Annotated in this window: 54 protein-coding genes (1 of these 54 running past the window's edge); 20 read left to right on the forward strand and 34 right to left on the reverse strand. The window is 63.3% G+C overall.

The genetic code is table 11. The annotated features are described in order from the left end of the window. Positions 1 to 196 precede the first annotated feature (196 nt). Together FGL95_RS31305 and FGL95_RS31310 are read right to left on the reverse strand one after the other, a co-directional pair. On the reverse strand, positions 197 to 961 hold the full coding sequence (locus tag FGL95_RS31305) for a hypothetical protein (protein WP_169594795.1): 765 nt from the start codon (positions 959 to 961) through the stop codon (positions 197 to 199). Between the two features lie 40 nt (positions 962 to 1001). Then, a complete protein-coding gene (locus FGL95_RS31310) occupies positions 1002 to 1619 on the reverse strand; it encodes a hypothetical protein (protein ID WP_169594797.1) in 618 nt (205 codons plus the stop codon). Positions 1620 to 1888: 269 nt separating this feature from the next. Between FGL95_RS31310 and FGL95_RS31315 the strand changes: the two genes are divergently transcribed. Next, positions 1889 to 2485, forward strand: a complete 597-nt coding sequence (locus FGL95_RS31315; protein ID WP_169594799.1) for a recombinase family protein — start codon at positions 1889 to 1891, stop codon at positions 2483 to 2485. 77 nt (positions 2486 to 2562) lie between these two features. Continuing rightward, positions 2563 to 3123 carry a hypothetical protein gene (locus FGL95_RS31320; protein ID WP_169594801.1) on the forward strand — a complete coding sequence of 187 codons (561 nt, stop codon included), beginning with the start codon at positions 2563 to 2565 and terminating at the stop codon, positions 3121 to 3123. 161 nt (positions 3124 to 3284) lie between these two features. Here FGL95_RS31320 and FGL95_RS31325 read toward each other — a convergent pair whose 3' ends face one another. After that, positions 3285 to 3527 carry a hypothetical protein gene (locus FGL95_RS31325; protein WP_169594803.1) on the reverse strand — a complete coding sequence of 81 codons (243 nt, stop codon included), beginning with the start codon at positions 3525 to 3527 and terminating at the stop codon, positions 3285 to 3287. After that, positions 3528 to 3788: a hypothetical protein gene (locus FGL95_RS31330; RefSeq protein ID WP_169594804.1), complete on the reverse strand. Its 261-nt coding sequence runs from the start codon at positions 3786 to 3788 to the stop codon at positions 3528 to 3530. It lies immediately after the preceding gene. Positions 3789 to 4082: 294 nt separating this feature from the next. Here FGL95_RS31330 and FGL95_RS31335 point away from each other — a divergent pair, with 294 nt between their 5' ends. Together FGL95_RS31335 and FGL95_RS31340 are read left to right on the forward strand one after the other, a co-directional pair. Further along, entirely contained in the window at positions 4083 to 4538 is a 456-nt protein-coding gene (locus FGL95_RS31335) for a hypothetical protein (protein ID WP_169594806.1), read from the forward strand. Positions 4539 to 4546: 8 nt separating this feature from the next. Beyond that, a complete protein-coding gene (locus FGL95_RS31340; RefSeq protein WP_169594808.1) occupies positions 4547 to 5374 on the forward strand; it encodes a hypothetical protein in 828 nt (275 codons plus the stop codon). 246 nt (positions 5375 to 5620) lie between these two features. Here FGL95_RS31340 and FGL95_RS31345 read toward each other — a convergent pair whose 3' ends face one another. Further along, the gene (locus FGL95_RS31345) at positions 5621 to 6868 is read right to left on the reverse strand and encodes a PucR family transcriptional regulator (protein WP_169594810.1); all 1248 of its coding nucleotides are present in this window, start codon (positions 6866 to 6868) and stop codon (positions 5621 to 5623) included. A 127-nt stretch (positions 6869 to 6995) separates the two neighbouring features. Here FGL95_RS31345 and FGL95_RS31350 point away from each other — a divergent pair, with 127 nt between their 5' ends. After that, complete coding sequence (locus tag FGL95_RS31350) at positions 6996 to 8711, forward strand: GMC oxidoreductase (RefSeq protein ID WP_420838105.1); 1716 nt, start codon at positions 6996 to 6998, stop codon at positions 8709 to 8711. A gap of 59 nt (positions 8712 to 8770) precedes the next feature. Here the strand turns inward: FGL95_RS31350 and FGL95_RS31355 are convergent, their stop codons facing one another. Then, positions 8771 to 9964 (reverse strand): serine hydrolase domain-containing protein, encoded by a 1194-nt coding sequence (locus tag FGL95_RS31355; RefSeq protein ID WP_169594814.1) that lies wholly within the window; start codon positions 9962 to 9964, stop codon positions 8771 to 8773. A gap of 226 nt (positions 9965 to 10190) precedes the next feature. Between FGL95_RS31355 and FGL95_RS31360 the strand changes: the two genes are divergently transcribed. Beyond that, complete coding sequence (locus FGL95_RS31360; protein WP_169594816.1) at positions 10191 to 11654, forward strand: WS/DGAT/MGAT family O-acyltransferase; 1464 nt, start codon at positions 10191 to 10193, stop codon at positions 11652 to 11654. A gap of 189 nt (positions 11655 to 11843) precedes the next feature. Here FGL95_RS31360 and FGL95_RS31365 read toward each other — a convergent pair whose 3' ends face one another. The 6 genes from FGL95_RS31365 to FGL95_RS31390 form a co-directional block, all read right to left on the reverse strand. Further along, on the reverse strand, positions 11844 to 13391 hold the full coding sequence (locus FGL95_RS31365) for an alpha/beta hydrolase (protein ID WP_169594818.1): 1548 nt from the start codon (positions 13389 to 13391) through the stop codon (positions 11844 to 11846). Between the two features lie 15 nt (positions 13392 to 13406). Next, entirely contained in the window at positions 13407 to 14921 is a 1515-nt protein-coding gene (locus FGL95_RS31370) for a serine hydrolase domain-containing protein (RefSeq protein WP_169594820.1), read from the reverse strand. Beyond that, complete coding sequence (locus FGL95_RS31375) at positions 14918 to 16444, reverse strand: alpha/beta fold hydrolase (RefSeq protein WP_169594821.1); 1527 nt, start codon at positions 16442 to 16444, stop codon at positions 14918 to 14920. Before FGL95_RS31375 ends, FGL95_RS31370 begins: the two co-directional genes overlap by 4 nt. 146 nt (positions 16445 to 16590) lie before the next feature. Next, the gene (locus tag FGL95_RS31380; RefSeq protein ID WP_169594823.1) at positions 16591 to 16986 is read right to left on the reverse strand and encodes a RidA family protein; all 396 of its coding nucleotides are present in this window, start codon (positions 16984 to 16986) and stop codon (positions 16591 to 16593) included. Beyond that, complete coding sequence (locus tag FGL95_RS31385) at positions 16983 to 17534, reverse strand: DUF1697 domain-containing protein (RefSeq protein ID WP_169594825.1); 552 nt, start codon at positions 17532 to 17534, stop codon at positions 16983 to 16985. Before FGL95_RS31385 ends, FGL95_RS31380 begins: the two co-directional genes overlap by 4 nt. A 74-nt stretch (positions 17535 to 17608) precedes the next feature. Further along, complete coding sequence (locus tag FGL95_RS31390; protein ID WP_169594827.1) at positions 17609 to 18151, reverse strand: Dps family protein; 543 nt, start codon at positions 18149 to 18151, stop codon at positions 17609 to 17611. Positions 18152 to 18222: 71 nt separating this feature from the next. Here FGL95_RS31390 and FGL95_RS31395 point away from each other — a divergent pair, with 71 nt between their 5' ends. The 3 genes from FGL95_RS31395 to FGL95_RS31405 all read left to right on the forward strand — a co-directional run bounded on the left by FGL95_RS31395 (position 18223) and on the right by FGL95_RS31405 (position 20894). After that, positions 18223 to 18657 carry an SRPBCC family protein gene (locus FGL95_RS31395; RefSeq protein ID WP_169594829.1) on the forward strand — a complete coding sequence of 145 codons (435 nt, stop codon included), beginning with the start codon at positions 18223 to 18225 and terminating at the stop codon, positions 18655 to 18657. Between the two features lie 26 nt (positions 18658 to 18683). Continuing rightward, positions 18684 to 20489: a glutaminase A gene (gene glsA, locus FGL95_RS31400; RefSeq protein ID WP_169594831.1), complete on the forward strand. Its 1806-nt coding sequence runs from the start codon at positions 18684 to 18686 to the stop codon at positions 20487 to 20489. A 90-nt stretch (positions 20490 to 20579) separates the two neighbouring features. After that, positions 20580 to 20894 (forward strand): DUF4333 domain-containing protein, encoded by a 315-nt coding sequence (locus FGL95_RS31405; RefSeq protein ID WP_169594833.1) that lies wholly within the window; start codon positions 20580 to 20582, stop codon positions 20892 to 20894. Positions 20895 to 20962: 68 nt separating this feature from the next. Here the strand turns inward: FGL95_RS31405 and FGL95_RS31410 are convergent, their stop codons facing one another. Next, positions 20963 to 21703, reverse strand: a complete 741-nt coding sequence (locus FGL95_RS31410; RefSeq protein ID WP_169594836.1) for a glycoside hydrolase family 25 protein — start codon at positions 21701 to 21703, stop codon at positions 20963 to 20965. A 178-nt stretch (positions 21704 to 21881) separates the two neighbouring features. Here FGL95_RS31410 and FGL95_RS31415 point away from each other — a divergent pair, with 178 nt between their 5' ends. Both FGL95_RS31415 and FGL95_RS31420 read left to right on the forward strand, forming a co-directional pair. After that, positions 21882 to 22757 (forward strand): SDR family oxidoreductase, encoded by an 876-nt coding sequence (locus tag FGL95_RS31415; protein WP_169594838.1) that lies wholly within the window; start codon positions 21882 to 21884, stop codon positions 22755 to 22757. 323 nt (positions 22758 to 23080) lie between these two features. Next, positions 23081 to 25393 (forward strand): putative bifunctional diguanylate cyclase/phosphodiesterase, encoded by a 2313-nt coding sequence (locus FGL95_RS31420; protein ID WP_169594840.1) that lies wholly within the window; start codon positions 23081 to 23083, stop codon positions 25391 to 25393. 63 nt (positions 25394 to 25456) lie between these two features. Here FGL95_RS31420 and FGL95_RS31425 read toward each other — a convergent pair whose 3' ends face one another. The 12 genes from FGL95_RS31425 to FGL95_RS31480 all read right to left on the reverse strand — a co-directional run bounded on the left by FGL95_RS31425 (position 25457) and on the right by FGL95_RS31480 (position 39774). Then, positions 25457 to 25900, reverse strand: coding sequence for a DoxX family protein (locus FGL95_RS31425; RefSeq protein ID WP_169594842.1), 444 nt, complete (start codon positions 25898 to 25900; stop codon positions 25457 to 25459). Positions 25901 to 25970: 70 nt separating this feature from the next. Then, entirely contained in the window at positions 25971 to 26888 is a 918-nt protein-coding gene (locus tag FGL95_RS31430; protein WP_169594844.1) for an alpha/beta hydrolase, read from the reverse strand. Next, positions 26885 to 28540 (reverse strand): flavin-containing monooxygenase, encoded by a 1656-nt coding sequence (locus FGL95_RS31435; RefSeq protein WP_169594846.1) that lies wholly within the window; start codon positions 28538 to 28540, stop codon positions 26885 to 26887. The genes FGL95_RS31430 and FGL95_RS31435 overlap by 4 nt, the downstream gene beginning before the upstream one ends. Positions 28541 to 28662: 122 nt before the next feature. After that, a complete protein-coding gene (locus tag FGL95_RS31440; protein ID WP_169594848.1) occupies positions 28663 to 31797 on the reverse strand; it encodes a protein kinase domain-containing protein in 3135 nt (1044 codons plus the stop codon). Continuing rightward, positions 31797 to 32855, reverse strand: coding sequence for a maleylacetate reductase (locus tag FGL95_RS31445; RefSeq protein WP_338080106.1), 1059 nt, complete (start codon positions 32853 to 32855; stop codon positions 31797 to 31799). Before FGL95_RS31445 ends, FGL95_RS31440 begins: the two co-directional genes overlap by 1 nt. Beyond that, the gene (locus FGL95_RS31450) at positions 32852 to 33679 is read right to left on the reverse strand and encodes a dioxygenase family protein (protein ID WP_169594850.1); all 828 of its coding nucleotides are present in this window, start codon (positions 33677 to 33679) and stop codon (positions 32852 to 32854) included. The genes FGL95_RS31445 and FGL95_RS31450 overlap by 4 nt, the downstream gene beginning before the upstream one ends. A gap of 10 nt (positions 33680 to 33689) precedes the next feature. Beyond that, positions 33690 to 34769, reverse strand: a complete 1080-nt coding sequence (locus FGL95_RS31455; protein ID WP_169594851.1) for an alpha/beta hydrolase family protein — start codon at positions 34767 to 34769, stop codon at positions 33690 to 33692. Next, the gene (mhpA, locus tag FGL95_RS31460; protein ID WP_169594853.1) at positions 34766 to 36346 is read right to left on the reverse strand and encodes a bifunctional 3-(3-hydroxy-phenyl)propionate/3-hydroxycinnamic acid hydroxylase MhpA; all 1581 of its coding nucleotides are present in this window, start codon (positions 36344 to 36346) and stop codon (positions 34766 to 34768) included. Before mhpA ends, FGL95_RS31455 begins: the two co-directional genes overlap by 4 nt. A 42-nt stretch (positions 36347 to 36388) precedes the next feature. Then, positions 36389 to 37390, reverse strand: a complete 1002-nt coding sequence (locus tag FGL95_RS31465) for an AraC family transcriptional regulator (RefSeq protein WP_169594854.1) — start codon at positions 37388 to 37390, stop codon at positions 36389 to 36391. A gap of 30 nt (positions 37391 to 37420) precedes the next feature. Next, positions 37421 to 38371 carry an acyl-CoA thioesterase gene (locus tag FGL95_RS31470; RefSeq protein ID WP_338080107.1) on the reverse strand — a complete coding sequence of 317 codons (951 nt, stop codon included), beginning with the start codon at positions 38369 to 38371 and terminating at the stop codon, positions 37421 to 37423. Positions 38372 to 38383: 12 nt separating this feature from the next. Then, entirely contained in the window at positions 38384 to 39031 is a 648-nt protein-coding gene (locus FGL95_RS31475; protein WP_169594856.1) for a CoA transferase subunit B, read from the reverse strand. Further along, a complete protein-coding gene (locus FGL95_RS31480) occupies positions 39028 to 39774 on the reverse strand; it encodes a CoA transferase subunit A (RefSeq protein WP_169594900.1) in 747 nt (248 codons plus the stop codon). The genes FGL95_RS31475 and FGL95_RS31480 overlap by 4 nt, the downstream gene beginning before the upstream one ends. A 78-nt stretch (positions 39775 to 39852) precedes the next feature. Here FGL95_RS31480 and pcaD point away from each other — a divergent pair, with 78 nt between their 5' ends. From pcaD to FGL95_RS31495, 3 genes are read left to right on the forward strand one after another with little or no spacing between them, the layout of a single operon-like run. Next, complete coding sequence (gene pcaD, locus FGL95_RS31485; protein WP_338080108.1) at positions 39853 to 40617, forward strand: 3-oxoadipate enol-lactonase; 765 nt, start codon at positions 39853 to 39855, stop codon at positions 40615 to 40617. Then, entirely contained in the window at positions 40614 to 41393 is a 780-nt protein-coding gene (locus tag FGL95_RS31490) for an IclR family transcriptional regulator (RefSeq protein ID WP_169594858.1), read from the forward strand. The genes pcaD and FGL95_RS31490 overlap by 4 nt, the downstream gene beginning before the upstream one ends. 15 nt (positions 41394 to 41408) lie before the next feature. Then, on the forward strand, positions 41409 to 42620 hold the full coding sequence (locus FGL95_RS31495) for an acetyl-CoA C-acetyltransferase (protein WP_169594860.1): 1212 nt from the start codon (positions 41409 to 41411) through the stop codon (positions 42618 to 42620). Positions 42621 to 42743: 123 nt separating this feature from the next. Here the strand turns inward: FGL95_RS31495 and FGL95_RS31500 are convergent, their stop codons facing one another. Genes FGL95_RS31500 through aroQ form a run of 3 tightly spaced genes read right to left on the reverse strand, consistent with a single transcriptional unit; the run spans position 42744 to position 45993 of the window. Continuing rightward, on the reverse strand, positions 42744 to 44666 hold the full coding sequence (locus tag FGL95_RS31500) for a sugar phosphate isomerase/epimerase and 4-hydroxyphenylpyruvate domain-containing protein (RefSeq protein WP_169594861.1): 1923 nt from the start codon (positions 44664 to 44666) through the stop codon (positions 42744 to 42746). Further along, positions 44663 to 45541 carry a shikimate dehydrogenase gene (locus FGL95_RS31505; RefSeq protein ID WP_169594863.1) on the reverse strand — a complete coding sequence of 293 codons (879 nt, stop codon included), beginning with the start codon at positions 45539 to 45541 and terminating at the stop codon, positions 44663 to 44665. Before FGL95_RS31505 ends, FGL95_RS31500 begins: the two co-directional genes overlap by 4 nt. 2 nt (positions 45542 to 45543) lie before the next feature. Then, positions 45544 to 45993 carry a type II 3-dehydroquinate dehydratase gene (gene aroQ / locus FGL95_RS31510; RefSeq protein WP_169594865.1) on the reverse strand — a complete coding sequence of 150 codons (450 nt, stop codon included), beginning with the start codon at positions 45991 to 45993 and terminating at the stop codon, positions 45544 to 45546. A gap of 106 nt (positions 45994 to 46099) precedes the next feature. Here aroQ and FGL95_RS31515 point away from each other — a divergent pair, with 106 nt between their 5' ends. Together FGL95_RS31515 and FGL95_RS31520 are read left to right on the forward strand one after the other, a co-directional pair. After that, the gene (locus tag FGL95_RS31515; RefSeq protein ID WP_169594867.1) at positions 46100 to 46762 is read left to right on the forward strand and encodes a TetR/AcrR family transcriptional regulator; all 663 of its coding nucleotides are present in this window, start codon (positions 46100 to 46102) and stop codon (positions 46760 to 46762) included. 175 nt (positions 46763 to 46937) lie between these two features. After that, the gene (locus FGL95_RS31520) at positions 46938 to 48275 is read left to right on the forward strand and encodes an MFS transporter (protein WP_169594868.1); all 1338 of its coding nucleotides are present in this window, start codon (positions 46938 to 46940) and stop codon (positions 48273 to 48275) included. 133 nt (positions 48276 to 48408) lie between these two features. Here the strand turns inward: FGL95_RS31520 and FGL95_RS31525 are convergent, their stop codons facing one another. Beyond that, complete coding sequence (locus tag FGL95_RS31525; RefSeq protein WP_169594870.1) at positions 48409 to 49980, reverse strand: 4-hydroxyphenylacetate 3-hydroxylase family protein; 1572 nt, start codon at positions 49978 to 49980, stop codon at positions 48409 to 48411. Positions 49981 to 50004: 24 nt separating this feature from the next. Continuing rightward, positions 50005 to 50568, reverse strand: a complete 564-nt coding sequence (locus FGL95_RS31530; RefSeq protein WP_169594872.1) for a flavin reductase family protein — start codon at positions 50566 to 50568, stop codon at positions 50005 to 50007. 179 nt (positions 50569 to 50747) lie between these two features. On the opposite strand from FGL95_RS31530, the gene FGL95_RS31535 reads away from it, so the two are divergent. After that, complete coding sequence (locus FGL95_RS31535) at positions 50748 to 51662, forward strand: AraC family transcriptional regulator (RefSeq protein ID WP_169594903.1); 915 nt, start codon at positions 50748 to 50750, stop codon at positions 51660 to 51662. On the opposite strand, the gene FGL95_RS31540 is transcribed toward FGL95_RS31535, so the two are convergent. From FGL95_RS31540 to FGL95_RS31555, 4 genes are all read right to left on the reverse strand, one after another. Continuing rightward, on the reverse strand, positions 51663 to 52301 hold the full coding sequence (locus FGL95_RS31540) for a VOC family protein (RefSeq protein ID WP_169594873.1): 639 nt from the start codon (positions 52299 to 52301) through the stop codon (positions 51663 to 51665). Between the two features lie 47 nt (positions 52302 to 52348). Continuing rightward, positions 52349 to 52771 (reverse strand): DUF6069 family protein, encoded by a 423-nt coding sequence (locus tag FGL95_RS31545; protein WP_169594875.1) that lies wholly within the window; start codon positions 52769 to 52771, stop codon positions 52349 to 52351. A 103-nt stretch (positions 52772 to 52874) separates the two neighbouring features. After that, a complete protein-coding gene (locus FGL95_RS31550) occupies positions 52875 to 54107 on the reverse strand; it encodes an RNA polymerase sigma factor (RefSeq protein WP_169594877.1) in 1233 nt (410 codons plus the stop codon). Next, complete coding sequence (locus tag FGL95_RS31555) at positions 54104 to 54451, reverse strand: YciI family protein (protein WP_169594878.1); 348 nt, start codon at positions 54449 to 54451, stop codon at positions 54104 to 54106. Before FGL95_RS31555 ends, FGL95_RS31550 begins: the two co-directional genes overlap by 4 nt. A gap of 186 nt (positions 54452 to 54637) precedes the next feature. Here FGL95_RS31555 and FGL95_RS31560 point away from each other — a divergent pair, with 186 nt between their 5' ends. The 3 genes from FGL95_RS31560 to FGL95_RS31570 all read left to right on the forward strand — a co-directional run. After that, positions 54638 to 55603: an AraC-like ligand-binding domain-containing protein gene (locus tag FGL95_RS31560; RefSeq protein WP_169594880.1), complete on the forward strand. Its 966-nt coding sequence runs from the start codon at positions 54638 to 54640 to the stop codon at positions 55601 to 55603. A gap of 168 nt (positions 55604 to 55771) precedes the next feature. Then, a complete protein-coding gene (gene oxdA / locus FGL95_RS31565; RefSeq protein ID WP_169594882.1) occupies positions 55772 to 56833 on the forward strand; it encodes an aliphatic aldoxime dehydratase in 1062 nt (353 codons plus the stop codon). After that, on the forward strand, positions 56830 to 57044 hold the beginning of the coding sequence (locus FGL95_RS31570) for an amidase (protein WP_169594883.1). The gene runs 1339 nt beyond the window's last position; the window shows 215 of its 1554 coding nt (coding positions 1-215); it begins with the start codon at positions 56830 to 56832; its stop codon lies off the right edge, out of view. Before oxdA ends, FGL95_RS31570 begins: the two co-directional genes overlap by 4 nt.

The following is a 57044-nucleotide window of genomic DNA, read 5'->3' on the forward strand; positions in this document are numbered from 1 at the left end:
TTGCTGTTCCGAATTACCCGACCCTCATCGCGTGCTGTCACGCCGGTCGATCCCGGAGTTCCGATGTCCATGGATCCGGAGAACTCGTGTCCGTCGACCCGGAGTTCCAACTGACCGTTGACAGATCCGAATCACGGCCCGCTGGCGCGCTCGTCAGAGCCGACATCCGCTCGCCGGATGTCGGTACCGGGACACATCACGGTCGGGGGAAGTCGTTTTCGAGTGTGATGGCGTAATCGTGAGGCAGGTCGAGTGTGTCCAGCCACTCGTTCGCGAACACCTCGGCGGTCTCACAGGACCACTGCGCAACGCCAGCGCCGAGCAGCTTGTGAGGCCAGAACGGTCCGATGTTCTGCCGGTTGAGCCGTATGCCGGGGTACTTCTTCTCCATCGCACCTTTTGGAGTGCGTTTTGGGCCGACCGATTCCGGCGCGGGCTTACTGTGCACCAGGTCGCTACGAAGCTTGATCAGCATCTTTGCTCTGCCGTAGGTGCTGTTGCCCGTGTCGAGCGAACCCTTCTGTGTCAGGTTGAGGGCCTTGTGGAACTTGTCGAAGATGTTGTCGTGGTTCCCAGCCCCCTCGTTGGAGTTCCAATCGTCCGCCAGCAACCGCGTCGCATCGGTACCGAGAAGCTCCAACCGACCGCTGAGCTGCGTCGCCGACTGCGCGGCGACGGCTTCGAGGAACAACTCGTTCACGAGGGATTCCAGAAACATTGCGGAGTTCAAGATCGCGGCGATGGCAAGCGCCTGAAGACGCCGATCGGGATTGTCGATGCCCTGCCGGACCATCTTGTTCTCGCGTTTGGCGCAGAGCCGCGCGAAGTGCTGTGCCGACCACAGAAACTGCGGTGAGAGGTTGTTGACCACAATCGCGACCGGTGCCGGGGCGACCCCCTGCGCCGTCGCCGTTGGTACGAGCACGTTGGCATCGATCGAAGGCTCGCCGTCGCTGGTCATCTGCCGATCGTGTCACGAAGTAGCGCAACGCATTTAGTAATTATGGAAGTTGAAGAGGGTCTTCCGGGCGTCCGGAAGAGTCCGTCTCACCTTCGGCAAACCGGAATTCCAGGCCGTCCCAGTCGGCGGGGTCGGCGGAAGGCCGCAGAATTTCGATGGGCCGATCGCCGCGAAGAGTCCGTTCGGCGAGTCCGGTAGCGACGTAATGCGCGTGTGCGACAAGCCATCCGCACTCGTGCAAACGTTTCGTCAGCCCCTCGCGACTGACCACCTTCGGTGGTGGAGTGGGTGTCAGACCGGATCCGTGCACCCTGCGCGTCACCTCCAGCCGGTCGGCGTCGAGTTCCACCATTTGAGCCGAGTGTGACAGCAGGTTGCGCATCTCTTTGCATTTGCGAAATACGTCTTCGTACTTCGACAGATCGGTATCGACCTTCCACGCGGTGGCGACAGCCTGAAGTAACCGTGGGCGGAACCCGTCGTCGATCCGCTTCAGCACCCCTCTGTGGTCGAGCCAAAACTGTAGGTCTGGTGTCGTCTGTTTGAAGTACGCGCCAACCACCCAATCTACGGAGTGCTGCGTACGGGCGAATTCTCGGATCAGTTCGAGCCCCAGCGCGCGTATCGGTGCTGCAGCGGGGTCAAGATCAGTCGACATCGCACGATCGTGTCATGAACTAGCGCAATGCAATTAGCAAACAAGCGCAGAAAGCAAAAGGGGCATGCGCCAAGGCGCACGCCCCTCGGTGGTCGAGCAGTCGGTCAGGCCGTGGCGAGGCCAAACGACCGTCTCACTGTTTTCGCAGTGAGACCGGCTCGGACGAGAAAATTTTCGCGCGAAAAGCCCAGGTCGCGGTGTCTCATAATTTGTCTCAAAACTCCTGTCTCAACTTTGCACAACTTGCCAGATTTTGAGACAATAGTGAGGTGACTCCCACTCCCCAAGAAAATTCTCGACGCTATGGCTATGCCCGCGTCTCCACTTCCCGACAGACCCTCGACCAGCAGATCGACGCTCTGACTGCCGCAGGCGTTCGGCCTGAACACATCTTCCGAGACACCATGAGCGGGACCCGAGACGACCGGCCAGGGCTCGCCGAGCTACGCAGGCATCTGCGCTCTGGCGACACGATGACAATCATCGCGCTCGATCGTCTGGGCCGATCTGTGACGACGATCCTCCGCACGTTGCACGAGCTGACCGCCGAGGGCGTGGCAATAGTCAGTCTGAGAGAGGGTTTCGACATGACGACGCCTGCAGGGCGCGCCTGCGCGGGATTGTTCGCGGTGATGGCCGAACTCGAACGAGACTTGATCGCAGAACGCGCTCAGGCCGCACGTGACGCACTCGCAGCTCGGGGCGGCTCCACAGGGCGCAAGCGCGTGCTGAACGCCGAGCAAGCCGCTCTGGCACGTCGCATGAAGGCGGCGGGCGAACCTGCTTCCGTAATCTGCACAACACTCGGCTGTTCACGGGCCAGTCTGTACCGCTACCTCGCCGACGACCAGGGCGCTGCCGCATAGCAGCAACCACACCACGCAAGGGGTACGCACCGACGAGGGCGTGCCCCTTTCTCGTATGCCTGAGGTAGGAAGGGAGAATGCGGATCATCGAGGGCGGCACTGTGAAAATTGTTCCAGCACTTGAGCTAAAGCGTGACACGACGTATCTGGGCGTACAGCACCTTGCGGCAGTGGCACCAGCACCAGCACCACCACAAGACCCGCCACGCCCTAGGCGCTACCCGGCCAGCGCCGTACCCACAGCGCAGTACACAAGCACGCTGCTGCGCTACGACGCAGCCACGGGCGAGCTGGTGGCCGCTACGCGCAGCGCATGGACCAGGGCCGACCTACCTTGGGCAATGGCGAAGCTGCGCCTGCACAGGCAAACACAGGACGTGTCATGGGTGTTGCCTGCGTCGATGCGAGACCAATGGGCAGTGGCGCTGCTCGATCCCGAAGATGACGATGACAATGTCTTTTTGCAAATAGCGGTCGTGCATCCGATCGCCGCCGACGAAGCCGACGTGATCGAGGTCTTCGAACTCAGCGCGCGCCTTGCGATCCGCAGGCAATGGTCGCGAGACCTCGCACACGAGCGCAGTCGGCTGCGGCTGGAGCGAACGTTCGCGGAGGACAGGGAGCTACGGCTGGCGTAGAGCTGCGGTGCAGTGAGATTTCCCTGTGCAGTGGCGGTCAAGAGCCAGCAATCGAGCGCGTTTCGGCTTCGGATAGGCGTCTGGACTTCCCGCAAGAGCATCAACTTGTTCTAATCAGAGACCGAATCCCGCACTCCCACAGCACCACTCGGCTGTCCAGCTCAACCAGCACCGAACGCGGCAGCTATTCGGTCGTACTCCTCATCGGTGATGCGGCCCATCGCGTTCGCATGGCCTAGATGGATAAGCGAATCGTCGTCGTATGCGCGAGCGTCGTTCTCGTCGGGCCATTCGCGCGATGTCGGTATCGCGCGGGGCGTCTTCGTGCGCATGACCTCGCAGACCTGCTCGACGGTCAATTCTCCAGCAGCCAACTGCTGCATCAGCTCTTTGACGGTCGGCATCTACTCGCCCTCCTCCTCGCTCGTCGCCGTCTGCTGCGCCGCGCGTAGCTGCCGCACCGCCTCGAACTCGGGAGCCCACTCGGCGGTGATCCGGTCCATTTCGGCGTTCCAGCCGCGCTGGTTCTCGTCGGTCCAGTCCGCGCTGTAGTCGCTGCAGCCGCAGGAATTCCTCAAGCAATACGCCTGGTATGCCTCGCTCATTGCGGCATGCAATTTCCCATGCAACGCAATCCAGCGCGCGTAAGTAGATTCGTCTTTCATTGGGAAGGTTCTCGCTTTCCTGGGGCGTAGAAGCCCACGCTTAACTTTAGCACTTGCGCTAAACGAAGACATCGCGCTTCCAAGCTGTCAGCGCTGCGCGTTCCCGTATCAGACAATGGCGAGTTTTTGGCGTCAAGTTTGCACCGTCGCCGCAGCTCAGAGCATGTGACAACACGCGTTTGGCAATTAGCAATTAAGGCCGGTCTGTCAACTAGCAACTAAGGATTTGCTTGACAACACGCGCGGAGTAATCCATTCTCGCGCGGGCGCGAAAGTAGCTCTACGATTGCGAATGTGATCAGCGCGAAAAACACCGGAGACTTTCTCTCCGAGTCGATACCGAAACAGCTACCGCAAGGTCACCCGCTGCGAATTCTGGCGTTTTTGGTGTCCTCGAAGCGCGGACCGAGCGCGCTGCACTGGGAGATGCTGAGCGAAGCTCCGTTTCACCGGTACCGGCCCGTGCTCATGGCGCTGCGCAAAGACGTGAAGAAGCTCTTCGAAGACGGCTTCAAATGGCGTAGTCCCGAGATCGAGGAGCGCACTGCTCGCGCCGTCGAAGAGCTGGCAGCGGTCGCGCCCGACGCCGAGTTCGAGCCTGGGCAGACGCCGCTGGGTGCCTTTGTCGCCAAGCGCGTGCAGGCAGGGCCGCGCCGCAAGCGGCAGTGGGACCAGAAGCGGCTCGACCGGATGATCCGGTCCGAAGAGAACACCGCACGCAACCGAGCGCGCTACGCGCCGAAACCGTAAGGAACACAGTGACTACTCAGTACTACGACACCGCAGAGACGACGGCGCGGCTTCTGTCGCGAATCGTCAAGACCTCGGGGGTGGAGCCGACCGAGCGAGTCGCCGCGACACTCGCCGAGCTGGCCACGATCACCGCCGACGAAAGGCGGATGCTCGCCGAGATCGCGGGCGATGAGTCCGAGATGCAAGACCTGACCGAGGTCGTGGCAGATCGCTACGTCGCGGGCGAAACCAACGCCGACGAGCTGCTGCAACAGCTCGCGTTGAAGGCGCGCATCACCGGAAAGGAGCGCAGGCGCGCGTCCAACCAGATCACGTTCCGTACCTCGCGAGCAGCGGGTCTGGCGCTCAGGAAGCTCGGCGACGGGATGATCACCGACATCTTCGGGCCGTGGTGCGAGTCGCGGGTTCGCGAAGCGGAGGACGGTGCGCCGCTCGTGGTCGAAGGCGGACAGATGCTCGTCTGGACGGCGCACAACTGGGAGCGCGAGCTGTCCGGACACTGGCGAGACCACGTCGAAAAATTCGAAAAGGCCGGTGTGCTGGACTCTCGAACCAAGGGCCTTGCCGCTGTGATCCGTCTGCGCGAACTGAAAGAGGATCTCGACAAGACGTGGATGCAAGTTCAAGATCTTCGCGCTCGTGGGTACCTCACGGCGAGTGACGATCCGACGTTCGACGCTCGGCGGTACTTCTGGGCGCACCCCGGCAAACTGCCCGACGCTGCGAACGAGCACGTTCGCGAAGCGGCGTGGATGGCCGAGGCGATCGTCAACGGCGCAGGGCCGTGCATCCGGACCGCCCACGAGGCAATCGCGCGGCAGCCGGTCAGCTGAGCGCGGTAGTGGCGACCGGCGATCAGACCCCGCGTGTGTTCACCTTTTACTCGTCGTTTACGGGTGCAGGTTGTTGCCTAGGCAATGACCGGCAAGGCTAGGCAAACTGGCTCTCACCTGCACTTGAAGTGCGCACACTGCCACCGTTTGCATACCCTTGCATAGGATGTACCGCTAGTCCCTTGGTCGCAGGTTCGAATCCTGCCGGGGGCACTCCACATCCATGGCTGCGGAACCAAGAACACCTCAGCGATCATCGGGCAAAACGAAATCGCTATAGGTCTGTGCACATCGCAGGGCGATCTCGACGTGTGCTCGTCGTTCGTCGATGGTGTGGCCCATCTGTTGTTCTGCCTGGCGAATCCGGTAGCGCACCGTATTCGGGTGCAGGGCAAGGGTTGCGGCTGCTGCAGCGGCGTCGCCACCGTTGGTGAGGAATACGAGTGCGGTTTCGCGCAGTCGTTTGTTGCTTTCGTCCGGGCCTGCGAGCCCTCGCAGTTCACGTTCGACCAGCGTGCGCATCATGTCGAGGCTCCCGTCGCCGCTGACCAGGCAGACGAGTTCGATATCTGAGTATCGGGTCAGGGCTGCTGTGGAGTGGGATTCGATTGCGACCCGTTGCGCGGCAAGGGCTTCGCGGTGACTTCGGCGAAAACCTTTCAGGCCCAACCCTGTCGAACCTGCGGCAATGTGAATACCCGCAGCCGACGGCTGTACCTCCGCATACACATCGTGATAGCGCGAAGTTGTAGTGGCGACCCACACCCACAGTCCGCGTGCGCCGCTGGTCATCGTCAGGGGAGGCGCGCCGTCGACAGCGCGGGCGAGGTGGGTGGCGAGGCTCTCCAGTGCTGGTGTCACCGCGGCGTCGGGTGTCGTGTCGTCGGCCCAGAGTACGAACGCAGTTTGGTGCAAGTGCAGTGTGTGCCCCAACTCACCGGCGGCGTGGTCGACGTCGATGACATCGCCGCGCAAGATCGACCGCACGGTCGCGACCCGCCGGGCAAGCGCTCCGCGCCGCCATTGCTCCCGCTCGTCGGAGTAAGTGATGACAACCTGCTCTATCGCCGCGTCGAGCCACACGGCTGCTCGGTCCCAGATCTCGCGCAGCACGGCCGATCGCAGCTCGACATCGACGATCTCGTCGTCGAGCAGTCGCGTCAAGTACTCCCACAGTGCGCGCTGACCGATGCGATAAGACTTGAGGAGCACCCCGAGATCCAGTCCGCGCCGCGCAACGGTTCGGGCCCACTCGAGCGCTTCTGCCGGCGGGTTGGGCTCGAAGGACTCACGCCCGAGCGCCAGATAGAAGCCGCGCCAATGCGCGCGTGTGCTTGCGTGTAGCTCTGCACGCATCGTCTCGTCGGACGCCAGCGACGGGACGACCGCAAGAATCATTTCGTCGACCATCAGGGTCAGCCGCTCGATGCTGGTCCGGTTGTCGGTCTCCACGACGTACCGACTGATCCACTGCGCGACCTCGTTGTTCGGCATCGTCCACCTCGCGTTTGTCTGCCAGGACAATCTAACGACCTTCATTTGGCGCGACACCCAAGACTTGCGATCCGTGCTGGGACGATTCTTGTCGGAGCCCACGAAACACCTGATGGAGACTCCCTTGATTCAGAAAACGACATTCGACTACGACGTCGCTGTGATCGGATCCGGCTTCGGCGGATCCGTGAGCGCGCTCCGGCTGACCGAGAAGGGGTACAAGGTCGGCGTGTTCGAGGCGGGACGACGCTTCGACGCGACGAACTATCCCAAGACGTCGTGGGATAGCAAGAACTTCATCTGGGCCCCGAAACTCGGCTGGTACGGGATGCAGCGCATCCAGGTGCTGCCCCACGTGGTGGCCCTCGGCGCGGCCGGTGTCGGCGGCGGATCGCTCCTGTACGCCAACACGTTGTACGAGCCCTTGGACGCGTTCTACCAGGACAAACAATGGCGCCATATCGCCGACTGGCGTGCCGAACTCGCCCCGTACTACGACCAGGCAAAACGGATGCTCGGTGTCGTCGAGAATCCGGTTCACACCGACGCCGACCGAATCCTGAAGGAAATCGCGGACGAGATGGGTGTCGGCGACACCTTCCACCCGACGCCGGTCGGTGTGTTTTTCGGCGGTCCAGGCACGCCCGAGGGGACCGATGTGGAGGACCCGTACTTCGGAGGCGTCGGCCCTACGCGGACGACGTGCATCAAGTGCGGTTCCTGCATGTCCGGTTGCAAGTACAACGCGAAGAACACCCTCGACCGCAACTACCTCTACCTTGCGGAAAATGCAGGCGCCGAAGTACATCCGATGACTACGGTGACGGTTGTGCGGCCGAGACCGGGCGGCGGCTACGTCGTCGAGACGGTCGTTACGGGGAAGTCGGGTCGACGCAAGAAGCACCGCCGCATGTTCACCGCGGAGCAGGTCGTCTTCAGTGCAGGAACCTACAACACACAGAAGTTGTTGCACCAAATGCGCGACACAGGTGTGCTGCCGAAGATCTCGTCGAGGCTCGGCGTGTTGACACGCACCAATTCCGAGGCGATTCTCGTCGCGACGGCCAAGAAGTCGCCGGTCGATCACAGTCAGGGCATTGCGCTCACCTCCTCGTTCCACCCGGACGAGAACACCCACATCGAACCGAACCATTTCGGCACAGGCAACAGTGCGATGTCGCTACTGCAGACGGCGATGACCGACGGCGATACGAAATATCCGCGCTTCTTCGAATGGGTCAAGCAAGTCGCCAAACACCCGATGTACCTGCGTTTCGGCTGGGTGCGGCACTGGGAACAACGCTCGGTCGTCCTCACCGTCATGCAGACGGTCGACAATTCAATCACCGTCAGCGGCCGCAAGACCGCGTTCGGCCGCTACACGCTTACCTCCAAAGACGGCCACGGCGAGCCCAGCCCGAACTGGATTCCCCTCGGCAACAAGGTCACTCGCCGAGTGGCCGAAAAGATCAACGGCGTACCCGGCGGCACGGTCGGTGAGATTGCGAACAAGCCGATGACCGCGCATTTCCTCGGCGGCTGCGCGATCGGCGACTCCGCCGAAACGGGGGTCATCGACGCGTGGCACCGGATTTACGGCTATGACGGTCTGCACGTGGTCGACGGTGCGGCGGTATCGGCCAACCTCGGTGTAAACCCGTCGCTGACCATCACCGCTCAGGCCGAACGCGCAATGTCGTTCTGGCCGAACAAGGGTGAGGCCGACAAGCGACCAGCGCCGGGCTCGGCATACAAAGTGCTCGCACCGGTCGCGCCAGCGCGTCCTGTTGTCCCGGCGGACGCCCCGGGTGTGCTTCGGCTCTCGATCGTCGACGTGGGCTAGCAGTCGAAAGGATCGGCGGCGATCACCTCGTAGGAGGGTGATCGCCGCCGATCGAGCGGTCAGGCGCCGAGTGCGTCGAACACGGCACCCCGCAACTTCTCGCAGCGCTGCTCGGCGACGATCGCGAGGCCAAGCCGATTCATGGTGTAGCCGAACCCGATTCCCGTAGAGGGATCGGCGAAGCCGATCGATCCGCCGAGCCCGGGGGTGCCGTACGCGCGGTTGTCGCGTGAGCCGAACTGAAACGTCGGAGTCGATTTGCGCAAACCAAGGTGATAGCGCGTCGGGATACCGAGGACCGCGTCGGGTGCGGGCACGTTGCCCACAGCAGCAAGCTGGTCGAGCACCGCTCGTTTGATGGCCAACTCGCCGGTGTCTGCGGCGGCTGCCCCGTACACGCGCGCAAGCGCCCGCGCATTACCGACCCCGTTGCCGCTGGCCAGTTCGATATCGAGAAGTTCGTGGCGCCGCGCGTCCCACGGATCGCCGATAGGCGGGTTCTTCATCGTCGCGTAGAAAGTTCCACGCTTCGCACCGAAACCCGCCAACAAGCGGAAGGGGACATGCCGTTCGTGCTTGAGCACACCGAGCGGCGTCGACACCGACAGTTGAGCGATATCGTCGATGTCGCGCTCAGGCGACAATCCGATCGCGAGGTCCACGCCGAGTGGAGTTGCAATTTCTTCGGCGACGTAACGCCCGATGGTGCGACCGCCGGGGTCGACACGACGGAACAGCTCGTTCTCGTACAGCCCGAGGGTGACGGTGTGGTAGCCCTGACGTGTCCCAGGTTGCCATGCCGGTTTCTGGTCGGCGATGACGTCGGCGACGAGGTCGAGGTCGGCAAGGTCGGCGAGCGACAGAGCCTTGCCGTGCAGTGAATGCAGTCCGGCTTGGTGATCGATCAGCTGTCGGACCGTGATCGCGCCCTTACCGTGGGAGGCGAATTCCGGCCAGTACGTCGCGACCGGTTCGTCATAGTCGAGAATCCCCGCCGACACCGCCGTAGCGAGCACCAGCGCCGCAATGCCTTTGGTGCTGGAGAAGATGTTGACGGTTGTGTCGCGCTCCCAGAGCGCGCCGGTGTTCTTGTCGCGCACGCCGGCCCAGAGGTCGATGACCGGACGATCTCCCTGATAGACGGCCAGTGCTGCGCCGATGTCTCCGCGAGATGTGAAGTTGCGTCGGAATTCGTCGACTACACGCCCGAAACCCTCGTCGGCATCACCGTTGATGTGAGGTGAATTTTTCATGGTTCTACGAGCCTAAAGAGCAGATTCCGGTCGTTGCTTGTTCCGCAGAACAAGCCGGTGGACCGTTGTTGGCGAGTGTGCCAAGCGTCGTTGCAACGTCGGACGTCAACCTATGTCTAGCCCGACAAAGGACGGGATGACATTAGGAGATCGCCTTGTCACCAATGCGGTCAGGAAGTTTGCCGAACTCTTCGCGCGACGCGCTCAGGATGACGAAGCTGGTTGCATGAGACAGTTGACAGCGCTCGACGCGCAGTTTCTGGCGATGGAATCACCAACTCACACCGGGCACGTGTCGATGCTCCTCATTCTCGACCCGAGCACAGCGCACGCCGGGGCAATCGACCTTGCTGATCTGCAGCAGGTCGTCGCCGATCGATTACACCTCCTGCCACCGTTTCGATGGAAGCTGCAAGAAGTTCCGCTCGGTATGGACTATCCGTACTGGATCGACGATCCGGACTTCGACGTCGAGTATCACGTCCGTGACCTGGCGGTACCGCAACCAGGCACAGACGAGAAGCTGGCCGAGGTCGTCGCTCGCATCGTTGCTCGGCCGCTCGACCGGTCTCGCCCGCTCTGGGAGCTCTACCTGATTCATGGTCTCGCCGACGGACACGTCGCCATGCTCACCAAAATCCATCACGCAGCCGTCGACGGGGTGTCGGGAGTGGAGTTGCTGTCGATCCTGCTCGACTCCTCGCCCACCGGCGGTGACGTCCACCACGAGCCATCGTCCGAATCCGAACCGGAACGACCGCCAAGCCAACTCGCGATGCTGGGCCGTGGCCTGCTCGGCACGCCGCGATACTGGGCACGGGCGATGAAGGCGACGCCTTCGACGATTCCCAACCTGACGGACGTGCCGCTGCTCGGCGCCATTCCAGGCGCAAAATCCTTGGGCCGCACAGCTACCCGGATATCGAGCACGTTCCGTCGGGAACCGCTGTTGCTGGAACAGACCGCCCTCGAGCCGCCGCGAACCTCCTTCAACGGTCGCGTGTCCGCTCATCGTCGAGTCGCCATCGGGCGCATGGCCTTGGCTGACGCGAAGGCCGTCAAGAACGCGAACAGCTGCACTCTCAACGACGTCATCGTCGCTGTGTGCGCCGGCGCGGTGCGCCGCTGGCTTATCGAGCACGACGAATTGCCCGACGTGCCGCTCGTCGTCGAGATCCCGGTCTCCGTGCGAACTGCGGAACAGGCTGGCACATTCGGTAATCGAGTCGGTGTAATGACCGCCCCGCTCTACACGAACGAGCCAGACCCCACGACCCGATTGCGGCGTACCAGCGAATCCCTGCGATCAGCGAAGGAACGGCATAGGGCCCTGCCGGCATCGTTGATGCAGGACTCGTCCGAAATGATTCACCCGGCACTCTTCGCGCAGGCCACACGCGCGGTATTCGCACTCACCGCAAACGGCACACCCATCTGGAATCTGGTGGTATCCAACGTTCCTGGGCCTAGGACACCCCTCTATCTCGCAGGAGCTACCGTCGAGGCCGTCCACCCCGTCTCGGTGATCAGCGACGGAATTGGGCTCAACATCACCGTCTTCAGCTACTGCGACCACATCGACATCGGAATAGTCGTCGACCGCGAACAGATGCCGGACGCGTGGAAGCTCATCGAATGGATGCACGAATCTCTCGACGAGTTGCAATTGCAAGACAACCCGAGCGGGTAGATCCGAGAAGGTATTCCTTCGTGTAAAAGGCGTCCATGGCTGCGATTCGTGAGCACGCGTCGACTCGCCTCGTAGTCGAGTACGTCGACGAGCACGCCCTGCAGTCCTTGCACTGCCAAGCCCGGGCGGCACCCGTGAGCACGGACCGACGCGACACCCGAGCGTCGGTCAGCGGGCCACCTTCGATGCTCATTGTCGTGGCGGGAGGATCGTGAAGTCGGGGATTTGGACCGAGCCCACACAACCGGTGTCAGGCTTGCCCGGGTCGTCGAAGAACGAGGCGATCACGGTCGCGCCGCATGGGTTGAGAAACACTCCATGCCCCCACCCCGGGATCACGACGACCGTGGCGTGCGAGAGGTCTTTCGCGATGTACTCCCCCCACATCGGTCCGGTCCGCGCGTCGAAACTGCCCGTGACAACCAGCGAGGGGATGTCGCTCTTCGTGACGTTTCGGACCGAGTCAGCGGCCTTCGGCACATTCCACGCAGCGCATTCCTCGCGCAGGAACGCGAGTTGCGGCGCCTGCGCGAGCACCGAATCCGGGAAGTCAGGAAACGCCTTCTTCGCTTCATCCATCGACGCCTGCGGTGTCTCGAACGGAACCCATTCACTGCACCAGATGCTCAAGGTGAGGCCGGTTGCCACCGTCGCGTTGGAGAGTTCGGTGTTCACCCAGCCGGAGGCATATTGCATGGCGACCGTCTGCGGATTCCCGTGGTCGAGTTCGTCGATCGCCGCGGGGATACCGGCAGTCAGACGACCGGACATGCCGACGAACCACGTCAGCAAGGTGCCACCGTCGATGACAACTTTCGTGGCCCCGTGCCCCGGGATGTCGACGGTCGTGGTGGCGGGGTTCTTCTCGAGTTGTTCGACCAGCCTGATGAACGTCGCACTCAGACCGGGGTAACGGTCTTTGCACGCGGCCTGCGCTTCGCACGCCTGCATCACGCCGTCGAACGCAGCCCTAGCGCTCGGCCAGGTCCACGCCATTCCGCCGACCGATGGAGGTGTCACGCCGTCGTACGCAACGGCTGCAATAGCTGGGCCGTCCATGTTGACGTAGATGAGTGCGAGTGTGGTGCCGTACGAGTGCGAGAACACGGCCCACTTCTCCAGACCGAGCGCCTTGCGCAAATCGATGAGGTCGTAGGCACTTTCGGTCGAGTTGTACGCCGCGAGATCGTTGGTGGGCGCCAGCCTGTCGCGGCACTCCTTGACTGCTTGCGCGTCCAGTTCGCCCGTTGCAGGCGCGTCGTACACCAGCCCGACTCGGGCGGCGTAGAACTTGTCCTGCTCCGGACAGAGAAGAGGAGTACTCGACGTCTGGGTACCACGCTGTCCGAACAGAATCAGATCGCGATCGTGGTTGAGACTGACTGCAGACGGAACCGCGGGCGATGCGATCCCGTCCAAACCGGGCCCGCCTTGGAGGAACACAATCGGTTCCTTGGTCGGCGGTTGCATTTCCGAAGGAATGATCGCGATGGCTAACCGCATGGTCGGACCATCTGCCTTGGTGCGATCGACGGGCACAACCAACTGACCGCATCGCGCGTTCGCAAGCAACGGCACTGGTTCCGGCGTCTTTGCGCACGACCCTGCGACGAACTGCGCAGGCGGGTGATCGACGGTGGATGGTGTCGAACCCGACGGCGAGCTCGAATTGCTACACGCCCCGCTGACGAGAGCCACAGCAAATGCGAAGACCGTGAACTTGTTCAGACGTCGCATCTTTCGCCCACCTGACTATTGGCGTTTGTAAAGGCGGCCGTGGTTGAGGAACCAGGCAACGCTCCCGTCGGACCCGCGAACGAAGTTGGATCGGCTACCGACCGGCTGGAGGTCGGGCCCTAGGTCCAGGCCGTAATCAGTCTTGTAGAACGCGAGACCGAGATCGGGGGCCGCATTCTCGTCGGGAACGAAATTGCCGTCGGGGGTATCGCTCATCGTGCCGACGAGTTGGCCGTCTTTGCCACGGAAATCGATTGCAACGTGCCCCAGTTCGCCTGCGGCATCAATGTCGTCGGTCACGTATCGCCCCTCGAAGGGTGCGAGATCGGACGCACTCAACTGCTGTGGCGTCGCGGGCAGGTTGCTGACGCCAGCGAACGTACGCAGCGACCAGTCCTCGGCGAATAGCTCTGCGAGCAACTTTCCACCGCCCTCGGAGTTCGTCAGAACGGTCATGGCGAAGTTCCGGCTGGGCACCATGAAGAACCCGGATCGTTGCCCCGCCCAGGTCCCGCCATGTTGGACGATCGTCTCGTTCTCTGCGGACGGTCGCAGCATCCAGGACACGCCCATTCCGGTGAGTTCCACCTGAAGTGTCCCGCCGGCTCCCGGGTTGGAGCGCATCGCGACGAGAGCGTCCTTGCTCATCAGCCGGGTTCCGTCGGGCGCCGTTCCTTCGCCGAGGTGGAAGCGCGCGTAGCTCAGCTGATCCCGCACGGTCGACATCAACGACCCGGTCGGGTTGCAACTACGCGGGAAGTGCCAGAAACCCTCGTCGACAACGGCTTTCCCGTCTACGACGTTGTGCGAGGCGGCAATGTTCGAGCCGATGATCTGGTCTGTGAAGAAATGGGTGTGATTCAACGCGAGCGGGTCCAACACCATCTTCTGGACCGCATTCTCATAGACCGCTCCGGTGACGACCTCGACGATTCGCCCGGCCACTACAAGACCGGCGTTGTTGTAGGTGAAAACGGCGCCCGGCGGAGTTCGCTGCGGCAGGCGGGTCATCGACGCGACAAACCGCGCGACCGCGTCGTCCCCTCGCCCGAAATCCTGGAGATCGTCACCGAGCCAACCGGACGTGTGATTGAGCAGTTGCCGCACAGTGACCGTCGCACTGGCGTCCGCATCCGCGACGGCGAAGTCTGGAAGATATTGGCGCACGGGCGCATTCAGATCGACTCTGCCTTCGTCGACCAGACGCATCACTGTTGTTCCCGTGAACGTCTTGGTCGTGGAGCCGATGCGGAACACGGTGTCGCCGTCCACCGCGACGGGATGGTCGACGTTGGTGACGCCGTATCCCTTGATGTACTCGTCTTCCCCAGCGATCACGCCGACCGCGACTCCCGGAATCGCGTAGGCCTTCATCGCGTGCTCGATCTTGGCGTCGAGTTCGGCGAATCGCGTTTTCGAGTCCGGCGTGTTCGAGGCTTGCTTCGACGAGCACCCCTGCAATCCCAATACGGCAAGCCCGGCGATGGCCCCACCCAGCACCGCCCGACGGGACACCCCAGGGGCGGTCATCGCGGTGGAGCGATGCTGTACGTGGGAAGTGGCGTCGAGTCCTCGCAACTCGTGTTCGGCTTCGTCGGATTGTCGAAGAACGAGGCAATGATCTCGGCACCACAAGGTTCCGCGTACACGCCATGCGCGGCGCCGGGCACGACCGCAACGACGGACTGCGACAGGTTCTTTGCGATGTAGTCACCCCATACCGGACCGGTCTGGCCGTCGTAACTGCCTGACAGTACGAGCGAAGGAACGTCGCTCTCGGTGATGTCCCGGATCGAGTCGGGCGCCTTCGGCACATTCCACGCAGCACAAGCCTCACGCAGGAACGGCAACTGCGGCGCCTGCGCCTTGACCGAGTCGGGGAACTGCGGGAACGCGTCGTTCGCCTTCTGGAGTTGATCGTCGAGACTCTCGAACGGAACCCATTCGCTGCACCAGATGCTCAAGGTCATACCCCAGGCCAAGAATCCGATTCCCTCAGGATTTCCGAACGCCATGACCATCGACCGAGCAACCGGTCCCGGATCACCGTGGTCGAGTGCGTCGATCTGGGCGGGAAAGTCGACGGGCAGGTGGGTGGCCACTGGCGTAAACCAGGCAAGCAGCTTCCCACCGTCGATGACGACCTTCGTGTCGTCGACCATTGTGGTGACGGGATTCTTCTCGAGTTCGCCGACCAGCCGAATGAACGTTGCACCCAAATCGGGATAACGCTCCTTACACGCCGGTTGCTGTTCGCACGCCTTGATCATGTTGTCGAACGCTTGTTTTACGCTTGCCCACGTCCAGCCGAGGGCGGCGACCGAGGGCGGTGTTACGCCATCGAACGCGATCGCTTCGATCGCAGGTGCGTCCATGCGCAAGTAGATCAGCCCGAGGTCGGTGCCGTAGGAGTGTGTGAAGACGTCCCATTTGTCGATCTTCAAAGCCTTGCGCAGGTCGATGAGGTCATAGGCGCTGTCCGTCGAATTGAACGCCGTGAAGTCGACTCCAGGAGCAAGGCGGTCACGGCACTCTTTCACCGCCTGGACGTAGGTATCCCCCGTGGTCTTCGCGTCGTACACCAAGCCGAGGCGGCTGATGGCGAACTTGTCGATCTCGGGGCATGCCATCTTGATGCTCGACGTCAAGTTGCCTCGCTGCCCCATGAGGATCACGTCGCGATCGCCGTTCAGCGGTACGTCGGGGTTGAGCGGCGGAGACGCGAGGGCATCCTGACCAGGTCCGCCGGTCAGAACCACGAGCGGCACCTTCGTCGGCGGCTGCGTTTTCGACGGAATCGTCGCCACCGCAAGGCGAATGGTCTTGTCGTCGGACTTCGTGCGTTGCAGTGGCACCGTCAGCTCGCCGCAGCGCGCGCCATCCAACATCGGTACGGGGGTCGGCGTCTGTGCGCACGGACCGGATACGAACTGGGCGGGCGGATGGTCGACGGTCGTCGGCGGCGATTGCGATGAATCGGAATTGCTACTGCACGCGGAACCAACGAGAATCGAGACAAATACGACCGCTGTCAACCGGTTCACACACCGCATGTCGACCACCTTTTTTGGCAGCCACCCAAACATCGAGTTCGGGCTCGGCCCGAGTATTTACCGAAATAAATCCTGGCACACTTGGGGCCTTGCCGAAGGTTTTCGAGCGGATGTGTGGAAGTTGATCATCCGCCCAGGTCCGACGGCTACGCGTCCACTACCGCGATAGCCTCGATCTCCACGAGCGCTCCGGGTACAGCGAGGCTTTCGACGATAAGGCTGGTAATCGCCGTGGCGTGATTTCCCCAGACCTTTTGCGATGCAGCGAACCCCTCCCGGATATCTTGCCCTTTCCCGATGTATATCGTGAGCTTGACAACGTTTTCCTGCGAGGCGCCGACGGTTTTCAGAATCGCGAGAATATTCTTCAACGCCTGTTCCGTCTGGGCACCGAGAGTATCGCCTGCCATTGTGCCGTCGGACGCGATTCCATTCTGTCCGCCGATATAGAGCGTTTTACCGCCTTCCGCCAAAACAGCCTGTGAGAATGCCGGACTCTTGGCCAAGTCGTCCGGGTTAACGTGCGTGATTTTCACATTCATGCATCCCTGTCGGCGATAGCCAGGAGCTTTGTTGTCGTATTCCAGTTCCGGATGGTCATCGACTTGTAGAGCGGCGACGCCATCATTGCGCTCAAACGGCTCTTGGTACGTTCAGCGCTCAGCCGACGCGAGTAGATGACCCCGTCACCTGGCCAAATCGCATCGACGCCCGCACGCGGATTGAATATGGGCAGCGCATCGTCGACGCTGATTTCCATCAGGAAGATCACGTCGCTGTGGTATTTCCCCGGCTCGTCACCGAAGCCCTTCGGCTTATTTTCGATAATCGAACGGAGCTGGTGGTGACTCAACACCAATACCTTGATCAGTTCGTCATCGAGATCGAAATTCTTGGTCAAAGCGGTTTCGATCTGAGCCTTGATCCGGGCTGCCGGTTTGTCCGACTCGACGACGACATTGCCACTCACAATGTACGTCGACACATTCATGTAACCGAGTTCCACGAGCAGGCTTTTCAGCGCCGCCATGGAGACGGTGTTCTTTCCCCCGACATTGATGCCGCGTAGAAGAACCACGTAGGTAGTCATCACCCGACATACTACTGTGAGTCTTTTCGGAGTCTATAGACTCCGAAAAGACTCACGAGGGGTGCGGCTATTGGTCAATCCTTGGCGGCGTCGGCAGCGTCCTTCTCGGTGTCTGCGCCGTCGTGGACGAGGCGGCCGCCCGCGTTCTCCAGGTGCGCGCGGACGAACCACTGGAATTGTTCGAGTTCGGCAGTGTGGCCGATGAGGATGTCCTCGGTGATCGGGTCGATCTCCCCGACCCGCTCGATGATCTTGCGGCTGTTCTCGATCACGCCGGTGTAGACGAGATCCAGTGCGGCCAGGTGTGCTGCGACGACGTCGCGGCCGACTGAATAGTCGTCCCACGTCCGATCGCGCACGATCGCGCCGGGCGTCCCCTGTGGCGACTTACCCAAAGCGGCAATACGCTCGGCGACCTGATCGGCATATCCGCGAACAATCTCGACCTGCGGGTCGATCATCTCGTGCACCCCGATGAAGTTAGGCCCCACTACATTCCAGTGGACGTGCTTCAACGTGAGATGCAGGTCGTTGTATGCGCTGAGTCGCTGCTGCAGCAGTTCGGCAACTTCCGTACCCTGCTCGTTCGTCAATCCGGGAATTGTGAATGTCGGCATGATTATCGACTACCCCGCGACCGGCGGACCCAAACCGGTTTGCGTATCGCAGGATTGGGCATCCGTTTCGCATGCCGCATACCGAACGAACCTTCACGGTCACGAAGCCGGTGAAGGTTGTGCACGACTACTTGCAGGACTTCGGACGGGCCGAAATGTGGGATCCCGGAACTCAGACCTGCACCCGGCGAGACCAGGGCGCCCCAGTCCGAGTCGGCTCGACCTGGGACAACGTGTCCAAGATCGCAGGCAAGAAGACCGCGTTGACCTACCGGCTCGAACGCCTGGAGCCGCGTCGCATCACCTTCGTCGGCACGAACAAGACAGCCACATCGACCGACGACATCGTCTTGGAACCAGCAGGCGACGGCACGCAGATCACCTACCGTTCCGACGTCGTATTCAACGGTCTCGCGAAGCTCGCGGACCCGATCTTCAGCGTGATTTTCCAACGCCTCGGCAATCAGACACAGGAAAACTTGGTCAGCATCATCGAACGACTCTGAACCGGCGCGGGCCCTAGGCTTGGCCCATGCGGAACGTCGTGGACGACATCGTCGCCGAAGTCGTCGCGGTATGCCGCGAGAATCGGGCTGGGGCGTTAGCCGACTACATCCCAGAACTCGCCGCCGTCGCCCCGGACACGTTCTCCCTCTGCATCGCGACCACCGATGGGTATGTCTACGAATCCGGTGATCCTGCAATCGAATTCACCATCCAATCGATTTCGAAGCCGTTCACGTACGGACTTGCGCTGTCGGATCGCGGCCTCGCCGCCGTCGCCGCAAAGATCGACGTCGAACCATCGGGTGAGCCGTTCAACGAGATCAGCCTGGACCCGATTACCGAACGCCCCCGCAACCCGATGATCAATGCCGGTGCAATCACGTCCGCGTCGCTGATCGCGGGCGAGGACGCAGCTGAACGCTTCGAACGGTTGCGGACGTGCTTTTCCGACTACGCCGGCCGCGAGCTGGTGATGAACGACGCGGTCTACGCGTCGGAAGCCAGGACCGGGCATCGAAACAGGGCCATCGGCCACATGCTGCGATCGTTCGACATCATCACCGACAATCCGGACGACGCGGTCGATCTGTACTTTCGCCAATGCTCGATCGATATCACCTGTCGCGATCTCGCCCTGATGGCCGCGACGCTGGCCAACAACGGAACCAATCCGGTCACGCAGCAGCGAGTGCTGGCCCCTGATCTGGTCGAGCGCGTGCTGAGCGTGATGACGACGTGCGGGATGTATGACGCCGCAGGCGATTGGGTCGCCGAAGTCGGGCTACCGGCCAAGAGCGGCGTCGGCGGCGGAGTCCTCGCCGTACTTCCTGGGCAGATCGGAATCGCCGTCCACTCCCCCAGACTCGATTCGCACGGTAACAGCGTGCGCGGTGTGCAGGCATGTCGTGAGCTGTCCAAGAAACTCGAACTGCACTTCATGCACGTCACGCGTGCCGCCAGGTCATCGATTCGCGCGCGCTACACGATCGCAGAAGTGCCGTCGCGTAAACGGCGAACGCAGACCGAACAGGCCGCGTTGGCGAAGTTCGGTTACCTGGGCCGGATCTTCGAGCTGCACGGTGACCTTCTGTTCGCAGGTGCCGAGAGCGCGGTGCGTGAGATCAGCGAGCTTCGTGACGAGGTAGACGCGGTAATCATCGATCTGCGGCGAGTCGACGAAGTCGGGGGCGTCGCGCGTCGGATGCTCGCTGACCTTCGGCACGACTTGTCGACACGTGGTTGCGAGTCTGTTGTCGTCGACCCGGACGGACAGATGCGACTGCCCGGTGACGGCAAAGGTGTGGTGTTCGCCGATGTCGAATCCGCAACCGAATGGGTCGAGGAAATCATTCTCGCCAGGCATTGTGGCGGCGACCGGCAGCCGCCTTCCGTCACCCTCGCCGATCATCCGTTGCTCGCTCCGCTGACGAGCAATCAGCTCGAGCGTCTGCAGAGTGAACTGAAGGACCTCGAGTTTCTGCGGGGCGACGTCATCGTCCGCCGTGGCGATCCGCCCGCCGGGTTGTTCCTGGTGCTCTCCGGCGAGGTGAGCACAACGTTGACCGACAAGGACGGAACGACCCACCGCATCACCACCCTCTCCGCTGGGATGAGTTTTGGCGAGATACCGATGTTGACCGACACGGACTTCCTCGTCGACGTTCGAGCCGATTCGCGCGTGACCGTGACGGTTCTGTCTGCCGACGGCTTTCGCAAACTCGCGGCCGAGTACCCCGATGTCAAACTTGCGCTGCTAGAGGGCATGGCAATCGGGGCGTACGCCCAAATGGAGATCGCGATCCGGACGCTCGGCCCAACTGCCGCTCGCTGAATGCCCGAAATATCGCGGCTCGAGGCGTCATACTGACCGGCAGTTCAACCTTCAATCGGACATCTCGGACCTGCATGTAAAGGAATCACCATGTCACTTCGCGCCCGCGCAATACCAGCGCTGATCGCTGCCACCGCATTTGTCGCGCTCAGCGCGTGTTCGAGTGACCCGAAGGTCGACAAGAACGACCTCGCCAAAGAGGTCAGCTCCAAGCTCGAAGAGCAGGTCGGGGTGAAGCCGAAGAAAGTCGAGTGCCCCGACGACCTCGACGGCAAGAAGGACGCGACCACCAAGTGCATTTTGACCGCGGACGATGACTCGACTTACGACGTAACCGTTACCGTCACCAGCGTGGACGGCAGCAACGTCAAGTTCGACATCAAGGTCGCCGACGAGCCGAACTAGGCCCTGTCGCACGCAAAAAAGTACCGCCTCGGACTTCTCCGAGGCGGTACTTTTCGGTCTTGCGACGATCAGCGCCCGTAGTAAGGCGTGTTCGCCCAGCGCGTCAGCGGACCCATTTCGCCGTTGTAGACGTTGCGGTCGGCCGGTGTTTCGATACCGGGGATATTCGCCTTGTCGTCGGTCTGCCAGAACACCCAGTTGGTCCAACCACCGACGAGGTGCGGGTTCTTCACGTCCTTGCCCCAGTCCGCGATCCAGAGCGGGTAACGGGTGAACTCGTTGGTGTTCGCAACACCGTCCTCCCAGAAGGCGGTGGTGTAGATGACGGGCGTGCGGCCGGTGAGCAGCTCGACCACGTTCAGCCAGCGGTGCAACCAGTTGATGATGACCGGTGCGGGCATGCCGTTCGACCGTTCGACGGCGATCAGCGGAGGCAACGAGCCTGCCACGTTCTGCGGGAACGTGTTCTGCACGTACCAGATGGCCTGCGGTTCCGGCGCTTCGGTGAATACCGGGAAGTGGTAGGCACCACGGAGCACGCCAGCGGCGCGCATCTTGTTGGTGTCCTCGTTGAACCAAGGGTTGACGTAGTCACTGCCCTCAGTGGCCTTGATCATCGCGAAGTCGTGGCCGCTGGCCTTGACCTTCTGCCAGTCGATCGGCTTTCCACCGACATGTTGATGCGACGACGCATCGGCGCCGGTCGGCCTGTCAGCGTTCGCAGGCGTTGCCGCGACGAGCACAACAGCCAATGCGAGAGGAAGAGCGGCAAACAATTTCGAGCGGAATCGAGGACGCATTATGGCCATGACAGGGCACGCTATCGCGAACCACGCAGCGCGGGCAAGCCGTTCAAAGATCCAGGTTGGTTGCGAATTACACAGCGGTCACTCCCTGCACCACCTGCGCAGTGTCCGTTTTGCGCCGTTTCGGCTGGTCTGCCGGACTACCAGAGTCGATTCGCGTTCCATCTGCGCATAATTTCCTATGCCCAAATTGCAGTCCAAAGTTGTGCTGATCACCGGTGCCGCACGCGGCATCGGAGCCGAAACGGCGCGCGCACTCGCCAAAGAAGGCGCCAAACTCGTTCTGCTCGACGTCGACGCCGAGCCACTGCATGCCCTCGCCGCCGAACTCGGCAGCGATTCGACAATCGCCGCAATCGCCGACGTTACCGACTTCGCGGCGGTGCAGAGCGCGGCGGATGCAGGTATCGCGCGTTTCGGCGGCATCGACGTCGTGTTGGCCAACGCCGGGATCGCCTCGTACGGCTCGGTACTCAAGGTCGACCCCGTGGCGTTCAAACGGGTGATCGACGTCAACGTCCTCGGCGTGTTCCACACCGTCCGTGCGACATTGCCGTCGGTCATCGAACGGAAGGGATACGTCCTGGTCGTCTCCTCGCTCGCCGCGTACGCGGCGGCGCCTGGGCTTGCGGCCTACTGCGCGAGCAAGGCCGGTGTCGAGCATTTCGCCAATGCGCTGCGACTCGAAGTCGCCCACCACGGCGTCGCCGTCGGATCCGCACACATGTCGTGGATCGACACTCCCCTGGTCCGGGATGCCAAGTCCGACCTCGCGTCGTTTCAGCAACTGATCGACACACTCCCCGGGCCGCTGAGCAAGACTGCGTCTGTCGATCTGTGCACCAAGGCTTTCGTGAAAGGGATCAAGCGCCGCAGCCGAAAGGTCTACGTGCCTGGTTGGGTCGGCGCCATCGGCTGGCTGAAGGCAGTCGTCACCTCGCGGCTGGGTGATCAGGGTGTCGCGAAACATGTTCCGCGCCTGCTTCCCCAGATGGACGCCGAGGTCGACGCCCTCGGCCGTTCCACGAGCGCCCGCTACGGCGAAGGCACCGAGTGAGCCTCCTCAGCAAACTCGCAACACGATCAGTCGCCGCGATCCCCGGCACGGTTCACGAATCTGCCGCGCTTACTGGGCTTGGTGATGGACAGCGAAGCACTCTCGGCGACAACGGAGATTGTTCATCACGTCGGCGCCCGACTCAGCTGATCCGACGGCGCCGGACCTCAGTTATGCAGTCAGCGTTGGAGTAATGAGTGTCGTAACCCGGTGCTGCAATTGCGATCGGACGAGCCACCAGACCGCTCGGTTGGGATAGCATCACTTTCGCCGACCGGGGTTCGGTTTGTGCTGCACACTAACGTCGAAGCTCGGGAGATCACTTGGCGCGAGCGCTTGCCACGCAGCTCCGCGAAGTCCTGGGGCAAGACCGATCGCCGTCCCGGACCGTTCGGCGTGAGACTGCGCCTGCCATAGCGTTTGCGTCGTTCGCGATCGTTGCTGCCACTGTCGCCGCCGTGGCGCCGTCGGCTGAAGTCGCGTCGATTCCCCTCATGGTGACGGCGCCGGCATCGATTGTCGCGATGATCGTCGGCGTCGCATGGCACCGACCGAAGCATTCGGCACCCTGGTTGCTGATCATCCTGGCCAACTGCATATCGACACTCGGCGGGCTCCTGACCGCGGCTATGGGCGCCCGTTATCCACCATTTCCGCTCGCACCGCACCTAGTGATGTTCTGTAGCTATCCACTCATCGCAGCTGCCGCTGTCTACTGGCTGCGAACCTCGTCGGTCAGCACCGTGCGAACAGTCACGATCGATACGATCCTGGTCGGGCTCGGCGCTTCGATCACGACCTGGGTGCTTCTTTTTGCGCCGGCAGTTGCGGACCGGGCCCCGCTGGAAGACCCTCGGTTCGTCGCAGGCGCGCACCTGGTCGTCGACGCCCTCGTCCTTGCGACCGTCACGCACGTCGCCCACACGTCCGCGCGTGGCAACAGGTCCTTCACACTCGTCTATTTCGCAGTCAGCGCAGTCGCACTCGCCGACGTCGTCTACGCAATATCCGCTGTGCACCTCGACAATCCGATCGTCGGTCCGTTCTTCGCCGCAATCTGTCTCTCCTACGGGGCATTCGGAGCGGCCGCCTTGCATCCGAGCATGCGATCCATCGCCGGAAGTTCCACGATTGCTCCCGACCGGTTCCGCCAACGCTTCGTCGAGGTCACCGCGGTGTGTTTGCTCGGGGCCGCAGTGATTGCGGTCCGCCCGCCGTTCGGCGTCGTGGACCAGCTGGTGCGGGCCACGATTTTGGTCGCGATGCTCGCAGGAGTGCTGATCCGCAGCGAACGGGCGGTGCGAACGATTGCCCAGAAGGAGTCCGAGGCACGGCAACTCGCGACGCACGACGAGCTGACGGGTTTGGCCAACCGTGCGTGGCTCTATGCGTCGCACCATGCTGCTGTGCTCGTCGGCGACGGGGAGCCGCTGAGCCTGTTGTTCATGGATCTCGACGACTTCAAGTTGGTCAACGACAGCTACGGGCACCGCACGGGCGACGAATTGATCGTCGCTGCGGCAAACCGGCTCAGCACGACCGTCGCAGACAGAGGAATTGTCTACCGGCTGGGCGGCGACGAGTTCGTCGTCACCACTCGTCTCGATCCCGAAGGCACAGATGCCCTCGCGCGACTGATCCTGCGCGCTTTCAGCAAGCCGTTCACCCTCAGCCAGGTCCGTGTGACGGTCTCGATCAGCATCGGTATCGCCGCCACGCCGTCACACGACACCTTGTTCGACCTCGACGACTTGATTCGCGAAGCCGATTCGGCGATGTACTACGCGAAATCACAGGGCAGCGGCAGCTATGCGTTGTTCGACGACAAGCTGCGTGAGATCGCGGTCCAGAAGCTCCAAGTCACCAGCGCTTTGCGAGACGCGCTCGAATACGACGAATTCGAGCTGTACTTCCAGCCGATCGTCGAGGTGTCCAGCGGTGCGACGGCAGCCTTCGAAGCATTGATTCGGTGGCACCACGACGGCGTGGTGCGCGGTCCCGAGTACTTCCTCGGCATCGCCGAATCCAGCGACATCATGATCGACATCGGACAGTGGGTCCTACACACCGCGTGTGCTCAACTTCGGCGACATTGGCACAGCACCGACGAGCGCCCGGCCGTATCGGTCAATGTGTCGGCACGCCAGCTGCGCGATCCTCGGTTCTTCGACGAGGTCAGTTCGATTTTGGCAGCCCACGACCTGCCGCCGAGCGCATTGTGGCTCGAACTGACCGAGACCGCCCTCATCGACGATCACGACATTGCGTTGAAGATTCTGAACGCGCTGAGCGACCGGGGCGTGACGATTTGCCTCGACGATTTCGGAATCGGATATTCCGCGCTCAGCAACCTGAACAAATATCCGATCGACATCGTCAAGATCGACAAGAGCTTCATTGCGGCGCTGGGTGCCGACGAACCGTCCAGCGAAAAGCACCGAGTTCTCGTCAATTCCATCGAGGCGATGTCGTCGGCGCTCGGCCTGTCGACTGTTGCAGAGGGTGTCGAGACGCCCGAACACGAAAGTCAGGTCCGCACGATCGGGTGCCGGTACGCGCAGGGTTGGAACTACGGCGTTCCGGCACCCAACCTCAGCATTCGCGCCGCGACGGTCTACTCCCGAGAAGCTGGTTGACCCCACCCTCGTGAGTCTTTTTGGAGTCCCTGGACTCCAAAAAGACTCACGAGGGTGTTGTGGTCAGGCCCGCGCCCTGGACCTGCGCTTCGAATCCAGTCCCCCGAATCCGAGCAGGCCGTCGAGGCCGAACTTGCCCGAGCCGAGCGTGGCGATCAGCAGCGAGCCTGCGCCCAATGCGAGGACCAACTCGTAGCCACCGCTGGAGGCGAACAGTCCTTTGTCGAGGTGGACAGTCAGCAGTGCGCCAGCCATGTCGAGGAAAAGCAGTAGGCCGGCGATCGGAGTGAGGACCCCGAGAATCAATGCGGTGCCGCCGACCAATTCGACGAAAGTCGCGTAGTACGCCGACAGTTCGGGCGCCGGCACGTCCATGGCCTCGAAGCCGGCCTTCGTAGCATCGAGGCCTTTGGTGTGCAGCTTCTGCCAGCCGTGAGCGACGAAGATGACGCCGAGTGCGACGCGCGCGATGAGCAGTCCGAGGTTTCGTGGCAGCGTTAAGTTCATTTTTCAACAATACCGACGCGAACTGTGCGCGAGTTTGGCCCCTCTGGGGGCCAAACTCACGCACGGGCCGTTAGGCAAACCGTTTCGACAAGAACCGCACGACCGCGTCGCGCAACTCCCGACAGCGCGGCACCGCACCCGACATCCAGTACGCACCGTGGACGAGGCCGTCGAATCGGATCGACTCGGTCTCGACGCCTGCCGCCGCAAGCTGTTCCGCGTACGCCTCGGCTTCGTCGCGACTGACCTCATATTCCATCGTCAGGACGAGCGCAGGCGGCAGGCCAGCCAGCGATTTCGCTTTCGACGGCGACGCGAGCGGGTTCTCGGCATCGGCGGGCGAGCGCAGATACTGCTCCCAGAACCAGTCGAGCCCGGCTGCCGTGATCACGTACCCCTCAGCGCATTCCGTCTTCGAGGGCAGTTGCGCGGTCGTGTCGATGACCGGATATACCAAGACCTGCGCGGTCAATGCAGGGCCGCCTTCGTCGCGCGCTCGCTGTGCGGCGACCGCAGCCAAGTTACCGCCCGCGCTATCCCCCATCACTGCAATGCGATTCGGATCTCCTCCGAATTCACCTGCATGCTCGCCGACCCAGCACAGGGCAGCGAACGTATCGTCGGTCGCGGCGGGGAATTTGTGCTCAGGAGCCAGCCGATAGGTCGCGGCAACGACGATCGCACCGACGTCGTTCGCCAACGCCCGGACCGGCTCATCGATTTCGGCGAGCCCGCCACCGACGAAACCACCGCCGTGGAAGTACACAACGATCGGGAGCGGACCTTCCGCTTCCGGCACGTAAATCCGGATCGCTTGTCCACCAACGGAATCCTCGATCACCCGAGCGACTTCCCGAGGCGGCAACTGCAACCCGACGAAGGTTGCGACGACCTCGCGCGTGGCCTCGACGCCGAGCTTCTCGAAGGATTGCAATCCTTGTTCGGCAAGTCCGTCGATCAGGCCCTGGACGTGTGCATCGACGGTCATCGTGCCACCGCCGCAGCCGGAGCGGCCAGCGCAAATCCCTTGTAGCCGTTCGCGACGACGTCGTCACAGATGGCGCGGTAGGTCGGGGCACCGCCGAGGTACAGCATGCAGACTCGCGTCTTGCCTGGGATGTTCGCGCCCATCCACCAGGAGTCGGTGCCGGGCAGCAGGGTCTGCGACGAGATCGCCAACGCCCCGGCGACCCACTCGTCCTCGGCCTCGAGTTCGGCCTCGATGACGTCGAGTCCACGCTCGCTCAGATGGGTGATCGCGTCGGCGATGAAGTCGACGTGGTCCTCGATGGCGAGCGGCATGTTGTAGAGGACCGACGGGCTCTGCGGACCGGTGACCATGAACAGATTCGGGAACTCGTTGGTCATCAGCCCTAGGTAGGTGCGCGGTCCGTGCGCCCACTTGTCGGCAAGCGCACGACCGTTGCGGCCGACGATGCCGAGGTTCAGCAGCGGCCCGGTGATCGCATCGAAGCCTGTCGCCAGGATGAGGACGTCGAATTCGTACTCGGACTCCGATGTACGCAGTCCTGTCTCGGTGATCGTCTCGATCGGCGCGGACTTGATATCGACCAGAGCGACGTTTTCCTGGTTGTACACCTCGTAGTAATTGGTCTCCATCGGTGGTCGCTTCGTGCCGTACGGGTAGTCCCGCGGCGCGAGCAGCTCGGCGACCGCGGGGTCGGTGACACGCTCGAAGATCCGCCCACGGACGTAGTCAGCGACCGTGTCGTTGGCTGCCTTGTCGAACAGGATGTCGCCATAGCTGTCGATGAACAGCTGGAATCCGCCTGCGTTCCAACGCTCGTCGAAGGTGCGACGACGCTCTTGCGCCGATACCGCCAGCGCCGACGGCTGCACCTGCGTGTACGGCACGCCGAGGAAATGGTTGCGGGCGGCGTCCCGGACCTGCTTGTAGTTGGCCTTGATTTCTGCGACCTCGGCCGCGTCGGACGCGGCGTTCTTCAGCGGCGTCGCGTAGTTCGGCGTGCGCTGGAACACCGTCAGATGCGCTGCGGTCTTGGCGATTTCGGAGATGGCCTGAATGCCGGTGGATCCGGTGCCGACGATGCCGACCCGCTTGCCGGTGAAATCGGTCTGCTCCTCCAGCCAGTTGCCGGTGAGCAGTACCTGGCCACGGAAGGAGTCGACGCCGTCGAACTCGGGCTTCTTCGGTACTGACAGATTGCCGACGCCGGAGATGACGTACTTGGCCGTCACAACCTCACCGGATTCCGTCGTTACCCGCCAGAAGCTCTCGGCGTCGTCCCACACCATCGAGCTCACGCGGGTGTTGAAGGTGATGTCGCGACGCAAGTCGAAGCGGTCGGCGACGTGATTGAGGTACCGCAGTATTTCCGGCTGCGCGGCGAAGCGCTCGCTCCACACCCACTCCTGCTGCAACTCCTCTGAGAACGAATACGAGTAGTGCACGCTCTCGATGTCGCAGCGAGCGCCCGGATAGCGGTTCCAGTACCAGGTGCCGCCGACGCCGGCAGCCGCCTCGAACCCCCGGACCGATAGGCCCAGCTGGTCACGAAACTTGTACACGGCGTAGAGGCCGGCGAATCCTGCGCCGACTACGACAACGTCGTAGTCGGTAACGGCGGTCGTTGTGCTGCGGTCGAGCGTTGCAGTCATGGCGGTCCTTCCGAGTGGTGATGCCATTGGGTGATGGCTTCCAGACTCGGCTGTGTGGACCCCGAAAACGTGGGGCAGATCACCCCATCGACTACCCGTATTTACACGGTGCGAGCGAATTCCTACGAGACGGCATTGCTCGCTACCCACGACGCGATCTGCGTCCGTGAGGTGAAGTCCAACTTGGCCAGTATTCGCTCGACATGACCGTCCACCGTCCGTGGCGAGATGACGAGCGATTCGGCGACGGCCTTGTTGCTCAGACCTTGCGAGATCAACGCGGCAATCTCGCGCTCGCGTTTTGTGAGCAAAGATTTCTCTGCAGTCGAGCGGACCGGAGCAGTTGGCGATTGCAACGCAAGGTCGAGCGCTGCGTCCTTGGTCAACCCGGCACGTTTGGCGATCAGGTCGTCGATTCGCTTCTGGCCCAATGCTTTCACGACAATCGCGGCGGACGCCAGCGAGTCGCGGTGACTGCCCGGACCGAACGCTTCGACGGTGGTCCCCAACGCGGTCCAGACGGCTTGCGCCGCGCCGTACAGGTCGGCAGCACGCTCGAAGTTCTTCCGCGTCGATTCGATCCAGGACAGCAGCTCGATGGTCAACGCGACGCAGATGCTGTCCTTGAACGAGCGCTGGACGGTGAGTGCGGCGCGGGCGTCGCGCTCGGCCAGGTCGAGATCACCCAAGTGCCAACGGGTGACGCCGCTGATCCACAGCGTGTACGCATACGCCCAGAGCTCGCCGTGCGTGCGGCACAGTTCCAACGCTGTGCCGCAGGTCCGTAACGCGTCGTCGTGGCGACGGTGGTAGGTCTGCGCCATTGCGAGTTGGAACGCCGTGGTCAGTTGCGACGCCTTGTCCCCGACCGAGATGAAGCCCGCCGTTGCGCGCTCGAACGAGTCGATTGCAGCCGCGGTGTCGCCGGAGAACAAGTAATGGATGCCGGTCCATTGCGCCGAATGCGCGGCCAGCCGTTCGTCGTGGCGAGCGAGAGCGAGTGCACTGCTTTGCGCGAGCCAGTCTGCGGCCGGATCACGATCGCCCTGAATCAGCGCCACCCACGCCGCGACCCACAGCGCCTCGCCGCGATGGGGACTGGATTCCGGCAATACAGTGACGATCTGCTCGAGCACGCGGCGTCCGTCGCTGAGGAACCCACCCGCGATCCAGTGATATTGCAGTCCGGCAGCGAGCTCGGCACCCGACCCCAACTCACCGGGCGTCGTCACCGACCACTCCAATGCCGACAACAGATTCGGGTGGTCGCGTTTCATCGCCGCCAACGCCGTGGCCTGCCCTGGTCCACACCATCGCTGCACCATTCGCGTTGCGGCACGAAGGTAGTGGTCGCGGTGGCGTTTCCGCACGACGGCGTGATCGCCGGACTGCGCGAGCAGCTCCGCGCCGTATTCGCGCACGGTCATCAACTGGCGGTACCGCACGGATTCACCGTCGCGATCGATCACAAGAATCGATTTGGCGACAAGACGATCGAGGACGTCCATGACCTCGTCACGATCGAGATCGGCGAATCCGCACACCTGCTCGGCCGCGTCGAGATCGAGGCTGCCGGTGAACACCGAAAGTCGTGCCCACAAAAGCTTTTCGGCATCGGTGCACAGCTCGTAGCTCCAGTCGATCAGTGCCCGGAGCGTCTGCTGCCTCGGCAGGGCAACGCGATTACCACCGGTCAGCAGCTGAAACCGACGGTCCAGGCGAGCGACGATCTGCGTGACCGACAATGCCCGCAGCCGCGTCGACGCGAGTTCGATCGCGAGCGGAATCCCGTCGAGCCGGTTGCACAGCTGCACGACGGCAGCCGAATTCTCCTTCGTCACAGTGAATTCGGGTGAGATATCGCGGGCTCGATCGATCAACAACCGCACGGCTTCGAACCTGTCGATTCCGTCAGGGCTGTGCACGACGTCAGGCGGCGGAGTGGTCAACGGCGGGACGACGCAGGTGTGTTCGCCCGCGATGCCCAGTGGTTCGCGGCTGGTCGCCAGGATTCGCAGCCCGGGAGCCTCGGCAAGCAACTCGTCGACCAGCGCCGACGCCGGGGCGAGCAAGTGCTCGCAATTATCGAGCACGATGAGCGACTGGCGCTCGCGCAGGAAGTCGGCAAGCTTTCTGCTCGGTGCACGGTTCGACTGGTCCGGCACCGCGAGGGTCGACACGACGGCGGAGGCCAAGCTGGATTCGTCTTCGACGCTTGCCAATTCGACGATCCAGGTGCCGTCGCGAAATGCTCGCCGCGATCGATCGGCGAGTTCGTAGGCCAACCGAGTCTTACCGACACCGCCGGGTCCGGTCAGCGTGACCAGTCGCGACTCCCCCATCGCGGACTTCGCGTCAGCCAGTTCGCGACGACGGCCGACGAAGCTGGTGATCACGGCGTGCTGCTTGGGGCGGCTCGGCGTCGATTCGACCGGGGCGGCTTCACCGGCAATTGCCATCTCGTCGACGGCGAAACCGTTTCTGCGCTGTACCTTTCGCAATTCGGCGCCGAGGTCTGCAGCCGAGGCATACCGGTCGGCTGGGTCGCGCGCCATCGCGCGCTCGAGCACCGCACAGACGTCGTCGGGCAACTCGTCGCGCCGCACTGCGCTGAAAAGCGTTGCACCGAGACCGTATACATCCGACGCGATAGTCGGCAGTTCACCGCGTAACACTTCAGGTGCGGCGAAAGCGGGCGATGCTGTGATCGTCCCGGTACTGGTCTCGAAGGTGCCCGACATCCGCGAGATGCCGAAATCGCCGAGTTGAGGTTCGCCGTACTCCGTCAGCAGGATGTTCGCCGGTTTGACGTCGCGGTGCACGATCCCGGCACGATGCGCGGATTCGAGTGCGCCGGCGAGCTTTATCCCAACCCGCAGCGCGTCGCCCAACGGGAGCGCGCCCGAGGCGCGAATGCGAACGTCCAACGAGTCCTGCGGGTGAAACTGCATGACGAGATACGGTCGCCCGGTGGTCGTGACGCCGACCTGCAGGATGTTGACGATGTTCGGGTGCCCGGACAGACGTCCCATCGCACGCTGTTCGCGAAGGAACCGGTCGAGGTTTTCGCCGTCCAACCCTGAGGTCAGTACCTTGACGGCGACCGTGCGATCGAGTGCCGGCTGTCGGCAGCGATAGACGATCCCGAAGCCGCCGCGACCGATCTCGCGAGCGTCTTCGAAACCTTCTTCCTCGAGTTCGGCGGCCACACCCGTATCGGCATGGCGTTGAGTCGAGGTCGGATCACTACCAGCCATCAGGCCTGCAATTCTATGTCTCCATGCAGGGCCGCGAGCAGAAGCGAGCGAAGTGCCAGCGCGGTGACCGGTCTGCCGGAATACACATTCCCGACCACCTGCTCGACGACCGTATCGAGATCGCGCTCGGTCAGCCCGAGTTCGGCCAGCGATCGCGGCGCGCCGAGTCTGTCAGCCAATGCCGAGAATCCTTGTGCGGGAGCCGCCGTGCCCAACGCTCGCTGTAGCGCGGCTTCCGTTTCGGGTTCGGTCGCGAGCATGTACGCAGCAACGTGCGGAAGCACGACGGCGTGGGTGTCCGCGTGCGGAAGGTCGAAGGTGCCGCCCAGCACATGGCACAGCTTGTGGTGCAAGCCCATCGTCGTTGCACCCAAACACGCACCGCACAGCCATGCGCCGCGGAGCGCGTCGGTGCGGGCCGCCAAGTCGAACCCGTGCGCGACGACCGTGGGCAACGACGCTGCCAGACTCCGGACGCCTTCCTCTGCCACGAGCGACGTGATCGGCGAGCGGTCAGGTGCATAGAGAGCTTCCATCGCATGCGCCATCGCGTTCAGCCCGCTCGTCGCAGACACTCCGGACGGCAGCCGAAATGTCAGTGCAGGATCGTAAATCACGCTGCGCGGCAATACTTTCCGATCGCGACCGGTCTGCTTGCGGGCGTTCTCGGTCCTCCCCCAGATCGTGGTCATCTCCGAGCCGGCGTAGGTCGTCGGAATCGCGACGAACGGAAGGTCTGCGTCCAACGCAAGGATCTTGCCGAGCCCGATCGTCGATCCGCCGCCGATGGCGACACAGCCGTCGGCGCCGCTCGCGGCCTTCGTGGCCGCCTCGACCACGTCGACGGGGACGTGCATGCGCGCGCCGTCGAAGATGCCGATCGCCGTGCTACCGAGAAGGTTCATGACCTGTTCGGCGAGCGCTCGCTGACCGGGTGTGCTCAACACAAGGACTTTTTTCAACCCGAGGGCGTCGATCTCGGGTGCGAGCCGGTTCAGGCTGCCCGCGCCGAAGACCACCCGCATCGGGAGTGCCTCGTAGGTGAATTCGTCGGTCACTGTGCCTGCTCCAGCGCGATGTCGAATGCGGCGTGCCTGATCCCGTCGTCGCCGGGAACGAAATCCACCACCAGACTGCGCTTCACAGCGAACACTGCGTCGCTGTCCAGATACGGACTGTCGGCGACGAAGACGTGCGTGGTCACCGTCTCGTAGCCGGGTGCGCTCGCGATGAAGTGAATATGAGCCGGGCGGTACGGATGGCGGCCGGTTGCGCCGAGCAACCTGCCGATCGGCCCGTCGGTCGGGATCGGATAGTGGCTGGGCACGACGGTCCGAAAGTGGAAGCGTCCCTGGTCATCCGCGGTGAACAGTCCGCGCCCGTTGCCCGGCGGTTGGATACCGGGTTGCTGGACGTCGTAGAACCCGTGGTCGGTCGCCTGCCAGACATCTATGACCGCTCCGGCGAGCGGTGTGCCGTCGACTGCGGTGACCGTTCCCGACACCTCGCATTGTTGGCCGGTGCCGATCAGGTCGATGGTGTCGCCGAGCTCGCGCCGCGGCGATTCCGTCATGTGGAACGGTCCGAGCACTGTGCCGTCGGTTGCGTCGCCGTCGCCGCCGTTGATCGTCTCGATCAACATGGACACGCCGAACACGTCGGAGAGCAGCACGAACTCCTGCCGCGTGTCGTCACACGTGTGGCCGACTGCGGTCAGGAACTCGATTGCCTGCCCCCATTCCCGCTGTGTCGGCCGGATCTCGCGGACGAACTCGTGAAGGTGCCGGGTCAGGGTGGTCACGATCTCCCGGAGGCGCGGATCCGACGTGTTCTGGAAGCTCTCCTGAACCGCTGCGGTGGCGGTGTCCTCGGTGAAATCCATAATGCCCCTTTCATGTTCGCGTGAGCTGATGAGCGAACCAGTCTGCAACGAACGCTGTGCGCTCGAACGAATGGTTGTAGATCGTGTGCTCGCCGTCGTCCCAGATACGCAGCGTCGCAGTGTCGTTGCGAGCGGCGTCGAGGAACGGGCGCTGGTCGTCGAGCGTGACGATGGCGTCGTTTCCACCGTGCAGCACAAGCAGCGGACAGTCGATGCGGTGCTGCTGCGGATCGAACCGCAATCGGGCGAAGTTCCTCTCGACATCGTCGGCCTCCTTTGTTCCGAGCATCGCCAGCGCCTGCTCCCGAAAGGTCCTGAAGTCCAGCAGGCGCGGCACCGCAGGTGCGCCGTTGACGCAGCACGCGCCGACTCGGCTGTCCGCCGCGGCGGTGTGCGCCGCGTACAAGCCCCCGAGGCTGTTGCCCCACACACCGACCGATCCGCCGAGGCTGGAATCGGCAAGCGCATGCTCGACGAAGGCACCGAAGGCCGCCGCAATGTCGACGTCCAACAACACGCCACCGTCGAGCCTGGTCTCCCCCTGCCCGGGTCCCTCGGCGAGGATCGTCGCAAGGCCTCTCTCCGCAAACGCGTCCGCACACCGGAGATATGCTGCACCCCAGCCACTTTGACCGCCGAACACGATCACCGTGCCGAGCGCCGGCACCTTCGGGCGTACCAGCCAGCCGGCGAGGTAGCCATTGCCCAGAGGGAGGCGGAGGCGTTCCCAGGCTGGCGTGGCCAGATCGGCCGCTCGGCCGAGTGTGTCGATAAGACGGGCGTACAGGTCTCGCTTACGCGGTATGTCGAAATTGAACGCCATCTGCGCGAAGACCAATGCGGCTGCAGCCGAACGATATTCGGCAAGGGATGTGATCAGGTTGCCATCTCGCATGGCAGTTGCTGCGCGCTCGAGGTGGGCGTCGGCCAGCGCTTCAGCGGCCTCGTCCCATGGAATACCCGCGCTCGTGCGTTCCTGCATTGCGAGTACGTCGGCGTAATCCACGCCGTAGTCGAGCATTCTAGTTACCGGCATGGCCCGCCAGTGGGCGGCGACGAGGGCCGCCCCGGACTCGGTTGTGGTAGTCATACCGCAACCTGCTCACGAGTCGTTTTCCACGCGAGTCGATTTTGTAAGGCGTCGATGAGTGCGGGCAGGTCGGCCATCCGGCCGGCGCCGAACAAATGAAAGTCCGGACGTGCAATGAACACGTCGATATCGTTGTCGGCCAAATACTTCCGGTACACACCGGCCGCATCGCGAATGTCCGCCAGCGCGATGACGACTGCGTCGAGCCCGGTGAGAAAGTCGAGTTGCGCGGAATCCAGCACAGCGCGTGGATCACCGCTGGCGATCACGGCGAATCCGCGACCGACAACATCGTCGAATCGCCCTCGCACGCCTGCGAACTCAACTTCGCCTTGCGGGGCTAGTGTGCCTGCCAGCCCCGTCGCGCTGCCGTCGGGCCCGCAGTGGACGACTCCTCCGACAAGAGTCGGGAACGGCGGAGGCGGCGGTACGGTTCCGGTGCGGAATGCCTCATCGCGGGCAGCTGCTGCGTCGTGGTCGTGAGTGTTTGCAATCCGGCCCAACGCGACCGAGTTCTCCACGATTGCTGTTGCGTGCGGGCGTCTTTCGGCCTCATAGGTATCCAACAGCTTCTCATCAGCCCGACCGCGCAATACCAGGTCGAGCTTCCACGCCAAGGTGATCGCGTCCCGCATGCCCGAACAGGCACCTTGCCCCATGTACGGCGGCATCGTGTGGGCTGCGTCGCCGGCCAACAGCACCCGCCCACGCCGCCACTCCTGCGCTACCCGCGCCTGAAAGACGTAGACAACCTGACGCAGCATCCGAACATCGTCAGGTCCGATGCCGTGCTGTTCGCGCAGCCACTGCCAACCGAATTCCGGCCGCTCGAACTCGGACGCGTCCTCACCGGGCAGCAGTGCAAGCTCGAACCGCTGTCGCGTCTTGCCGATCGGCATGAACATGTGACCGCGCGCGGGATCACAAACCTGGATCAAGCGATCGAACTTCGCGCCGAGCGGCCGCAAGCGTTCAGTGTCGATATTGAGCCACCGGTCGTCGACACCTAGATCGGCGCGGTCGATGCCGAGTGCGGTCCGTACGAAACTGTTCGCACCGTCAGCGCCGACGAGGAAGCGGGCGGTCACCGTTCGCGCGTCGCTCTGGTTGGACCATTGTTCGGTCCGGCTCGCGGCCCACGGTCGAAACGTCACCGAGACGCTGTCGGGATGCTGCTCGAATGCGACGACGACGTTGCCTTGGTTCACTTCGACGTTGGGGAAGCTCCGCACACGGGCATCGATCGCATCCTCGATGTCGGGCTGATACATCGCGATATGTGCAGGAAACCCAGCCGATTCGCCGCTGAAGTCCAGGTCGACCAGGACCTCGCCTGCGCCATTGACGTACCGATAACTATCGATCGGACGGCCGTCTCGCAAGGCGTGATCGACATCGGCGACGGACTGGATCACACGCGCAACCTCTCCGTCGATGTGGGTGAGGCGCGGAAGTCCGTACAGTCCGGGCCATTTCTCGATCACGATCACGCGATGGCCCGCCTGTCCGAGGGCGGAGGCCAAGACGAGGCCGGTCGGGCCGTAACCGATGATTGCGACGTCATAGTGAGTGTTCATGAATGCGACGTTAGAAATCGGCGGACGCATCTGCGATCCACATCACGCCAAGGTGATCCGGGATGCGCCACGCAACGTCTGCGAGGGCGAGACCCCATAGCGTTGCCGGTAGGCGGCCGCGAATCGGGGGCCGTGGGTGAATCCCCACCGGAGGGCGGTGTCGGTTACCGTCACCCGGCTACCGAGTTCCGCCGCTTCCAGTTCCTCGTGAACCCTCGTCATTCGTGCCTGTTGCACGTAGGCCATGGGCGTCGTGCCGAGGCATTCGTGGAAGTCGCGTTGCAGGGAGCGCGCGCTCACACGGGCCGCGGCCGCTATAGCGGTGACCGTCAGCGGCCGTTCCAGATTCGCCTCGATGAATTCTATTGCGCGCGACACACCACGTCGCCGATAGGGCGTGGCCCTGTCCTCCAGGCGGTCGGAGAAGTTGTGCGGCTGGGCCGTCAGCAACGCCGTCATGAGAAATTCGGTCCACGGCGCTAGCACGAGGGGGTTGCCCGCCAGACCTTCGGACCTATCGAGGTCGCGGGCGAGGGCGACCACCGATTCCGCCCACGACGCTGCAGCACCGGATAGTTCCATCGCAGGCCGGAACAACACTGGGCCGGACACCGGACCGTCGAGCAGTCCTTCGAGGTGCCGCTCCAGCGCATGGCGTTCGATGCGCACATGCAGCTGGCGGTAGTGCTCGCTGAGGTGCATTCGCGCGATCGTGGACGGCGAGAGGATTGCCGCGCGTGTCCGGTCGACAAGTACGTCACCGTCGTTGTGGGACACGCAATTGCGCCCGCCGAGTGAGAGGTTGACGTCGTAGTAGGACACAGGGTCGGTGAACTGGGCGGCAAGTTCGGCACCGGAGTGCTCGGCGTACACGAACGCGATCGGACCTATCCGCACCTCGGCAAGTTGCGCGTCGAATGCGACGTCGTGACCCAGCGGTTCCAATGTGTGCCTGGTGAGTCGTCGCGATATCCCCGCGCGGAGTTCGTCGACATCGCGGGTCCGCAACCCGCGATGCCGCTGCAATAGAACATCGTCGTCCATCGCTGTGGTCCTCACCGTCCCTACGCGCTCCTATGCAGTCTCCGCCTGCTGGCGGATTTCCAGAAGAGAACGTGCATGCCCGTCGAGTCGACGGTCCTCGTCGGTCCGAGGTTCCCACTGCGGCACCCGCATCGATCGGCCTCGGTCGTCGAGTGCAACGAATATCGCGAGGGCGTGCGCGGCGAGTTCGGCGGCGCCGGTGCGTGGATCGATCGAGCGAACGTGCACGCTGAGATGCATCGACTTGTGCGTAGTGTGGATGAGCCGAGCGCCGATCTCCACCATGTTGCCGATCAACAACGGGCGGTAGAACCGGATCCCGCCGACGTAGGACGCAATCGTCTCGGCGCCGCTCCAACCCGATGCGCAGACGAAGGCAGCCTCATCGATCCAGCGCATCACGTTGCCGCCGTGCACTTTTCCACCCCAGTTGACGTCGCTCGGCGCCGCGAGGAAGCGCAACACTTTGCTCGGCGCATGCGAGGCGTCGCTGTAGCTCTGCTCGGCCATCTCAGCTTCGATGTTGTGGCGCACGGCAATCCGGCGGCGCGCCGCGAGCTGACGCCGCTGGTCCAGCAGCGTCGCGGGTATCCATGGCGGCACTGCGGCAGGTTTGCCTGCGTCGTCGACTGCGACGAAAACGGTCAGGCATTGAGCTGTTTCGCTGACGCTGCCTGTGCGCGGATCGCCAGACGAAACCGTCACGAGGATATGCATACTCGTGCGACCGGTATAGACGATCCGGGCGTCGATCTCGACGAGCTGACCCGCTTCGACAGGCCGGGAGAACCGGATGTTGCCGACGTACGCGGTCACGCAGTAGCGACCGCTCCATGCCGATGCGCATGCGTAGCCAGCCTTGTCCACCCATTCGAGCACTCGGCCGCCGTCGATGCGCTGCCGATAGCCCGCGTCGGACGATTTGGCGAGGAACCGTAGCGTCGACTCCGACGTCCGCGGTAGATCGATGGAAACCGACACGGCCACAACCTTTTACGCGGCCCGGACCGTACGAACGTCGATCGGAGCGCCCGTGGCGGCTCGCACCTGATCGACGCTCACACCCGGCGCGGTCTCGACCAGGACCAGCCCGTCCGGCGTCACGTCCAGCACAGCCATGTCGGTGATAATCCTTTGCACACAACGCAATCCGGTCAGGGGCAAGGTGCACTCGGCGAGGATTTTCGGGTCGCCGTTCTTCGAGACGTGCTCCATCATCACGATGACCTTGCGGGCGCCGTGAACGAGGTCCATCGCGCCACCCATGCCTTTGACCATGTGGCCGGGGATCATCCAGTTCGCCAGATCACCCTGTGCACTGACCTGCATAGCGCCGAGAACGGCAACGTCGACATGGCCGCCGCGGATCATGCCGAACGACTGCGACGAGTCGAAATACGACGCACCAGGCAGGACCGTGATGGTCTCCTTGCCTGCGTTGATCAGCTCGGGATCGAGTTCGTCTTCGGTCGGGTACGGACCGACGCCCAAGACGCCGTTCTCCGAGTGCAAGACCACGGTGATGTCCGGCGAGAGGTAGTTCGGAACCAACGTCGGCATACCGATGCCGAGATTCACGTACTGCCCGTCCTCGAGTTCCTGCGCGACGCGCGCGGCCATTTCATCGCGAGTGAGTGTCATGCCCGCACCGTCCTCTTCTCGATTCCGACCGTCACTTTGCCGACGTGCACCACGCGCTGAACGTGGATTCCCGGAGTGTGCACTTCGCCCGGGTCGATCTCCCCCGGCTCGACCAGGTGCTCGACCTGGGCAATCGTGATCCGGCCCGCAGTCGCCGCAGGCGGATTGAAATTCATTGCGCTGCGGCGGTATACGAGATTCCCGTGCCTGTCACCTTTCCAGGCGTGGACCAGCGCGTAATCGGTGACGATGCCGCGCTCCATCACGTAGGTGACGCCGTCGAATTCTCGCGTTTCCTTCGGACGGGTCGCGACCGCGATACCGCCCTTGCCGTCGTAGCGAAGCGGAAGTCCGCCATCTGCGACCTGGGTACCGACGCCTGCAGGGGTAAAGAACGCTGGGATGCCCGCACCTCCCGCGCGCATGCGCTCGGCAAGCGTGCCTTGGGGTGTGAGTTCCACTTCGAGTTCACCGGACAGGTACTGCCTCGCGAACTCCTTGTTCTCACCGACGTAGGAACTGATCGTGCGGCGGATCCGATGCTGCTCCAGCAGCACGCCGAGGCCGAAACCGGCAGTCCCGCAGTTGTTGCTGACGATCTCCAGATCGGTTGCGCCCTGCTCGAGTATTGCGCTGATCAGCACCTGCGGCACACCCACCAGCCCGAAGCCGCCGACCGCCAACGAAGCCCCGTCCGGGATATCGGCGACCGCTGCGGCTGCCGACGAAATGACCTTGTCCATCATGGCGATGAGTCTAACGCAAAATGTGCGCATTGTGAATGCTTGTTCGTATTGCGAACGCTCTGGTACATTGGCCTCGTGGTTGAGATAGCGCATGCGCGCAGTGGTTCAGGATCGACAGTCGTCCTCCTCGGCTCACTCGGCTCGGACCGGTCGATGTGGGATCCGCAGGTCCGGGCGCTGTCCGCCGATCACGACGTGCTGGCGGTCGACATCCGCGGGCATGGCGAATCTCCAGTCGCCACAGTCGACTACACGATTTCGTCATTGGCCGACGATGTCCTCGAGTTGCTGGATCGGCTCGACATCGGCTCGGCACACGTCGTCGGATTGTCGCTAGGCGGTGCGATCGCGCAGTATCTCGCCGCGCACGCGCCCACCCGGGTCCGGACGCTGACACTGCTCTGTACGTCGGCGAAATTCGGCGAGCCCGGCGGCTGGCTCGACCGGGCTGTTTTCGTTCGCTCGAATGGAACCGGAGCGCTGGCTGAGGCGGTTGTCGGCCGCTGGTTCAGCCCGGAGTTCGCCGGTTCCGTCGACAGTTGGGTCGCTATGGTCACCAACACGCCGGACGAGGGCTACGCGCGCTGCTGCGAGGCGCTGGCCCACTGGGACGGTCGCGCGGACCTGGTCCGCATCACCGCGCCGACCCTCGTCATCGCCGGTGCACAAGATCCCGCCACCACACCTGCCGATCTCGGTGCGATCGCCGATGCGATCCCCAATTCCACTCTGCACGTGCTGAATCCAGGCGCGCACCTCGTGAACGTCGAACAATCGGACGCCGTATCGAGGCTGATCGCCGACCACATCGCAGCACAGGGGTTGGATGGTGACCTATGACCGAACCAACGCCCGACTACGTCCAATCGCTGGCCAGAGGCCTCGCTGTCATTCGCGCGTTCGACGCCGAGCATCCTCGGCAGACGCTGAGCGAAGTCGCGAAAGTGACCGGCCTGACCCGCGCCACTGCCCGGCGCTTCTTGTTGACGCTGGTCGAGCTCGGTTACGTCCGCACGGACGGCTCGGTGTTCTCGTTGACGCCGCGCGTCCTCGATCTCGGCTACAGCTACCTGTCGAGCCTCACGCTCCCGGAAGTCGCAGGTCCGCATCTGGAATCGCTTGCCAAGCGGGTGCACGAGTCCGCGTCGGTGTCGATCCTCGATGGTGACGACGTGGTGTACGTGGCGCGCGTTCCAGTCAGCCGCATCATGACGGTGTCGATCAACATCGGCACCCGGTTTCCGGCGTTCGCGACTTCGATGGGCCGGGTACTGCTCGCCGGTCTCAGTGACGAAGATTTCGAAAAGTACCTGACCAGAGTCGAATTGGTCCCGCTGACCGGACGGACCATCGCCACCGTCGACGGCCTGCGCGAGGAGATCTCGCGCGTCCGCGCGGCCGGGTACTGCATCGTGGATCAAGAACTCGAAGAGGGACTGCGGTCGCTCGCCGCGCCGATCCGCAACCACAACGGCACCGTCGTCGCTGCTGTGAACGTCTCGACGCAGGCTGCTCGCTATACCGCGGCGGCCGTGCGCAAAGACCTCATCCCTCCCCTGTTGGAAACCGCCGAGGCCATTCATTCCGACCTCGGACGCGTCCAATCTCAACCCTGAACCGAAGGAAGCACCATGCCTGACGCCGTGATCTGCGAACCACTCCGTACACCGGTCGGCCGCTTCGGCGGCGTGTTCAAAGACCTGACGGCGGAATCCCTCGCGGCGACCGTGATATCCGAACTCGTTGCACGCAGCGGAATTTCGGGATCACAGGTCGACGATGTCATCTTCGGACAGGCTTCGCCGAACGGTGATGCCCCCGCGATCGGCCGAATCGCGGCACTCGACGCAGGTCTGGGAACAGACGTTCCCGGCCTCCAGGTCGATCGCCGGTGCGGCTCCGGACTGCAGGCGATCATTCAGGCCTGCATGCAGGTGTCGACCGGCGCGAGCGACCTGATCCTGGCCGGCGGTGTCGAATCGATGAGTCAGGCCGAGTTCTACGCCACCGGAATGCGGTGGGGCGTGAAAGGTGAGGGCGTAGCCCTCATGGATCGGCTCGCGCGTGCCCGCGTCACTGCGGGCGGTAAGAACTTCCCCGTTCCCGGCGGCATGATCGAAACCGCGGAGAATCTGCGCGCGGAATTCGCGATCAGCCGGGCGGACCAGGACGCGCTCGCCGTCCAGTCGCATCAGCGCGCGGTCGCCGCTCAGCAAGCGGGGCGTTTCGCCGACGAGATCGTCGCCGTGCCTGTGCCGCAACGCCGATCGGATCCGCTACTCGTCGACACCGATGAACATCCCCGAGCCGACACAAGCCTCGAGTCGCTCGCCAAGCTGCGCGCAATTCGGGCAAAGATCGATCCCGAGTCGACGGTCACCGCCGGTAATGCGAGCGGTCAGAACGACGGTGCCGCAGCGTGCATCGTGACCACGGCGGAGATGGCACGCGAGCTCGGATTGCGCCCGCTCGCGCGGTTGGCGTCGTGGGCAGTCGCCGGTGTGCCGCCGAGAACCATGGGTATCGGTCCGGTGCCTGCGACCGAAAAGGCCCTCGGCCGTCTACATCTCACCCTCGACGACATGGACGTCATCGAGCTGAACGAAGCTTTCGCCGCTCAGGCGCTGGCCGTGCTGCGGACCTGGAAGGTCGAGCCCGACGATGCGCGCCTGAACCCCAACGGTTCCGGGATTTCGCTCGGCCATCCGGTCGGCGCCACGGGTGCTCGAATTCTCGCGACGTTGCTGCGCGAACTCGACCGCCGTGAGGCGCGCTACGGCCTGGAGACGATGTGCATCGGCGGCGGTCAGGGCCTGGCTGCGGTATTCGAGCGCCTCACCTAACCCCGTGCGCGCGTCTCACCCCTCCAGGGGTGAAAATCACTCACAGTTACCAAGCGAGGGGAACCTCGAACTGTGAGTGATTTTTACCCCTCTGGGGGTGAGACGCGCGCACGGGTTGGGGGGTCAGCGCAACTGCGCCGAAAGACGTACGGCTGCATTCGGTTCGCCGTAGCCCTTGTATCCGCCGACCCGCTGAACGACCTCGAAGAACAGGTCTGCGCCGACGGTCCTGGTGAATAAGTGGAAGAACTCGCCATCGGCATTCGCGTCGTACAAGATGCCGAGCGTCCGCATCCGGTCGAGCAGTTCTGGGTGCAGACCGAATCGGGCCTCGAGATCGGCGTAGTAGTTCGGTGAGATCGGTAGTGGTTCATAGCCGCCCGCGACCATGTGGGTTGCCGTCGTGAAGATGTCCTCGCATGAGAACGCCACGTGACTGACACCGCCGCGGCGTGCGACCGGGATGTTCTCCATGCCGAACGCGTTGCCGTCCACCATGTTCAGCAGAATCCGCAACCGGGCGTCGCCGTCCCCCAAAGTGAGCGCCTGCGTGTGCATCAAGCCAACGGCATCGGTCACGTCGAGCCCCTCGTGCGGCTGCATGCCGAGCACGGACCGCAGGGCAAGCATCACGCCGTCCCAACTGTCGGCAGGCAACGCCAACGCTATGTGGTCGACGCCCGTGAACAGGGCGCGTTGCCGGCGCCACTGCGCGACCGGAATCGGGTACATCTCGAACGCGGACAACCAACCAGCACCGCTGCTCGGGCTACGCAGGTCCAGCGACGTCGCGTCGGTGACGCGGAGCCGCACGACGTCCGACTGTGCCGGGTCGGCGCCCGGCAGGTCCACTTCGCTCACCGGCATTTCCAGAGCGGCTGCCCGGCGCCCCCACGCGTCCGGATCAGCGCATCGGACACCGATTTGGGTGAGCGCCGGCAGGTCGGCCGGAATGCCCGGCGCAGTCCACACTGTGCCCGCAGTTGCGTCGACGGCGATCGTCAGCGAGCCGTGCCGCCACAGTTGCAAGTCGTGCTGACGATGGCGTCCGACGAGATGAAACCCTATGTGCCGCAGCATCTCCCGTAGCTCACCGTCTTTGCGTGGGCCCGCTGCCAGACGCAGGGAGACGACGCCGTCGATCGGAGCCGGGGCCGGTGGTGCGAACAGCGACAGCCCGCGTGTGTCGCATTCGCTCTCCTGCACGCGCGCGACCTCCTCCTGCAGATGCAGCAACGAACGATGGGCGTCCGCCGCGGTACGACCAGTGGCCGAATGCCGAAATACGTCGTTGAAGACCTCGAGCGACCACGGACCTGTGTAGCCGGAAGCCTGGACGTGCGCGCCGAAGGTCGCGAGGTCGAAATTGCCCTGTCCCGGGAAGTTTCGATGGTGCCTGCTCCACGAGAGCACATCCATGGACAGCCGCGGCGCATCGGCAAGCTGGAGGAAGAAGATCTTGTCGCCGGGGATGTCGCGGATTCCGCTGGGATCGTCGCCTCGCGACAGAATATGGAAGCTGTCCAGGCAGGTGCCGAGGGCCGGGTGGTCAGCGCGCGCGACGATGTCCCACGCATGCCGGTAGGTGTTGACGTGCGCGCCCCAGGCGAGAGCCTCGTACGCGATCCGAATGCCGCGCCGGTCCGCACGGACCGAGAGTTCGTGCAATTGCGCGGCCAGTCGGTCGTCGTCGCGCACGGCGGTCGGCAGCGGCGACGAGCAGACGAGAATCGTGTCGCACCCGAGTTGCGCCATGATGTCGAACTTGCGCTCGGCGCGAATCAGGTTCCGGGCGAATTGCTCGTCGTCGGTGGAATCCAGGTCTCGAAACGGCTGATACAGGTCGATCCTCAAGCCGAGATCGCCAGCCCTCGTGGCCAATTCACCTGGCGACAGTGGCGAGCTGACGAAGTCCGGCTCGAAAACCTCGAACCCGTCGAAGCCGGCATCGGCGATCGCGGTGAGTTTCTCCTCGAGCGATCCGCTCAACGACACCGTCGCCACCGACGTGCGGACCCGCGTACGGACTTGCGCCTGAGTGCTCATCGCACCATCACCGATTCCTCCTGGCGGATCAGGGCCGTCATGTGGTCGAACATTCGGTCGGCGTCGGGTTCGATGCCGGTGAAGATCCGGAATGCGTCGACCGCCTGGAACACGGCCATGCCTGCGCCGCTCAGTGTTCGTGCCCCGACCTCGCGGGCGGCACGAAGAAGGTCCGTCTCCAGTGGGCGGTACACGACGTCGGCGACCCAGAGATCGGGTCGGAGCAACTCTGGCGGCACCGCCGAGCCGGGGTGTGCAGCCATTCCCATCGGGGTCGCATTCACCAGTCCGTCTGCTGTCGACAACCGCTCGGGCAGATCGGCAAGTGCGGCGATAGAAATATCGGCGGCGACGAACGCCGGGGCCAGTCGGTCGCGCAGTTGCAGCGCTCTGACTATGTTGTTGTCCACCAACGTGATTCGGCCGACTCCTCGTCTGAGCAAGGCATACGCGACGGCGACGCCCGCTCCCCCCGCGCCGAGCTGCACGACGTTGTCCATGGCGGCGCCGGTGAGACTGCGGTCGAGGTTGCGGGCGAAGCCGGACCAGTCGGTGTTGTGCCCGATCGCCTTTCCCTCCTCGAACACCACGGTGTTGACCGCGCCGAGGAGTTCGGCGTCAGCGGACAGTCCGTCGAGGCAACCGATCACTGCTTGCTTGCAGGGGTGCGTGATGTTGAGTCCACGAAAGCCCAGTTCCTGTGCGCTCCACACCAATCGCGGCAGGTTCGACGTGCTCAGGCTGAGGTGGTCGAGGTCGATGATCCGGTAGGCGTAGGTGAGGCCGTGCCTGCGACCCTCTTCCTCGTGCATCGGCGGCGTCAGCGACGCGCGGATTCCGGACCCGATAAGGCCGCACACAATCGATTCGATCATGATCATGCCTCCGTCGCGCGGCAGAGCCACTCGATCGCCGCGCGGTAGCCGCCGGTACCGAGACCGCAGAGGACGGCGTTGGCGACGGGCGAGACCAGCGAGCGATGCCGGAATTCCTCGCGTGCGTGAATGTTGGTGATATGCACTTCGACCACGGGAACCTCGAGCATTGCGATCGCGTCGCGCAGTGCCACCGAGGTGTGCGCGTAGCCACCGGGGTTGATCACGACGCCGGACGTCGTTCCCCGGGCCGCGTGGATCCAATCAATGAGTGCGCCTTCATGATTGGACTGCTGAGTGTCGACGGTCCGGCCGAACGAAGCCGCGGCCTTCCCACACAGGTCGACGACGTCGGCGAGGGTTTCCCGACCGTAGAGGTCCGGCTGACGCGTCCCCAGCAGGTTCAGGTTCGGACCGTTGAGCACGAGAATGGGGAGGTCGGTCGTCGGCACTGGACGATCCCTTCGTAATGTACGAACTAGTGAGTTAACTCACGACGATACTCCACCGATCGCGTCATGCAAAGAGGTCCAGCCGCACCAGCGTTAGAGTGACGCCATGTCGCCCGACCAGACCAGCGCTGCACCACCCGCCAAGCGCAGGCGCAACAGCGACCTCACAAGAGAGAACATCATCGAGGTCGCGACGAAAGAATTCGCCGACAACGGGTTCGCCGGCGCGCGGGTGGACGTGATCGCGGAGCGGACGCACACGACGAAAAGGATGATCTACTACTACTTTTCAGACAAAGAGGGTCTGTACACCGCGGTCCTCGAGCGTTCGTACGGCGAGATCCGCCAGCAAGAGAACAAGCTCGACATTGCGGGCCTCGACCCCGTCGCAGCCATCAGGGCACTCGCGGAACTCACTTTCGACCACCACGACCGGCACCCCGACTTCATCCGGCTCGTCGCGAACGAGAACATGCTGCATGGCGAGCACATTCGGAAGTCGGCGGTCCTCAGCGGACTCGGCGCGCCGGCAGCAGACCTCGTCTCGCAGATCCTCGCGGAAGGCCAGCAGGCCGGACTCTTCCGGACCGACGTGGATGCACTCGACGTGCACATGATCATCAGCAGCTACTGCGTCTTCCGAATGGCGAACAAGTACACCTGGGACGCCCTGTTCAAGCGCGATCTGACCGCGCCGGGATCGCGCGACCACCAGCGCACCATGCTTGCAAACATGCTCGTCGCGTTCCTCCGCGACACCGCACACTGACTGCGCACCACTCCCACCTGCGACAACACTCGCATCTAGCTTTTTATGAACTATTTGGTTAATACTGTTGCCCTATGGCGGTGGTGCGCGTTACATTCGTTTGCACCGCATCGCGAACAGATGTTCGTCATACGAACACGAGGCGGTAATCATGCGATATGACCCAGGAGAACCGATGACCGCCAGCACCCTCGATGCGCCCGGAGCCCCCACCGCCCCGCCCGATACAACCAAGGTCAAGCGCGCAGCCGTCGCCAGCTTCCTGGGCAGCATGCTCGAGTATTACGACTTCTACATCTACGCGTCCGCCGCGGCGCTGGTGTTCGGCAAGGTGTTCTTCCCCGCCGCGAATCCCGCTGCCGGGACGCTGCTTTCGCTGGCGACGTTCGGCGTCGCCTACATTGCAAGGCCATTCGGCGCCGTGATCCTCGGCCATTTCGGTGATCGCGTCGGACGCAAGCGCGTCATGCTCATCACCTTGGTGATGATGGGATCGTCGACCTTTCTGATCGGCTGTCTGCCGTCGTACTCGGCGATCGGAGTAGTCGCCCCAATCCTGTTGGTGGCGTTGCGAGTTCTGCAGGGCATCTCCGCCGCGGGCGAACAGAGCGGCGCGAACTCACTGACCCTCGAGCACGCACCCTTCGGCCGCCGGGCGTTCTTCACGAGTTGGACCCTGACCGGAACCCAGGCCGGATTCATCCTGGCCACAGCGGTATTCCTCACGGTCGCCAACCTGCCCGACGACGCGCTGCTCACCTGGGGTTGGCGCGTCCCGTTCTGGTTCAGCTTCCTCGTTGTCGTCCTCGCCTACGTCGTTCGTCGCCGCCTCGACGAGCCCGAGGTGTTCAAGGAGGAGCAGGAGACCGATCAGGTCGCCAAGTTCCCGGTCGTGGAACTGTTCCGCACCCATAGCTCGGACGTCCTTCGAGTCATCCTGTGCGCCTTCATCGCGGTGTGCAGCACGATCTTCGCGGTGTTCGGTCTGGCATTCGCGACAAGCCCTGAAGTAGGCGTATCGCGGACGACGATGCTCCTGGTGGCGGTCGTAGCCAACATCATTGCGCTGGTCAGCCAGCCAACACTTGCGATCCTCGCCGACCGGATCGGCCGCAAACCGGTCTTCATCACCGGCGTACTCGGTTGCGGCGTCATGGTTTTCGTGTACTTCAAGGCAATAATGAGCGGAAACGTTCCGGTCATCTTCCTCGCCGGAGCGTTGCTCATCGGCATCTGCTACGCAGCACCGAATGCGATTTGGCCGTCGTTCTACGCCGAAATGTTCAACACCAAAGTTCGGTTCTCCGGAATCGCCATCGGTACCCAAATCGGTTTCGCCCTCGCCGGTTTCGCACCCACCATCGCATGGACCTTGGTCGGTAACAGCCGGACCAACTGGCTGCCCGTCGCAATCCTCGTGGCGATCTGCTGCGCAGCCGCCGCCGCATCGGCCGCCACCGCCCGCGAAACATATCGGGTCCCGCTCACCCAGCTGGGAAAGCCGGTCGCCTAACCCCCGTGCGCGCGTCTCACCCCTCCAGGGGTAAAAATCACTCACAGTTACCAAGCGAGGGGAACCTCGAACTGTGAGTGATTTTTACCCCTCTGGGGGTGAGACGCGCGCACGGGTTGGGTTGGCGAAGCCCCTACTTGTTCTTGAAATACGAGACGTCGTCGTTGCCGATGAGGTCGGGGACCGTCCAGCCGTCGAGGTCGTATTCGGCCAAGCACTCTTCGGCGAGACCCTTCATCTGCGAGACTCCCCCGCGCGCCTGGGCGGCGAACAGTAGCTCCGCCTTGACGTTCTCGTGGTTGCCGGAGTAGTTGCGCTCGTAGAGCTCATGCCGACCGCCGAACTCGGAGCCGACCGAATCCCACAGTGCCTTCATGATTTTCACGCGCTCGACGGCGGGCATGCCGTCGGATCCGCGGACGTACTTGTCGAGATACGGCCGGACCTCGGCGCTCTTGAAATCCAAAGAGCTGGAGGGCAAGTAGATCAGCCCCGACGCCACATCCTGCTCGATGATCTCCTTCACGCGCGGGTAGCCCTGGATCATGAACATGCGATAGGTCAGACCGTATTCGAGCTTCGGGATAACGGTGTCGCCGATCCACGGCTCGGGGTCGCGGGCCATCGACTCCGACAGCGACCAGAACAGGTTGCGCCACCCGATGACCTCGCCGACCCGAGTCTGCACACCCCGGAACCCGCCGGACCCGGTCGCGTCGAGAGCCTTCATCAGCAGGCCGGCGATGAAGTCGAGCTTGACCGCCAACCGCGTGCAGCCCTGGAATGTGAAGCGCGGCAAGAAACCTGACTGCGGGAAGAAAGCGTTGATCTTCTCGACGTCGCCGTACATGAAGACGTTCTCCCACGGCACCAGCACCTTGTCGAAGATGAAGATCGTGTCGTTCTCGTCCATCCGGCTCGACAGCGGGTAGTCGAACGGACTGCCCATGACCGCGGCGTTCTGTGTGAACGACGACCGGCAGATCAGCTTCACACCAGGCGCATCCATCGGCACCGTGCAGATGAGCGCGAATTCCTTCTTCTTGATCGGCAGACCGTAGTGCGCGATGAAGTTGTAGTTCGTGATCGCCGACCCGGTCGCCACGACTTTCGCGCCCGACACGATCAGGCCTGCGTCGGTTTCCTTCTCCACCTTCATGAACACATCGCCGACCTCGTCCGGCGGCAAGTTCCGATCCACCGGCGGGTTGATGATCGCGTGGTTCCAGTACAGAACCTTCTCCTGCGATTCGCGATACCACCGCTCCGCATTCTCCTGGAACGGCGAGTACAACTCCTTGTTCGCGTGCAGCGTTCCGAGGAACGACGCCTTGTAATCGGGGCTGCGACCCATCCAGCCGTAGGTCATTCGCGCCCACGTCGCGATCGCGTCGCGTTCTTTGAGCAGGTCGTCGGCCGAATGCGGCGCCTTGAAGAACGGCATCGTGACGCCGCCGTTCCCGGTGTCGGTCGGGCTGGTGACCTTGTCGACATTCGGTCCGGTGTGCATCGAGTCGTAGAGCCGGGCCGTCATGCGGATTGGGTTACGGAACGCGGGATGAGTGGTGACGTCCTTGACTCGCTCGCCGTGCAACCAGATCTCGCGGTCGTCTTTGAGCGATTCGATGTACTCGTTACCAGTCATCGGTCGGGTCGCGTAGTTCTTCGGCTCCGCGGCGGTTGGGGCGTCATCGAGGATGGTCATGTCATTGCCTTTCGGGTAAGTGAATCAGATGGCTTGGAGAAGATGCATGGGTGTGAACGAGGTCGTCGCGGCGAACCAGCCGATCTCCGGGTCGTCGCACGAACCGTTCCAAGGAACATGTGCCGACGGCACCCCGAGTTCGTGAAATGTGCTGCGGTAGAAGATCAACGGCGGTTGACCGCTCGACACTGCGTCGACGATCTCGCCGATGAAGATCACATGGTCGCCGCCGTCGTACTCCGCCCACGGAATGCAGGAGAACGTCGCAGCCGCCCCACAGATGACGGGAGCGGTCGGCCCCTCCGCCCACAGCGGTTCGGGGTTGCACGGTCGGCCTGCGAAGTGCATAGCGGTATCGACTTGGTCCGCGGCGAGCACATTGACCGCGAAAGGCGCGCCGCTGAGGTATTTGCACGCCTTCGATTTCTTGGTCATCGTGATCTGGCACAAACGCGGTTCCATGGACACCGCGGTGAATGCGGTGACGGTCGCACCGTGCGAATTTCCGTCGCTGTTTCGGCACGTGATGACGGTGACGCCACTGGCAAACTGACCGAACACGTTGCGTAGTTCGCGTTGATCGACCATGGCGAGCCTCCCTTCGTCAACTGGTGGACACGAAGGTAGGACCGCCTTTCACCTGCGTCGATCCGCTGAACGCGGCGTCGATCCACATTGCGCGACCACTTGCGACGCCGGTCACATTGGCACTTGGCAGGCGGCATGGTTCACACTTGAATGAAGTGATAGACAACAGCGATCGGCCAATGCAGCCCGTCGCCGATCCGCGGGATTGGGACGAGGCGTCGCACGCTGTCTCGGATGCGTACTTCCCGCACGCCTTGCATCCCCTCACGCACTCGACTGCGTCGAACGTTTCGGTCGACAGCATGGCGATCGGGCCGGTCCGTATCGCGCACATCGGCTGGGGTGCGCCCGTCACAGTCGATACCGATCATCCCGGCGGTTACGCCGTGAACATCCCGCTATCCGGTCATCTGGACTCGGTGATCGGCCGCCAGGAACTCGTCGCAACGCCTGACTCCGCGACCATCTATCCCCCGGACACCCCGACATCGATCCGGCGATGGTCCGAGTCGTGTCGCATCATCGGCGTGCGGTTCGAGCGTGACTATTTGCACCGCGAGATGACGAACATCCTGGCGGGCCACAACGTGCCGGTCCCCGACCACCTGGATCTGTCGACGCCTGCGGGCGCAGGCTGGCTGCGCTTGGTCCGGTCATTGTCGGACGCACCGACAGGTCAGCAGCATCCCCTTGTCACACAACAACTTTCCGGGGCATTGACGACCGCGTTCGTCCTCGCCGCTGTTCCCGACGACGACACCGACACACGCCCCCGGCCGCGGATCGTCAAGCGAGTGCTCGACGAGATGCACGACGATCCCGCCCGGCCGTGGACTGCGGGCGACATGGCCGCGGTTGCCGGCGTCAGCGTCCGCCGACTGCAGGAAGGCTTTCGTGAGTATCTGAACGCAAGTCCCCGCGACTGCCTCGTCGACATCCGGTTGCAACGCGTGCACGACGACCTCCTGCGCGGCGACGGCACCTTCACCGTCGCCGATATCGCCATGCGCTGGGGCTTCACTCACACCGGTCGATTCGCCGCCGCATATCGGCAGAAGTACGGCGAGCCACCGTCGGAGACGTTGCGGCGCTAGCTATTCCGGGAGCTCCGCGCCGGTTCGCTCGGCCACCATGTAGGTGGCGTACCACTCGGGCCAGTTCTCGTCGTACTCGCCGCCGTGGCGCTTCTCGTGCTCACCGTGTGCTGCCGACGCCCGCTTCAGCGCTTCAGCCAGGTCGCTCACCGAGGTGAACGACGCAGTGTCTACCCGCCCTGGCAGCCGCGTAGTGACCTCCTGCAGCAGCCAACTGTTGCCGTCCGGGTCGCTGAATGTGGCAAACGAGCCATAGCTGGTGCCATCCTCGGACCGGCCGGCAACGCGACTGTCGGCGCCGTCCGGCTCGAACTGGGCACCGGGCGCCCCCGGGTGAAACACCGCGCTGACCTGCGCACCATTGGCCACCAACTGGCTGCGCGCGGCCTCGATATCGGTGACGACCAAGTAGAGACCGCTCGCCGAGCCGGGCTCTGCCGACGTGATCTTCGAGCCGAACTGGACCGAAGCCGGCGAGCCCGGCGGTGTGAACTGGACGATGCGGAACCCGTTTTCGAAGGCGAAGTCGGCGTCGAGCCGCCACCCTAGAGCGCTGTAGAACGTCTTCGCGCGGTCGACGTCCGACACCGGAATGATGGCTGCTTCGAACTTGAGCTCGGCCGGGCCGCTGGTAGTCATGGGTTCTCCTTCGACGGTTGCGTCGCTGCTGACTACCAGTGTTTCTATCAGCTACGACGCAGCCGCGAGGCGACGATCGGGATGACGATTGCTGCGGCGACGAGGTGGGTCAGCATCAGCGTCAGCTTGGTGTCGATCGCGGCATTCACGACCGCGTCAGGGACGAGCGATAACGCGGTCAGCGCGACCGTCGTCCGGACGAACACCAGGCGGGGGTTGCGTGCCCAACGGCGCAGCGCCGCGGCAAGCACGATGCCGATCGCAGCGAAAATCACTGTCAGCTGGGCGAATCCTGCGAGCGGGATCTGCTGACCTTCGATGGCGAGGGAGACGCCGGCGGTATGAGCAACTGCGGCAACGGCGGTCGTCGCGGCTGCGGCTCCGACGGCGGCCAATGCAGCGGGACGCCAGAATGCCGGTGCGGCAACATCGGAGCGGACGGCGGAAGCGGTGTGTGCGATGGCGGTCATGTCGATCTCCTGTTGGTGGTGCGGCAACCTTTTGTTGCCTCTCAGCAGTTCCACGAACAGGTCGGACCCGATACGACAGCCTCGACAGACTTTCTTCGAATTCTTAGGTAACGAGTCGGTCACGCCGCCGAGTCAGGTACGCACGCTCCGCCACATTCTGGGTCGCGTCGATCGCGGCGTCGTACGCCGACCGCGCGTCTGCGCTTCGCCCCAGTCTGCGCAGCATCTCGGCACGGGCCGCGTGCCAGGAGTGATAGCGGTCGAGTGCCAGTTTGTCGATGATGGCCAGCCCGACGTCCGGACCGTCGAGCTCGGCGACGGCGACCGCCCGATTGAGTGCGACGACCGGCGTCGGCGCGACGGCATACAGCTGGTCGTAGAGCGCGACGATCTGATTCCACTCGGTGTCGCGCGCGTCGCGAGCGTCGGTGTGGACAGCATTGATCGCGGCCAACAGCTGATAGTGCCCTGGTCGGGACTTGTTCGCCGCGACACTGGCCAGGCACTCGCGGACCAGCGCGTGACCTTCGGTGATGAGTGTCCGATCCCAACCTGAGCGGTCCTGCTCGTCGAGCATCACCAGATCCCCGCCACGGACTCGAGCGGCCCTGCGCGCCTCGGTCAGCAGCATGAGGGCCAGCAAGCCCGCGACTTCGCCGTCGTCAGGCAACAGTTGCCGCAGGATGCGACCCAGTCGGATCGCCTCGGCGGTCAGGTCGGCGCGGATGGGATTCTCGCCGGCACCCGCGAGGTAGCCCTCGTTGAAGACCAGATAGATGACGGCGAGAACGCCGCCCAACCGGTCGGTGACGTCGTCCTGGTCGGGCACGCGGAACGGAATCTTCGCGGCCTTGATCTTGGCTTTCGCGCGGGTGATGCGTTGCGCCATAGTCGTTTCGGCGACGAAGAAGGCGCTCGCTATCTCCTCGACCGTGAGCCCGCCGAGCAGCCGCAAGGTCAGAGCAACGCGCGCCTCCGGAGCGAGGGCCGGGTGAGCGCAGGTGAACATGAGCCGCAGACGGTCGTCTTCGACCAGTCCTGTGGGCTCGTGCGGGGTGGGGTCTTCGATGATCATGGCTGCCTGATGCTTGGTGTCGCGCAGGGAATCGCGGCGAATCCGGTCGATGGCCCGGTGAGCAGCAGTAGTCGTCAACCAGCCACCCGGGTTGGGCGGGATGCCATCGACCGGCCACCGCTCGATGGCGACGATCAAGGCCTCCCCCGCCGCGTCCTCGGCGATGTCGAGATCGCCGAAGCGTCGGGCGAGAGAGGCGACCACCCGGCCGTACTCCTCGCGATAGATCCGAGCGATCTCGCCGCGTGAGTCGTCTGTCATGCGTCGTCGAAGGACCGGATCTCGAGCCGTGCACCGCACGCCTTCGACGCTCGCGCCGCGATCTTCAGGACTGCGTCGAGATCAGGGGCTTCAACAACCCAGAACCCGCCGAGGAACTCTTTGGTCTCGAGGAACGGTCCGTCGGTGACGATGACATCGCTGCCCCGGTTATCCACCACCGTCGCTTCCTCGGGACGTCCGAGGCCGCCGGCGAAAACCCACGAGCCCTCGGCCTTCAACTCCTCGTTGAACACACCCGTTGCGTCCCACGACTTTTCCTTTTCCTCTTGTGGGAGGTCGTACACGCTCTCGTCGACGATCACGGAAATCAGGTACTGAGCCATAGCGGAATCCTCTCATCGGTGACGACCGTTCGGTGCGTCTCTACCACCTCCACGAACGGACCAAACCCAATACGACAGCCTCCTCGAAATTAACTCAGGTGGCCCGTATCGGCACTCGATACGGCCATCAGCCCTGGCGGCGATCGTGCGCGGACGCTATCTTCAACCACACGCGAGGTGGTGGACATGCTGACCCGATCGGGCTTTGTACTCCCGGCCAGGACGACGAAACCGTCGGACTGGGCCGAGATGCTGCGCGAGCATTTCGTAGCGTTGGATGTCGCCGATTTCGACGGCGAGCATTTCACCGGCGCGGTGCAGTCGTCCGACGTGGCGCACCTGAAGGTGGCGACAGTGCAGTCGACCGAGCAACGTATCGGTCGCAGCCGGGGCCTCATCCGATCCGACGACAGCGACTATCTGCAGATCGGAATGATCCGTCGCGGACGCGCGCGGGTCACCCAGGACGGTCGCGAATGCTTGCTCACCCCTGGGGATTTCGTGCTGTACGACACCACACGACCGTTCGACTGGCGGTTCGAGGGACATCCCGACGACGACTCCTGGAACCTCGAGGTCTTCACCTGGAAGAGAAACGCCCTCGCGTTCAGCGAGCCGGAGATCCGAAACCTCACGGCCATCGCGTTCGACGGCCGGGCCGGCGTCAGCGGTCTTCTGGGGCGCTTCCTGCACGACGTCGTGACGATCAGGAACTCTCCGGACGCCGCTGGAGTAGGTGATTGTGCGATCGTCGACGAGGTCGGCGATCTCGTGCACGCGATCATGCGCAGCCTTGTCGTACCGACCCGATCCGTGGGCGCCGATCTGTACGCTGCCGCGATCTCGGCGATCGACGAACGGCTCGCTGATCCGCAGCTTTCTCCGACCGATATCGCTGTAGCCCTGCGGATTTCGACTAGGCAGCTGCATCGGATGTTCGCCGACCAGACCGCGACCGTGTCGCGCACGATACGAATGCGGCGCCTGGAACGCTGCCGCCGCGAGATGGTCGCACCCGCAGCCGCAAGTCGAACGCTGCAACAGATATCGAGTCACTACGGTTTCACAGATCTCACCATCTTCAGCCGCGCGTTCAAACAGCAGTACGGGATGAGTCCGCGCGAGTACAGGGCGATGGCAACCGGCTCGTAGCCGCCCTGCCCTGGACGAAAGTTGTCGCCGAGGGCCAACAAGTAGGCGCTGTGCGCCAAGTCGGTGACCGCTAGCGCCGATAGCTTTGGGTCAGTCGGAAGTTGACTTCCGATCCACGAATCCCGAACAGCCCGAACGTTGTTCAGCCCAGAACTCGGAGCGCTTCCCATGGAATCCGCAATCGATACACATCTCGTCTGCCCGCGCGCGTTGTCGCGGCGTGTCCCCGACAATTACGAGCCCCCGTTCCCAATGTGGGTGGGCCGAGCCGATGAACAGGTCACGCAGGTGACGATGGCCTACCTCGGCGTCCAGTACCGCGGCGACGCGCAGCGACCCGCCGCCTTGCAGGCGATGCGTCATCTCGTCGACAGTTTCGGCCTCGCCGACGGTCCCGTGCACCACGATCTGACCCACCACACCGACAAGCAGGGTTACGACAACCTGATGATCGTCGGCTACTGGCGAGACCCCGCTGCGCATTGTCGCTGGTTGCGGTCACCGGCCGTCGCGAATTGGTGGTCCTCGCAAGACCGACTCTCTGAGGGACTCGGGTTCTTCCGCGAGATCGTCTCCCCCCGCGTCGAGCAGTTCGAAACCCTCTATGCATTCCAGGACACGCTTCCCGGAGTCGGCGCCGTGATGGACGGCGTCAGCGGCGACATCAACGAACACGGCTACTGGGGGTCGATGCGCGAACGGTTCCCGATCGCCCAAACAGACTGGATGCAACCCGTCGGCGACTTACGTATCGTCGCCGGAAATCCAGTCGACGGCGGACGTGTCGTGGTTGCGGGCCACGACAACATCGCGTTGATCCGGTCCGGACAGGACTGGATCGACACCGATGCAGCCGAACGCGCTCTATACCTCGACGAACTGCTGCCAACCCTGCACGCGGGCATGGATTTTCTGCGTGACAACGGCGAATCTGTGGGTTGCTACAGCAACCGATTCGTTCGCTCCATCGATCTGGACGGCAACTTCCTCGACGAGAGCTACAACATCGGCCACTGGCGCTCACTCGACAAACTCGAGCGTTGGGCCGAATCCCATCCAACGCACTTGCGAATCTTCACCAAATTCTTCCAAGTGGTCACGGGTCTGACGAAACTTCGTCTCTACCATGAGGTTTCGGTATCCGATGCGCGGAGCCAGGTGTTCGAATACATCAACTGTCACCCACAGACAGGCATGCTGCGTGACGCACACCAGGAGTGCCTCCGATGACAGTCGAGCGACCCAATGCCGACCTGATCGATTCTGCAGCAGAACATTTCGGCTTCACACTCGATGCCGACTCGCGCGCGGAATTCGTCGGACTCGTCGACGGTGCACTGGGGTCCTACGACGTGGTCGATGCGTTGTACGCAGAAGCTGCGCCGTCGACTCCGGTTCGCGGCCACGAGTTTCCACCAGTCGATCGAAATCCGTTGGGCGC

The sequence above is a fragment of the Antrihabitans stalactiti genome (genome assembly GCF_012932915.1).
Lineage (GTDB): Bacteria > Actinomycetota > Actinomycetes > Mycobacteriales > Mycobacteriaceae > Antrihabitans > Antrihabitans stalactiti.

Bases quoted from the DNA above. Each gene is read 5' to 3' on its own strand.
- FGL95_RS31505 (WP_169594863.1), bottom strand. From the start codon at position 45,541: ATGATCGAATCGATTGTGTGCGGCCTTATCGGGTCCGGAATCCGCGCG.
- FGL95_RS31475 (WP_169594856.1), bottom strand. From the start codon at position 39,031: ATGACACTCACTCGCGATGAAATGGCCGCGCGCGTCGCGCAGGAACTC.
- FGL95_RS31550 (WP_169594877.1), bottom strand. From the start codon at position 54,107: ATGACAGACGACTCACGCGGCGAGATCGCTCGGATCTATCGCGAGGAG.
- FGL95_RS31370 (WP_169594820.1), bottom strand. From the start codon at position 14,921: ATGACCGCCCCTGGGGTGTCCCGTCGGGCGGTGCTGGGTGGGGCCATC.
- FGL95_RS31415 (WP_169594838.1), top strand. From the start codon at position 21,882: ATGCCCAAATTGCAGTCCAAAGTTGTGCTGATCACCGGTGCCGCACGC.
- FGL95_RS31330 (WP_169594804.1), bottom strand. From the start codon at position 3,788: ATGAAAGACGAATCTACTTACGCGCGCTGGATTGCGTTGCATGGGAAA.
- FGL95_RS31560 (WP_169594880.1), top strand. From the start codon at position 54,638: ATGCTGACCCGATCGGGCTTTGTACTCCCGGCCAGGACGACGAAACCG.
- glsA (WP_169594831.1), top strand. From the start codon at position 18,684: ATGCGGAACGTCGTGGACGACATCGTCGCCGAAGTCGTCGCGGTATGC.
- FGL95_RS31355 (WP_169594814.1), bottom strand. From the start codon at position 9,964: ATGAAAAATTCACCTCACATCAACGGTGATGCCGACGAGGGTTTCGGG.
- FGL95_RS31380 (WP_169594823.1), bottom strand. From the start codon at position 16,986: ATGAATGTGAAAATCACGCACGTTAACCCGGACGACTTGGCCAAGAGT.
- FGL95_RS31555 (WP_169594878.1), bottom strand. From the start codon at position 54,451: ATGGCTCAGTACCTGATTTCCGTGATCGTCGACGAGAGCGTGTACGAC.
- FGL95_RS31375 (WP_169594821.1), bottom strand. From the start codon at position 16,444: ATGCGGTGTGTGAACCGGTTGACAGCGGTCGTATTTGTCTCGATTCTC.
- FGL95_RS31405 (WP_169594833.1), top strand. From the start codon at position 20,580: ATGTCACTTCGCGCCCGCGCAATACCAGCGCTGATCGCTGCCACCGCA.
- FGL95_RS31465 (WP_169594854.1), bottom strand. From the start codon at position 37,390: ATGGACGACGATGTTCTATTGCAGCGGCATCGCGGGTTGCGGACCCGC.
- mhpA (WP_169594853.1), bottom strand. From the start codon at position 36,346: ATGAACACTCACTATGACGTCGCAATCATCGGTTACGGCCCGACCGGC.
- FGL95_RS31425 (WP_169594842.1), bottom strand. From the start codon at position 25,900: ATGAACTTAACGCTGCCACGAAACCTCGGACTGCTCATCGCGCGCGTC.
- FGL95_RS31540 (WP_169594873.1), bottom strand. From the start codon at position 52,301: ATGACTACCAGCGGCCCGGCCGAGCTCAAGTTCGAAGCAGCCATCATT.
- oxdA (WP_169594882.1), top strand. From the start codon at position 55,772: ATGGAATCCGCAATCGATACACATCTCGTCTGCCCGCGCGCGTTGTCG.
- FGL95_RS31410 (WP_169594836.1), bottom strand. From the start codon at position 21,703: ATGGCCATAATGCGTCCTCGATTCCGCTCGAAATTGTTTGCCGCTCTT.
- FGL95_RS31525 (WP_169594870.1), bottom strand. From the start codon at position 49,980: ATGACCATCCTCGATGACGCCCCAACCGCCGCGGAGCCGAAGAACTAC.
- FGL95_RS31440 (WP_169594848.1), bottom strand. From the start codon at position 31,797: ATGGCTGGTAGTGATCCGACCTCGACTCAACGCCATGCCGATACGGGT.
- FGL95_RS31495 (WP_169594860.1), top strand. From the start codon at position 41,409: ATGCCTGACGCCGTGATCTGCGAACCACTCCGTACACCGGTCGGCCGC.
- FGL95_RS31515 (WP_169594867.1), top strand. From the start codon at position 46,100: ATGTCGCCCGACCAGACCAGCGCTGCACCACCCGCCAAGCGCAGGCGC.
- FGL95_RS31395 (WP_169594829.1), top strand. From the start codon at position 18,223: ATGCCGCATACCGAACGAACCTTCACGGTCACGAAGCCGGTGAAGGTT.
- FGL95_RS31320 (WP_169594801.1), top strand. From the start codon at position 2,563: ATGCGGATCATCGAGGGCGGCACTGTGAAAATTGTTCCAGCACTTGAG.
- FGL95_RS31345 (WP_169594810.1), bottom strand. From the start codon at position 6,868: ATGCCGAACAACGAGGTCGCGCAGTGGATCAGTCGGTACGTCGTGGAG.
- FGL95_RS31305 (WP_169594795.1), bottom strand. From the start codon at position 961: ATGACCAGCGACGGCGAGCCTTCGATCGATGCCAACGTGCTCGTACCA.
- FGL95_RS31430 (WP_169594844.1), bottom strand. From the start codon at position 26,888: ATGACCGTCGATGCACACGTCCAGGGCCTGATCGACGGACTTGCCGAA.
- FGL95_RS31455 (WP_169594851.1), bottom strand. From the start codon at position 34,769: ATGACTACCACAACCGAGTCCGGGGCGGCCCTCGTCGCCGCCCACTGG.
- FGL95_RS31480 (WP_169594900.1), bottom strand. From the start codon at position 39,774: ATGGACAAGGTCATTTCGTCGGCAGCCGCAGCGGTCGCCGATATCCCG.
- FGL95_RS31390 (WP_169594827.1), bottom strand. From the start codon at position 18,151: ATGCCGACATTCACAATTCCCGGATTGACGAACGAGCAGGGTACGGAA.
- FGL95_RS31530 (WP_169594872.1), bottom strand. From the start codon at position 50,568: ATGGTCGATCAACGCGAACTACGCAACGTGTTCGGTCAGTTTGCCAGT.
- FGL95_RS31490 (WP_169594858.1), top strand. From the start codon at position 40,614: ATGACCGAACCAACGCCCGACTACGTCCAATCGCTGGCCAGAGGCCTC.
- FGL95_RS31500 (WP_169594861.1), bottom strand. From the start codon at position 44,666: ATGAGCACTCAGGCGCAAGTCCGTACGCGGGTCCGCACGTCGGTGGCG.
- FGL95_RS31325 (WP_169594803.1), bottom strand. From the start codon at position 3,527: ATGCCGACCGTCAAAGAGCTGATGCAGCAGTTGGCTGCTGGAGAATTG.
- FGL95_RS31360 (WP_169594816.1), top strand. From the start codon at position 10,191: ATGAGACAGTTGACAGCGCTCGACGCGCAGTTTCTGGCGATGGAATCA.
- FGL95_RS31450 (WP_169594850.1), bottom strand. From the start codon at position 33,679: ATGGATTTCACCGAGGACACCGCCACCGCAGCGGTTCAGGAGAGCTTC.
- FGL95_RS31435 (WP_169594846.1), bottom strand. From the start codon at position 28,540: ATGACTGCAACGCTCGACCGCAGCACAACGACCGCCGTTACCGACTAC.
- FGL95_RS31310 (WP_169594797.1), bottom strand. From the start codon at position 1,619: ATGTCGACTGATCTTGACCCCGCTGCAGCACCGATACGCGCGCTGGGG.
- FGL95_RS31385 (WP_169594825.1), bottom strand. From the start codon at position 17,534: ATGACTACCTACGTGGTTCTTCTACGCGGCATCAATGTCGGGGGAAAG.
- FGL95_RS31365 (WP_169594818.1), bottom strand. From the start codon at position 13,391: ATGCGACGTCTGAACAAGTTCACGGTCTTCGCATTTGCTGTGGCTCTC.
- FGL95_RS31520 (WP_169594868.1), top strand. From the start codon at position 46,938: ATGACCGCCAGCACCCTCGATGCGCCCGGAGCCCCCACCGCCCCGCCC.
- FGL95_RS31535 (WP_169594903.1), top strand. From the start codon at position 50,748: ATGCAGCCCGTCGCCGATCCGCGGGATTGGGACGAGGCGTCGCACGCT.
- FGL95_RS31545 (WP_169594875.1), bottom strand. From the start codon at position 52,771: ATGACCGCCATCGCACACACCGCTTCCGCCGTCCGCTCCGATGTTGCC.